Origin of the sequence: Bradyrhizobium sp. (assembly GCF_035935975.1) — a bacterium.
Taxonomy (GTDB): Bacteria; Pseudomonadota; Alphaproteobacteria; order Rhizobiales; family Xanthobacteraceae; genus Bradyrhizobium.
In genome coordinates this window covers 1-56654 of record NZ_DASYWN010000023.1, presented here as the reverse complement: position 1 = coordinate 56654, position 56654 = coordinate 1, and the positions used below count along the sequence as shown (strand labels likewise).

Here is a 56654-nt window from a genome sequence, read left to right as displayed (position 1 = left end):
CCTGCACGGCGCCGACGGCGGCACGGTGAAGATCGGCAATGACACAAGCCCGTTCGATCCGACCCGTGACATCGGCATGGTGTTCCAGCAGGCGCTGCTTTTGAAGTGGCGCACCATTCTGGACAACGTGCTGCTGCCGGCCGAGATCGTGGGCCTGCCGATGAAGGCCGCGCGCGAGCGAGCGCGCGATCTGCTCAACTTGGTGGGCCTTGCCGGCTACGAGCAGAAATATCCCCAGCAGCTCTCCGGCGGCATGCAGCAGCGCACCGCGATCGCGCGCGCTTTCGTGCATGATCCAAAGCTGATCCTGATGGACGAGCCGTTCGGCGCGCTGGATGCGCTGACGCGCGAGCAGATGAATATTGAGATGCTGCGGATCTGGCGCGAGAGCGGCAAGACCATCATCTTCGTCACGCATTCGATCCAGGAAGCCGTGTTCCTGTCGTCGCATTGCGCAGTGCTGACGGCGGGCCCGGCGAAGATGGCCGATTACTTCCCGATCGACCTCCCCTTCCCGCGAGACCTGCCGCTGAAGACCACGGATGCGTTCGGTGCTTACGCAAGGCGGATTTATGCGAAGCTGGGCCTGGGTGCGGCGTAAGACCGCCACCCGATCAGTCCCGTAGCCCGGATGGAGCGCAGCGCAATCCGGGGTTCTATCCGAGCAGACACAGCGGCCCCGGATTACGCTACGCTCCATCCGGGCTACGCACCACGCATTCAGGTCCCGTAGAGCCGGGCGCGGCGTAGTCACCGCGCCCTCCTCACGATCAGCTCTTGTTCCGCATCTTGCTGAGCAGGTAGTTGTCGTAGAAGTTTTCAGCGATCTGCGTGTAGAACAGCAGTTCCTTCTGATACGCGTCGTGGCTTTCCTTGGTGCGCTTGAACAGGTCGCTCTTGGCGGCGAGCTCGTTCAGGTGCTCCTGGGTCGCGCTGTAGCAGGCTTCCATCACCGGCTGCGGGAAGGCCTTGAGCTCGGCGCCGTTGGCGATCAGCCGCTTCAGCGCCGCCGGGTTCACGCTGTCATACTTCTCGAGCATCCAGGCGCCGGCCGCGGAGGCGGCCTGGTTGACGATCGCCTGATACTGCTTCGGCAGGCTCGCCCACTTCTCGTCGTTGACGATCATGTGCAGCATGGCGCCGCCTTCCCACCAGCCGGGGAAGTAGTAGTACTTGGCGACCTTCTGGAAGCCGAGCTTCTCGTCGTCATAGGGACCGACGAACTCGACCGCGTCGAGCGAGCCCTTCTCCAGCGCCGCATAGATGTCGCCGCCGGCGAGCTGCTGCGGCACCACGCCGAGCCTGGCCAGCACATGGCCACCCATGCCGGCGATACGGAATTTGAGGCCCTTGAGATCGTCGACGGTCTTGATCTCCTTGCGGAACCAGCCGCCCATCTGGGTGCCGGAATTACCGCAGAGGATGGCGTGGGTCTTGAAGGGCTTGAGCGCCTCGTTGGTCAGCTCCGCGCCGCCGCCAAAGAACCACCAGGACTCCTGGTGGCGGTGGTTCATGCCGAACGGCGCGCCGGTGGCGTAAGCCAGCGCCGGCTCCTTGCCGATGTAGAAATAGAGCGGCGTCTGCGCCATCTCGACGGTATTGACGCTGACGGCGTCGAGCGCCTGCAGGCCGGGGACGAGCTCGCCGGCGGCAAAGGTCTGGATCTGGAATTTGTTGTCGGTGGCCTCGGCCACGTATTTCGCAAAGGTCTGCGCCGTGCCGTAGATGGTGTCGAGCGACTTCGGGAAGCTCGAGGTCAGGCGCCATTTGATCTCGGGCATGGACTGCGCGATCGCAGGTGCAGCAACCAGCGTCGTTGCGCCGGCGACTGCGCCGCCCTTGAGGAACGTCCGGCGTTTCATATTGGGGTCTCTCCCTCCGAGTCAGGCTTGAAATGGGTGGCCTAAGCCACGGTCTTCGCGGACCGTTTGCCCGTTCCTGCCACGCAGTTCAAGCCATGATAAAGGAGGGGCGGCCTGCCAAGTCCGGCCGCCGCGGCATGCCGCCACGGGTCTGGCGCTGCGGAGCTTTCAGGCCTCGGCGACGAAGACTGACAGCGCCCGCTGCAATTCCTTGTAGGCGCGCGGCCCGATCTTGGCCGCGAGCGCCTTGTCGCTTTCGGCGGCCGCCGGCCTCAGCCGGCCCAGCAGCGCCGTTCCGGCCTCGGTCAGATAGAGCACATAGTACCGGCGGTTGATCGCAGACGCCGTGCGCCGCACCAGGCCGCGGCCTTCCAGATGATCCACCAGCCTGCCGAGCCCGGCCCGCTCGATCGACAGCAGCTGCGCGACGGCGAGCTGGTTGACGCCCGGATTGGCGTCGATCACGCAGAGCACGGAAAACTGGGCGGGGCTGATCTCGAAGGCCGCCAGTTGCCGGCTGAATTCCTTGAAGATCCAAAGCTGCGCCCGGCGGATCGAGTAGCCCAGCAGTTGCGAGAGGTCGCCCAGCGCAAGCGGCTTTGCCTTGGCCGCCTTGGTGCCGGACACGATGCGCGGCGCCGGTCGCGACGGCTTCGTCGCGCGCGTCGCCTGCCGCGGTCGCGCAACCCGTTTCCTCACCCGTGCCTTGCCTGGCTGCATCGTCGCGCATCTTTCGCAAAGCCGACGCAAGAGCATCCGGCCGTGACCCGAGGATTCGGACAGCGAGTCTAACGCAACGCGGCCGGATCGAGAAGCCGAGCCGAACCTCGCCCTCGCGCATACAGCTTCTACGACAGGTTGCATGGCAATATCGCGCAATGCGTCATGTTGACACGGCAACATCGCTCGCCTAAGGATCGTGAAAACCTGCCGTGACACGAGCAGGTTCAAGGGGAGCGCAAGGGGAGCAAACGTCCGTGCCGTCATCAGGGGTGGGCGACGATCCGCGTGCCACAGCGCATCGCGGCGAAGTGGTTTTGCGCGCAACGGCGTCACGGCTCATTGGCCGGCGCACGCGCATCTCTCCCGACAGCGATTCAGAAAACGTCTCTGACCACTCGATGCCTCGCCGCCTCGCGAGACGTCGGACGCTTGCGTTCAATCATCAATGTTGAAACCGGGAGGGCATGCCATGAAACGACTTTTCCTCGCCTCGACAATCATCGCCACATGGGCGTCCGTCGGCCCGCAGGCCATCGCACATGGGCTGCCACCGAGCGGCGTCGCGCCGCGCGCGTCCTGCACCGCCCTCACCGGCCTGACGCTGCCGAACACGCAGATCCTCAGCGCGACGCAGAAGTCGGGCTATTGCAACGTGATCGGCATCATCAACAAGCGCGTCTCGACGCAGGATCCCGATCATTTCACCTACGGGATCGGCTTCGCGCTCAACCTGCCGAACACCTGGCACGGCCGTTTCGAGATGATGGGCGGCGGCGGTACCGACGGCAGCCTCAATGCCGACCCGCAAGGCGCGGCCGGCGTCGAGCTCGGCCAGGGCTGGGCCGTTGCGGCCGATGACGGCGGCCATGAAGACAGCGCCAGCAACGTCGTCGGCGGCCATCAGGACGACGACCCCAATGCCGGCGGCTCCGCACATTTCGCGATCGACGCCCAGGCGCGCCGCGACTACGGCTACAACGGCATCGAGAAGACCGCGACGATCTCGAAGCAGATCATCTCCTATTTCTACGGCCTCGACACCGTCTATTCCTACATCATGGGCTGCTCGAACGGCGGCCGCGACGCCATGATGGCCTCGCAGCGCTTCCCCTCGCTGTTCGACGGCGTGATCTCGCAAAACCCCGGCTTCAACCTGCCGCAGGCGGGCCTCGCCGAAGCCTGGAACGAGCAGGTGCTCGGCACGCTCGCAACCAGCAAGGACGTCAACGGGCAGCCCTTCATTCCCGACACGTTCCCCGCCCAGGATCTTCAGGTCGCATCGGCCGCGATCCTGAGCGCCTGCGACGCGCTCGATGGCCTCGTCGACGGCATCATCGACAATTATCACGCCTGCACGACGAAGAAGGTCTATCCGGCGCTCGCCAGCTACACCTGCGGCACCGGCTCGCACGGCAGCACGCCGCATGGCGGCACCTGCCTCACCGGCGCGCAGGTGGACGCGTTGAAGAAGATCTATGCCGGGCCGGTCAACTCCAAGGGACAGCGGCTCTATTCGAACTGGTTCTGGGATGCCGGCATCTGGACGCCGCCCACCGCGCCCGGCGCGGGCTGGCAGCTCTGGAACGTCGTCACCGCGCCGGTGCCGAACGTCAACACCGCGATCAACCTGACGCTCGGCGCGGGCGCGATCCCGATGATCTTCCAGACCCCGCCGGTCGTCACGCCCGTGAACGGGCCGAACGGTCAGGAAGCCTTCGTGTTCAAGTTCAACTTCGACACCGACGCGCCGAAGATCTTCACCAAGACACAGGCCTATCCCGAAAGCAGCATGGACTTCATGGCCGCGGTCTCGACCGATCTGCGGCCGTTCAGGTCGCGCGGCGGCAAGCTGATCATCTCCTCCTCCGTCAATGACGGCATCTTCTCGGGTGCTGCGATCGCCCGCTGGTATCGCAACATGGACCGGCACATGAGCGGTCGCGCCAGCGATTTCGCGCGGCTGTTCATGGTGCCGAACATGGCCCATTGCGGCGGCGGCGCGGCCACCGCGAGCTTCGCGACCAACCAGCTCAAGGCCATCACCGATTGGGTCGAGAAAGGCACCGCGCCGGACCGCATTGTCGCGACCAACACCAACGCCACTTCGCCCTATCCCGCCGGCGGACTGTTCGATCCGCGCGTTGCCACGAACTTCCCGACCGGCGGCACGCGGCCGCTCTGCGTCTATCCGAGGATTGCGGCCTACAAGGGCAGCGGCATGACCAACGACGCCGGCAATTTCGCCTGCATCGACCCCGGCTTCAACCGAGGCGGCGACCACGACTTCCACGATGACGACGACGGACGCGACGACGACAGGCATTGAGACGTCGTGAATCCCGCTCGTGCCCCGGACGCAGCGCTTCTTCAGCGATGGCGCTGCGGAGCCGGGGCATGAGCGGGAGTCGAGATGACGCGTCTTGCTCCGTCATTGCGAGCCACCGGGTCCGCGCGAAGCGCGGCCCCGGTGGCTCGCAATGACTGGGTACGGAGAGCGCCCTCGCCTCACGCGGCCTCAGCCTGCTCGTACAGCCCGGCCGGCTCGCACAGACACGGGTTCAACAGCGTCGCGCCGTAGCCCGGATGGCGCGGAGCGCAATCCGGGGCCGACTCGCTTGTGGCACAGATCCCGGATTACGCTTCGTTCCATCCGGGCTACGAGGGCTACCTCAGAGCAGCTTCGCGCTCACGAACAGCGCGCGCACGGCGTTGGTGGCCTGCACCGCGAGGATGGCGTTGTCAGCGGCGCCTTCGAGCGCCGCGACAGCCTCCTCGTGCAGCGCACGGAATTCCATCCACTCGACGGATTTGAAGTTGGTGAGGAATTGATAGGCCTGGCCGACCGTCGCGATCGCCAGCGTGTCACCGTTCAGGCGAATCTTGAACGTCGTGCGCAGCGGGGTCTCGGAACTTGATGGATCACTCATGGGCTGCTTCTGGACGATGACGGCTTAACGAAGCGAAAACGGCAGCCCCGCCCTCCGGCAAATATCAGGAATCAGTGCTGGCGCGCTGCGAAGCGGTCGCCGCTCCGCCCAGGCTCGGCACCACGACAAGGCGGTTGAACTCGCCATTGTCCCAGGCCTTGAGGAAACGATCATAGTCCTTGATCGAGACACAGCCGTTGGAGTCGCCGCGCGGTCCGAGCATGTAATTGTGGGTGAGCAGGCCGACGCGGCCGAGTGCGCTGGTGCCGTCGGTCGGCGTCAGGCGCAGCGCGCGGACGCCGTGGAACAGTTTTTCACGCGGCTTCAGATCGTAGGTCGCGGGTGGGGTTGCACCGACCATCCGTTGATCCACGTGGTCCGGATCATCCATCAGCGCGCCCATCCCCGAATGGGCTTCCAGCGCGACACCGCTCGGCAAATAAAGCGCCTTGGCCTTGATGTCGTAAACCGCCGTCCGCGAATCGTAGCCGAGGGCGGCGAGATCAGGCGCCTTGCCGAACAGGCCGCTGTCGGGCGTCAGCGAAGCCAGCTTGATCTTGTCGGTGAACTTTTCGAAGAAGTTGCGATTGTCGACCCTGGGATTGGCCTCGGCATAGGCCTGGCTGGACGCGATCTGGGCCGAGAAGTCCGCCTGCGCCGGGCGCGAGCGCGGCATCGGGATGGCGTCGGCGTGCTGCGAGGGCCGCGGCTCTTCGGCCACCGACCGGTCGTCCTCGGTCAGGGTCGAGCGCCAGTCGTCGCCCTGGAGCTTCTGGGCGAGCATCGCCTTGGCGTCGCGGAGCTTGATCTGCACCGCATTCACGGCGGAGCGCTCCAGCGTCCCCAGGCCGAGCACGGCCGGGCTGCCCGACGTCGAGGCGAAGCGGTCTTCAAAGGATGGCGTATTGGCATTGGCCGGCGGCAGCGCGGCGGTCACGAGCGGGGTCGTGTCGCCGATATCAGCGACCCAGGCAGCGGCGCCCAGCGCCAGCGCGACGGCAGCCAAAGACAGCAGTATCGTCTCCGCTCGCCCAATACGGCGGCGCGACAACAGCCTCTCGGCATGTGCGCGGTCGGAAACCATCAGATCCCCAAATCGACCCCCGGGGGACCCAACCCCCACCCGGAGACTCTCTATACCAGCTACCACATTGGGAGCCAAAAGTTAGGCATAATCGCGGCCGGCAAGGCCCTCGAGGGGTATCCAATGACCGATCCTTTTGGCCTAGACCGCTTCGTTCAGGCCCAAAACCCTGTTTATCGCGCCGTCCACGGGGAGCTGACCCGGGGACGGAAGCAGAGCCACTGGATGTGGTTCATTTTTCCGCAGGTCGCCGGCCTCGGCTTCAGCGCCATGTCGCAGCGCTACGCCATCGGCTCGCGGGCGGAAGCGGAGGCCTATCTCGCCCACCCCGTCCTCGGCCCGCGCCTGATCGAATGCACCCGCCTCGTGCTCGCGGTCGAGGGGCGCACCATCAACGCCATCCTCGGCGCGCCCGACGACGCCAAATTCCGCTCCTCGATGACACTGTTCGGCGCGGTCTCGGATGAGCCCGTTTTCGGCGAGGCGCTCGCCCGCTATTTCGCAGGCGAGCGCGACGGCGCGACATTGGAGATCCTGTCGAAGCTCGATCGGCAGCCGTAGCGCCTGAGGTCAGCGGCCCTGGAAGACGGCCGCGCGACGCTCGATGAAGGACTGAATGCCCTCCTTCGCATCCGCGCTGCCGAGCACGCGATCGCGGATCTTCGGGATGTAGGCGATCGCCGCCGCCTCGCCGCCTTCGATATATTTGGCCGCGGCTTCCTTGGTCACCTGGATGCCGAGCGGCGCGTTGTTCGCGATGATCGCGGCGAGCGTCATCGCCCGCTCGATCTGCTGGCCCGGCTGCACCACCTCCTGGACGAGGCCGATGGCGTGCGCACGCTGCGCCAAAAACTCGTCGCACAGGAACAGATGATACATCGCATCGCCCCAGCCGGCGCGCGTGAGGAAACGGAAATGCGCGCCGCCGAGCGGCGCGATGCCGCGCTTGGCCTCCATCTGGCAGAAGCGCGCATCGTCGGCCGCAACCACGATGTCGCCGGCAAGCATCAGTTCGATGCCGATGGTGAAGACGATGCCCTGCACGGCGGTGACCACAGGCTTGCGGCAGCGCTTGGCAAGGCCGAACGGATCGACATTGCCCTCCCTAATGTTGCGCTTCTCCGCGGTCGGACCGAAGAATTTCGGCATGTCGAGACCTGCGGTGAAATCCTTGCCTTCTGCACAGATCACACCGACACGATAGGCCTCGTTGTCGTGCAGCGCGGTGAGCGCATCGGACAATTGCTCCATCATCACCGGCGTGAAGGCGTTCTTCTTCGCGGCATTGTCGATGATGATCTTGAAACGTGGCCGTGCACTTCGGTGCGGATCTGACCTTCGCTCATGTGTCTCTCCCTGACGATGCTGATCTGGCGCCCTGCAATCGAATATGACGCCTGTCATATTTCGGCTTGCACCAACTATGTCAAGCGTCATAGTGTGGTTCCAGCCTCGAATCCGGACCCTCGATGACCACCACACGCGACAAGATGATCGCCGGCGCCGCCGACCTGATGAGCCGCCGCGGCGTCAACGCCACCAGCATGCGCGACGTCGTCCGCCACACCGCGACGCCGCGCGGCTCGATCAGCCACCACTTCCCGGACGGCAAACGGCAATTGATCGCCGAAGCCGTGACCTTCGCCGCCAGGCAGGTGTCCATTCCCCTGGAGAAAGCCATGAACGAACGCGGCGTGATCGGCGGTCTCAGGGCCTTCGTCGCATCGTGGCGCCGCCATCTGGAAGCGACCGGCTTCGAGGCCGGCTGCCCCGTGCTCGCCGTGGCCGTGGACCGCTATATCGGTGAAGCCTCCGACAAGGACGACGAGACGGCGCAGCAGCATTTGCTCGATCTCGCAGGCGGCGTGTTCGCCGATTGGCGGCAGATCATGCACGCAGCCTTGTTGCGCGAAGGATTGGCGGCCGACCGCGCGACGCGGCTTGCAACACTCGTCGTCGCCTCGATCGAAGGCACGGTCGCGATGTGCCGCGCCAGCCGCAGCGCCGACGCGCTCGATCAGGTGCAGGAGGAGCTGGAGATGATCCTGTCCGCCGCCCTCGCCCGCACCGCCAAATAGATTGGATACGCATCGATGGACCTGTCCCGACAACGCGAGCTCGCACGCCATCTCGCCACCTTGCGCCGCGAGAGCCGGCAGCGAAGCGGCCTCGATGCGCATCTGGTGCCGCCCGATGCCGACACGGCGTATCGCGTCGCGCAGATGGTGGAAGAGGAATTGGGCTGGGACGTCGTCGGCTGGAAGATCGCCGGCATGAAGCCGGGGCTGCAACGCCAGCTCCGCACCTCCTCGCCTATCTACGGGCGGGTGTTCGCGCCGCTGATCAAGGCCTCGCCCGCGCGTGTCGAGCACAGCAGGCAGTGCAGCCCGATCCCGGAGGTCGAGTACCAGGCCCGCCTTGGCTCGGACCTTCCGCCCCGCGCCAGGCCCTACACCGTCGAAGAGATCGGCGATGCCGTCGCCTCGCTGCATTCCGGCATCGAGCTTGCCGAATGCCGCTTCGTCCACGACGCGGCGTTTCCACCGATGCCGGCGATCCTGGCCGACGGCGCGGGATCGGGAACGATCGTGCTGGGCGAGCCCATCGCCGACTGGCGCAGCCGCGACATCGCGAATCAGGACGTCGTGCTCAATTGCAACGGCGTCGAGAGGCGCCGCGGCAGCGCGGCGGAGGCGATCGACCATCCGCTCGTGCCGCTGACCTGGCTCGCCAACGAGCTGTCGCGCACCGGCATCGGCCTCAAGGCCGGGCAGACCATCAGCACCGGCACGCTCACGGGCATGCTGCGGCCGAAGGCTGGCGAGACTTATGTCGCCGACTTCGGTCCGCTGGGAACCGTTAGCGCGACCTACGCCTGAAGCGCTTTCGCGCGAGGCGCGGCCCTAGACGAATGGACGCATGCAGGAGGAGCATGCCGGGCGGCAACGTAAACCCGCGATTAACACCGGCTGCCTATCGTTCGCGCAGAATATTTTTCTCCACCTGCGCAATTGCCGGACAGACCATGAAAATCGGTACGCTGCTGACCACCGCCATCGTCTCGCTCTCGACCGTCGGCGGCGGCCTTGCCGTCTACGTCGCCGTGACGAAGTACCAGACCATGGACAGGATCAGCGAGGCGCAGGGCCGGCTCGCGATCGTCCGCGCGGTCAGCGACATCCCGCGCTATCTCAACCCCGAGCGCGGCTTCGCCACCAACATCCTCTACGGGCCCGCGACCTACGACCCCGCACAGCTCTCCGAGCACGACAAGCTGCGCAAGCAGACGGACGGCGCCCGCGACAAGATGAACACTCTGCGCAAGGAGCTGCCCGGCCCGTTCGACGACGGCAGCACCATCGGCAGCAATATCGACGGCATCAACGCGAAATTCAGCGCGCTGCGCGAGGCCATCGACAGGGCGATGGCTGGACCGCCGGAGGCGCGCAAGGACGCCGCCAAGAAGATCGTCGCCGACAACGCCGTGCTCAACGGCGGCGTCACCGCGCTGCTCAACGAGCAGGTCCGCCGCATGGCGATCCTCAATGGCGATGCCTACCGCCAAGCCAGCTACGCCAACGTCGCGATGACGCTGCGCGACGTCGGCGGCTTCAACTCCAGCCTGCACAAGAATCTCGTCGGGGGCAAGAAACCGGCGACCGACGCGGAGAAGGCCGACATCAGCCGTTCGCAGGGCCGCAACGACCAGATCGTGATGTCGCTGCAGGAATTGCGCGGCAATCCCTCGACCCCGGCGAACATCGCCGCTGCGCTGGAGAAGTTCAACGCGATCTATATCGAGGAGTTCGGCCGCGAGCTCAAGCTCGTGAAGGAAGGAGCGATCAGCGGCAAGTACGAACACGACGTCGATACCTATTACACGGCCACGCAGCGCGGCCTCAGCACCATCATCGACGTCCGCGACGCCTTCTATGACAACGCGGAGCAGATCCTCGCCGGCGCCTCCTCCGCCGCGCGCACCAGCTTCACCATCGCGCTCGTCGGCCTCCTCGCCGTGCTGATCGCCAGCGCCGGCCTCATCGTCATGGTCCGCCGCCGCGTCTGCGCCCCGATCGTCAATCTGACGACCCGGATGTCGCGGCTTGCCGAGGGCGAGGTCGCCGAAGAGATCCCCGGCGCCGAACGCTCCGACGAGATCGGCGCGATGGCCTCCGCCGTCCAGGTGTTCAAGGACAACATGATCCGCGCCGACCGGCTCGCCGCCGAGAAGCAGGCCGAGAACGACGGCAAGATGCGTCGCGCCCAGGCGCTCGACGGCCTCACCCGCGCGTTCGAGGCCAAGGTCACCGAACTGGTCGGCGGCCTGTCCCGCGCCTCCTCCACCATGGAGACCACGGCGCAGTCGATGACCTCGACGGCGTCCCAGACCAACAGCCAGGCCGCAGTCGTCGCCGCCGCCTCGCAGCAGACCTCGACCAACGTGCAGACCGTCGCCAGCGCCACGGAAGAGCTGACCTCGTCGATCTCCGAGATCGGCCGTCAGGTCGCGCAATCGACCGAGATCGCGGCCCGCGCCGTCGACAATGCCCGCCGCACCGGCGACACCGCCCGCGCGCTCGCCGAGGGTGCGCAGAAGATCGGCGACGTCGTCACGCTGATCCAGAGCATTGCCGAGCAGACCAATCTGCTGGCGCTGAACGCCACCATCGAAGCCGCCCGCGCCGGCGATGCAGGCCGCGGCTTCGCGGTGGTCGCCTCCGAGGTGAAATCGCTGGCCGGCCAGACCGCCAAGGCCACCACCGAGATCTCCGAGCAGATCACGGCGATCCAGTCCGCGAGCGACGAGACCGTGGCGGCGATCCGCAACGTCGCCGACGTCATCGCCGAGATTGACCAGATCGGCACCGCGATTGCGGCCGCGATCGAGCAGCAGGGTTCGGCGACCCGGGAGATCTCCCGCAGCGTCCAGGAGGCCGCCCGCGGCACCCAGGAGGTCAACACCAACATCACAGGCGTGCAGCGTGCCGCCGACGATACCGGCGCGGCCGCCAAGGAAGTGCTGGGCGCGGCCGAGCAGCTCTCGACCCAGTCCCGCGATCTCGCCGGCCAGTTCGACCGCTTCCTCGGCGAAGTCAGGGCCGCGTAGCGTGAATTCGTAGCCCGGATGGAGCGAAGCGTAATCCGGGACGGTGCCGATGACGTGCGAGGCCCCCGGATTGCGCTGCGCTCCATCCGGGCTACGGACCCCCATCCGCGCAACGCGACCTCAATAAGGCGGCGCCTTGCGCGCCCGCTGCGCCTTGGCGGCCTCGATCCACCACGTCAGGTCATCGGCAAAGCGCGGGAACGCGCGCTCCAGCGCCATGCCGCCCTCGCCGATCGGCTCGCCCTCGGCCGAGAGCGACTGCGCGATCGGGCCGACGCCGATCGTGCTTGACACCACCACCATGCCCATTTCCGACAGCGTGCCGTGCCAGGCGGTCGCAGCCCGTGCGCCCGAGAAGCGGCCGGCGGAATAGCTGACGATCGCGGCCGGACGCCAGAACCATTCTTCGAGGAAGTGGTCGGTGAGATTCTTCAGGCCGGGCTGGATGCCCCAATTGTATTCGCCCGTGACGAAGACAAAACCGTCGGCGCCGCGGATCTGACCGGCCAGCTTCTCCAGCGCCTCCGGCGCCGCGCCCTTGGGATATTCCTTGTACATGCGGTCGAGCATGGGCAGGCCGATGGCCTTGGCGTCGATGAACTCGACGTCGTCGCCGCGGCTGCGCAGACGATTGATGACGAAATCCGCAAGGCGGACGCCCATGCGGTCGGAACGGTAGGAACCGTAGAGGACGAGGATGCGATTGCTCATGGGCGCATAGCTAGCACAAACTCCGGCGGCTTGTCGCGCTATCGCCTGCGCCCGTGCTCCAGCGTCTCCGACGGTGTCTCGCCGAATTGATCGCGATAGCTTCTGGAGAAGTCGCTGAGATGCCAGAAGCCGAACGCCAGCGCGACGGCCTTGACGCTGTCGGCGCCGGCGAGCAGCCGCCGGCGGACCAGCCACAGCCGGCGCAGGCGCAGATAGCGGTGCAGGCTCATGCCGCGGTAGCGGCGGACGACGTCATGCATGGTGCGCACGGACAGGCCGAGCTTGCGCGCGACCTCCTCGCTGTAGATCGGCTGCGAGAGATCGTCGGACAGCAGCGCGCGGATGTCCTGGAAGATCTTGAAGTTCCGCTCGTCGTTGGGGCGCAGCGTCCAGCGTGCCGGAACGACGCTCTCGAACGCGCCGTCGACGGCGCCGAGCAGGGATTCCTTCATGGCTGCGGCCTTCAGCGGCAGCTCCGGCACATCAACCGGATCCGACGCTGCGGCCAGCACCGCTCGAACCACGCCGCGCAACCGGTTGAGGCCTGCGGCGGTCGTCTCAAAAATCTTGAAGCTCAGGGCCGCCCGCGGCCAGCCGCGATCGGTGACCTCGGGGCGGAAGATCACTGAGGCAATCTGTCGCTGCACTTCCTCGATCGTGGTGTAGGCGGCCCCGCCGCTGCCGATCACGACGACCGGCCGCGCGCGCTGCGTGCCGTTGAAGCGCACGGGCACATCGAGATCGTCCATCGTGAATCCGATCGCCGTGCAATTATCGACGAGCTGCGCATCGACGACGCGTGGAAACGCCAGCGTCAGATTCACGTCGCAGCCGGGCAGCGACAGGATGGTCTGCTCGGCCGCGATTTTGCGCACGAAAGGCGTGAACTCGAAATTCAGTCCACGGATTGCGTTGCGAAACTCGTCGACATCGGAAAAGCGAAATGTCTTTGGCGCCAGCGCTGGCGCATCATCATTACTGGTCATGGCAAAATGAAAACCACGTCGGGAAAAGACGCGCGTCCGGCGAAAGCGCCGGTCTGAATTCCCCCCTTTCGGTCGTCCTGCCGGACCAAAGGAATCATGCCGGTCCGCCTCGATCAGTTGGCGAGTGTCCCATGCAAAGAACAAGTCGCGGTTCGACTACTGCCAAATTTCGATAGCGTTTCCAGTGCAGCAGGCGGTGCGCGGATACCCGGGGTGGCCAGGTCTAAATTTCAAATTAACGGCTCTGGGGCGGAATGAAGGGCGTTGGATCGACAAAATTTATTTAAGTACAGGCCCCTGCCATGATGGCACATTCGCCTGCCGATAGCCTCGTCGAATTGGAAGACGCGGTCGCAAACAGCCCGCCGGAGCGCTGCGTACGCATCCTATCGGGCATAGTCCGCCTGCTCGCGGCCGGCGGCAATCTGCCCCAGGACATGCTCGTCAACGTGGTCGACGGCGTCCTGCTGCGCCTTGCCGCGCGGGTTGCTCCCGGCGCACTGGTCGAGCTCAGCAACGCACTCGCCGAGCTGAACGTGGCGCCGCAGGAGACATTACGCCATCTGGCCTCGCATGAGGATCCGGAGATCGCCTGTCCGCTCCTCCTCAGATCGCCGGCACTGTCCGCGGCCGATCTCGCGATAATCGCGGCGACGCGCGGCGAGCGGCAGCAATTTGCGATCGGCGCCCGCGACAGCATCGCGGCCGACGTGACCGAGGCGCTGATCAAGCACGGTGGCCCTGCGCTCTGCCTTGCGCTGATCAAGAACCCGGGAACCAAATTCTCCCAAGCCGCCCATGCTGCCCTGATCGACAGGCACGGGCAGAATGACGAGGTCACGAAGGCGCTGGTGTTGCGGCCGGATACGCCCGACCTCATCGTGCGGAAACTGCTCTCCGTCTCCCCCGGCAAGATCTCCCCCGGCAAGGCAGCACCGGCCAAGCCCAACGCCTCCGCCGTCCCGCCGGCGCCCGCATACGCGCCGGTCACACCCAGGCTGCCGGGCCCGGCCGCCTATGCGAATGCGCGGCCGGAGATCGTCGCCCTCAGCCGCGTCGGCAAGCTCAACGATTCCACGGTGAACCGCTTCGCGATCCGCGGCGAAACCGCCAATCTGGTCACGGCGCTGTCGGTGCTCTCGGGCGCGCCGATCGAGATCGTCGAGCACGTCATGACCGACGGCGACTGCGAGGGCCTGGTCATGGCCTGCCGCGCCTCGCGGCTGAACTGGGCGACCACGCTCGCCATCCTGGGCAATCGCGGCGGCGCACGGCTGTCCTTCGCGGAGCGCGAACGCGCGCAACACATCTTCGAAACGCTTTTGTTGTCGACCAGCCAATGGACGGTGCGCTGGGGGGAAATCGCAGCACGCGCCAATACGAGCGATCCGGGACATCGTGGCGCAAAAGGTGGGGGTTAACCGATGAGATTCGACGGTCGCAAAGCCTCTCGCGTGAAAATGGATCACCGGCAACCCGTCAACCTGATGGGTTCGGACGGCACCTGGCGGCGCAGCTGCGTGCTGCTCGACGTGTCGAACAGCGGCGCCAAGATCGAGGTCGAAGGTACGCTCGACGTGCTGCAGGCCAAGGAATTCTTCATGGTGCTGTCCTCGACGGGGCTCGCCTATCGGCGCTGCGAGCTGGTCTGGATCGACGGCACCACGGCCGGCGTCCACTTCATCACGGCAGACGGCAAGAAGAAGTCGGCGAGCGCACCGGCGGCCGCCGCCAAAGTCTCAGCTCGGGACTCCGCTCAATAATCCCGGATTTCACTTCACGCATAGGACATTAGGTCTCAGGTCAACCCGTGCAGAACGCGCGCACCATAACAGGCTCCGTCAATCGCGACGGCGGAGTCCGAGAAGGAGAGACAGCCCGCCCGCTTGTCCAGATATTGGCCGACACGTCGGACAAATTGTCCGGCATGCGCTCGATCCTCGAAGAGAAATTCAACGTCGCGGGCGAACGGCTCGACGCCGACGCCAAACTCGCCCAGGTGCCGTCCGCCATCGTCATCCGCGCGGAGCTGCGCGATGTCGACAACATCGCAGCCATCAAGAAGCGGGCTGGCAAGCTCGCAAAGGCCAAGAAGCGCATCTTTCTGCTCGAGCACACCTCTCACGTCGGCATTTCACAGGCCTACGCGCTCGGCGCGACGCTGGTGCTTCCGGGCGTGGTCAGCCGGGCGAAATTGCTCGCCGCGCTGTCCGATGCCGCCGAGCCTTTGTCCACCTCGAGCGACCTGGCGCAGCCCGACAACGCGGTCGAGAGCGCGGCGACCGCGATCGCATCGATGTTCACCTCCGTCACGCTTGGCCAGCCGCTGGACGTCGCCGGCACCAAGGAAGTGGGTCGCCAGATTGCCGACCGCATCACCCGGCACGGCCTGTCCGAATGGCTCACGACGGTACGGCGCCACCATGAGGGAACCTATCAGCACTGCCTGCTCGTGACCGGCGTCGCCATCGACTTCGGCCTCAGCCTCGGCGTCGGCCGCGCCGATCTGGAGCGCCTCTATTCGGCCGCCATGTTCCACGACATCGGCAAGGCGCAGATCCCGCTCGCCATCCTCGACAAGCCGGGCCGCCTCGATCCCGACGAGCGCGCCATGATCGAAACGCATCCGGCCGCGGGCTATGATTTCCTGAAGGAACACGAGGGGATCTCGCCCGAGATCCTCGATGCCGTGCGCCATCATCACGAATATCTCGACGGCAGCGGCTATCCGGATGCGCTCTGCGCCGAGAGCATCGGCGACATCGTGCGGATCCTCACCATCTCGGACATCTTCGCGGCGCTGATCGAGCACCGCCATTACAAGCCGACGATGCCGCGCGCCGAGGCCTATAACATTCTCTGCGGAATGAATGGAAAGCTGGAGAAGGCGCTGGTCACATCGTTCAAGCAGGTCGCCCTCACGCGTTGAGCGCGGCAACGATCCCCGGCACAAACCTCAGTGCGTCGCGCGATATCTGGCGCGGGGCGGAATCGAGCGACAGGCAAGGCCCTCCGCAAGCAGCTTCATATCCTCGCGTTTGCCGCTGCGGATCAGCCGACTGAGCTCCTCGGGTGTGAAGGGAAGAGTGGGATCATCATCGATCGGGCGCCGCACTCGCGGGCCCAAGAACCGTCGCACCAGGCTAGCCAGCCGCCGCATATCAATTCCCTCGCGCCAGCAACAAACCCTTCAATCCGCATATTGTTCCTCCCGCACGATCGAGATTGCAAGGGCCATCGGGGACTCCGCACGAAAAATTTCGGTGACAGAATTCTTCTCCGTACGAGGCGGCTTGTCGTGCTAATCGGCAAAACCGACGTAACGTACGAACTCCTGATTGTGCTCGCGATCCGAGCGCACCGCATTCGCGGCAAAGTTGTCGTCGGGGTAGCCCATCGCGACGCAGGTCATGATGACTTCCTCTTCCGGAATCTTCGCGACCTCGCGCACGATGTCGGAGCGCATGATGCCCTGCCCGTTGATGACGGAGCCGAGGCCGCGGTCCCACGCCGCGAGCACGATGCCGTAGCAGAGCGCGCCGAGATCGAAATGACAGACCGCGCCGGGATCGAGCACGCGGTCATAGGTCAAGACCAGCGAGACCGGCGCGTCGAACTGACGGAAGCCACGCAGCACCCAATCCTGGCGCATCGGCTTGTCGTCGCGCGCGATCCCCATCGCGCCGAACAGCTTCTTGGCGATGTCGACCTGGCGGTTGCGATGGACGCCCTGATATTCGCCATGGCTGATGATGTCGCGCTTGACCCTGGCGCCGCCGACCATCTCTTGCATGTTGCGACGGCGCACCTCTTCGAGCGGCGCGCCCGTCAGCACGTGGACATGCCAGGGCTGGGTGTTCATCGACGACGGCGCGCGCTTGGCACTCTCGATGATCGCCTCGACCACGGCGCGCGGCACCGGCTCGTTCTTGAAACCGCGCACGCTGCGGCGCGACTGGACCAGCGTTTCGAATTCCACCTGTTTGGCCTCCCTGCCCGTTCATTCCGCGGCATTGCAATTGTAACGCGTAATCGGTTGCCGATGCGGTGCGCCAAATCTATGCTAACCCGCAACCAAGACCAAGAACCCAGCCCAAGGACTACCCGAGGACTTCAGCAATGCCCGCACCGCTCGATCCCGTCATCGCCCAGATCATTCCGCTGCTGCCGCTGCGCGATCCCACCACGATGACGCCACAGAGCGCCCGCGATGCCTTGCGCGCACTGGCTGCCTCGCGCGCGGAGGTGGCACCGCCGCCCGTCGACGCCGTGCAGGATATCAAGGTGAAAGGCGGCGCCGGCCCGCTCGATGCCCGCGTCTATCGCGTCGGCACCGCCCCCGCGCCGACCGTGGTGTTCTTCCATGGCGGCGGCTGGGTCGCGGGCGATCTCGATACCCATGACCGGCAGGCGCGCAATCTCGCGATCGAGACCGGCGCGGTCGTCGTCTCCGTCGACTATCGCCGCCCGCCGGAGGTGCGTTTTCCCGGCGCCTACGAGGACGCCTTTGCCGCAGCGAGCGACATCTTCAACCGCATCGCGGAATTTGGTGGCGACGCCAAGCGTCTCGGCGTTGCCGGCGACAGCGCCGGCGGCAACCTCGCCGCCGCCGCCGCGATCGCCTGCCGCGATGCCGGCATCGCGCTCGCCGCGCAGCTGCTGGTCTATCCCGTCACCGACGTCGTCGGCAATTATGCCGATGCGCGCGAGAACGCACGCTTTCCGTCGCGCGACGAGAATGCCGAGGGCTACTTCCTCACGCGCGCCACGATGGAATGGTTCTCCGGCCACTATCTCGCCAATCCCAAGGACGGCGCCGACTGGCGGGTCTCGCCGCTGCGCGCCGCGTCGCTCAAAGGGCTCGCACCCGCGATCGTGACCACCGCCTGGTTCGATCCCCTGCGCGACGAGGGCGCCGCCTATGCGCGCGCGCTGGAGACCGCCGGCGTGCGGGTCAAGCACCACGAAGGCGCCGGCCTGATCCACGGTTATTTCGGCCTCGGCGAGGCCTCCGAGGTCGCGCGCGCCGAAGCGCAGCGAGCGCGCGCCGATTTCAAGGCGTTGCTGATGCGCGGAATCTGAACCGGGAATGAACGGAAAAATACCCGGCAGCGGCCATGGCGTGCATCGATCCTGCTTGATTGCGCCACGATTCGCGGCTCCAATCCGCCTGCCATCTTTTTTGGTTTAGGGAGACACCTATGATGAAGCGGATTTTCCTGGCTGCGATCGTTGCCACCTTTGCAGCCGGCTCGGCCTTCGCGGACGACACCTGCGAGAGCAAGGCGGTCGGCAAGGACGGCAAACCGCTGGCCGGCGCCGCCAAGACCTCGTTCATGAAGAAGTGCAAGGCCGACGCCTGCACGCCGAAGGCCGTCAGCGCCGACGGCAAGCCGCTCGCCGGTGCCGCCAAGAACAGCTTCATGAAGAAGTGCGAAGTCAGCGCGTAATCGCGCTGCGAATTCGCGGCTTTCTTCGCGAGCATTCGCCTCTTCGATTTCGTCATGGCCGGGCTTGTCCCGGCCATGCTCGTTTGACGAACCTTTTCCGTACCCGCCGGACGCGCAAATCAAAATCACCGCCACTCTGGACAGAACGCCCCGGCTGACGGATCATGGCGCGCTGAGTGAAATGGGGCGCATCGACGAGGCTTTCCAGGAGAGGGACGTCAAGATGTGGCAACTTCGAATGCGTCATCGGATCGTGGCGGCAGTGAGCTTGCTGTTCGCGCTGCTCATCAGTCTTGAAGCGGCGAATGCGAGGGGCCCCGGTCTGCCCAACGTCATGGTTCTGGCAACCGGCGGCACGATCGCCGGCACCGGAGCGAGCAGCACCACCGTGGTCGGCTACACCGCAGCCACGGTCGGCATCGACACCCTCCTGAACGCCGTTCCCGAGCTGAAAGCCGTGGCCAACGTCAAGGGCGAGCAGGTTTTCCAGATCGCCAGCGAGAACATGAACAATGACTATTGGCTCAAGCTCGCCAAACGCGTCAACGCGCTCCTCGCGCAGGACGACGTGGACGGGATCGTGATCACCCACGGCACCGATACGATCGAGGAAACCAGCTATTTCCTCAACCTCGTCGTCAAGAGCAAGAAGCCCGTCGTCATCGTCGGCGCGATGCGGCCGTCGACGGCGATCAGTGCGGACGGGCCGATCAATCTCTTCAATGCAGTGATCCTGGCAGGCAGCGACGAGGCCGTCGGCAAGGGCGTGCTCGTGGCTCTCAACGACCAGATCAACGCGGCACGCGACGTTACCAAGAACAACACCTCGACGGCGGACACCTTCCGCACGCCCGAACTCGGCTTTCTCGGCTACATGCAGGGCAACAAGCCCTACTTCTATCGTCAATCGACCCGCCGGCACACGGCGGATTCCGAATTCGACGTGTCCAGTCTCGATACGCTGCCGCAGGTCGACATCGTCTACGGCTACGCCAACATGAACCGGGTCGCGGTCGACGCCTTTGTCGCCGCCGGGGCCAAGGGAATCGTGCATGCCGGCGTGGGTGACGGCAGCCTTGCCCGGCCCGCGGTCGAGCCGGCGCTTGACGAGGCCCGCAAGAAGGGCGTCGTGATCGTTCGGAGCAGCCGTGTCGGGAACGGCATCGTCGCGCGCAATGGCGAAGCCAAGGACGACGAACACGACTTCGTCGTCTCGGATACGCTCAACCCTCAAAAGGCGCGCATCCTTCTGATGCTGGCGCTGACCAAGACGACCGATACCAAGGAAATCCAGCGGATATTCTACACTTATTAGATCATCCGAAGCTTGAATCATGAGCCAGGATCATCTGTGGCGTGGTCGCCCTACTCCCGCTTGAAGCGGTAATCGAACGCGGCGCCGAGCGGCTTGATCAGTCCAACCGTCGGCGCCGGGAAATGGATCGGCAGGATCAACGTGTCGGTGTCAGCGACGGAGGCAAAGAACTTCCGTCGCGACACCGCCGATTGCTTGGCGTCCCAATCGGGCTTGGCCGACCAGTCCGGCTCACGGCACTGGATCTGGTGATGCATGAGATCGCCCGCGACCACCGCGCGCTGCCCCTCCGAAAAAATGTTCACGCAGCAATGACAGGGTGAATGCCCCGGCGTCGGCGTCAGCGTGACGGTATCGTCGAGCGCGTAATCGTCGTCCACCAGCAGCGCCTGCCCGGCCTCGACGATCGGCAGGCAATTGTCACGGAAGACCGTGCCCGGCGGGTTGTTGCCCTTGGCGTTCTCGGCTTCCCAGGCCGCATACTCGCCCTTGTGGAAGACATATTTCGCGTTGGGAAACGTCGGCACCCAGCGGCCGTCACGCAAGGTCGTGTTCCAGCCGGTGTGGTCGATGTGCAGGTGGGTGCAGAACACATAGTCGATCTGCTCGAAGCCGATGCCGAGCGCGAACAGCTCGTTGCGCCAGCGCTCCTTGCCCGGAAAATCGAACGGCGGCGGATGCCCCTTGTCCTCGCCGGTGCAGGTGTCCACCAGAATGGTGTAGCGCGGCGTGCGCACCACGAAGGTCTGGTAAGTGATGACCATCATGCCGCGCGCGGCGTCATAGACCTCCGGCTCCATGGTCGGAAGATGACGTCTGAATACGTCGTCGTCATAAGCCGGGAAAAAATCTTGTGGTCGCCGCCACGGCCCTTCCCGCTCGATCACCGCATCGATGGTGATGTCGCCGATCTTCAATTGCTTCACGCGCCCCTCCCGATTTTTCTCAAGCGTAACGAACGGGTTCGTAGCGTTCAAGGCGCGTCAGCGCAGGCCTGCCTTGCCGAGTTCCCGTCACGCGCGCGACAGAGATTGAGTTGGACTCTTGCGACAGAGATCGCGCAGCGACGCACACGCGTCGTTCAAGCGTCACACGCTCGTCGTCGGCCACACTCGATACTCCACGTGTCATCCGAGGTGAAACGCGCACAGATTGTGCAGCAGAAAAGACACGGGGCAGCACGTGGACAAGAAAATTCTCTTCACGCTGGTATCGTCGCTCTCGCTTGCGGCATCGCTGGTCGGCACGGCCGCGCCTGCATTCGCGGACGACGATAGCCGCGGCCGCGATTCCGACAATTCCCGCGGCCACGATCACGACCATCACGGACGTCGATCGCCGCCGGTGGTCCTGATCTCGCTCGACGGCGCCAAGCCCGATTTCATCCAGCAGTTCATCGACGAGGGCGTGCTGCCGCGCGACGGCGGCCTGGCACGGCTGAGCCGCCATGGCGCGGTGGCGCTGCAGAACATCACGGCTTCGCCTTCCCTTACCGCGGTCTCGCATATCGAGATCGCCACCGGTTCGAACGCGGTCCACAACGACATCCCCTCGAACACCTTCCAGGCGATCGTCGGCCCGATCTCATCGAGCATCAGCGGCTTCGCGGCGCCGATCGGCGGCTATCGCGAGAGCCCGCTCGGACCTTCGCAGCACCCGACGGCGTCGCCACTATGGGTGCAGCTGCGCCAGCAGGGCAAGAAAGTCGTCACCGCGACATGGCCGGGCGGCGACGGCGCCGATATCTCGATCAACGGCACCGTGGTGCAGCCGGCCCAGCCGATCCGCGTCACCGACTACACCGTGCCGTTCGGCGCCTTCGGCGGCCTCAGCGCCCAGGGCTTTTCGCTCGCCAAGACCGACTTCGCCGCCGACGCGGCGGTGAGCGCGGCCCTGCAGGCGGCGGGCCGGTTCTCGTTCAGCCCGGTGCTGGCGACGTCCAACCCGATCGAGACGTTCTCATGCGCCTCGGTGTCGACCGCGACCTGCACCAGCGCGGCGACGCAGGACCTCAAATACGCGATCCGCGTTGCGGCGCTCGACACCACCAACGACAACAAGGTGAACTACGACACCCTCGTCTTCTTCGACGCCACGCGCGGCATTACGGCAGGTCCCTTCGCCCCGCCGTCGACCGGGCCGGCCTACGCGAAATTCGGCGGCGAGAACGCGCCGTTCTTCTTCGAGGGCAGCGGCGCCAAGGTCGGCGCGGCGTATTACGTCTCGCAGCTCGCGCCCGATCTGTCGGTGGTGCGCTTCGCCCGCTACGGCGCCAACTACATCCCGCGCAACGCGCCCGTGCTGGCCGATGTCGACGACATCAACAACAGCATCGGATTCTGGCGTCCGCAGGCCGACTTCCGCATTCCGGAGCGGCTGAGCCCCGGCTTCACCAACTTCCCCGACGTCGAGATCGAGGCGATGTTCGAGGACATGGTCAAGACCTTCGTGCGCTACCAGGCCGATATCGGCGAGCGCGCCATCAAGAACAATCCCGACGCCGACCTCGTGATGGTCTATATCGAGCAGCCCGATGGCTCCGAGCACCAGTTCCTGCTCACCGATCCGCGCCAGGGCACCAACCCGAAAGACCCGAATTCGATCGGCGCCAATCAGGACCCCGCCAAGGTCGCCCGCTACAAATCCTACATCCGCTTCGCCTATCAGACGGCGGACAAGGCGGTGAAGCGGATTGCCGACGCGGCAGGTCCGGACAGCAACGTGATCGTCGTGTCGGACCACGGTTTTGCGCCGTTCCACACCTCGGTCAGCATGACCAACATCCTGAAGAATGCCGGCATCGACACCACCAAGGTGGCGATCCGAACCTCGGGTCCGGCGGTCAACATCTACGTCAACCTGCAGCAGCGCGAGTCCGGCGGCACCGTCGATCCCGCGACCTACACCGCACTGGTGACGCAGATCACCGATGCCGTGAAGAACGCGGTCGATCCCAACCCAAAATTCAACGGCTCGCTCGAGGGCGGACGCCTCTTCACGGTGGTCGAGACCCGCCCGCTCCAGTGCGAAGCCGGCCTCGGGCAGTGCACCAGCAAGACCATCGGCCAGGATTTCGGCGATGTGTTCGCGCTGATGGCGCCGGGCTATAATTTCGACGGCATCCAGAGCCCCGGCGTCGCGCGCCTCGGCGATGCGCCGTTCAACGCGGCCACGACCACGCTGTCGATGCCCAATTTCTACGGGGCTCACGGCCACGATCCCAAACTGCCGGTGATGAGCGCGACCTTCATCGCCGCCGGCCCGCGGATCCGCGACAACACCACGATCCGCCGCATGCGCAATCTCGACGTGGCGCCGACCATCATGCAGATCCTGGGCGTCCGGCCGCACGGGCTCGACGGCGAGGTGCTGAAGGAGATCCTGCGGTAGAGATTGACGGGTGGGCGCCGATCGGCGCCCATCCGGCCTTGCAGAAGCGACTAGCTCCGCAGCCCCGGCGCTTCCTGCCCGGTCCGCGCGACGTATTCCGTATAGCCGCCGCCATACTGGTGGATGCCTTCCGGCGTCAGCTCGAGCACGCGGTTCGACAGCGTCGCGAGGAAATGCCGGTCATGCGACACGAACAGCATGGTGCCCTCGAAATCCGCCAGCGCCGTGATCAGCATTTCCTTGGTGGCGAGGTCGAGGTGGTTGGTCGGCTCGTCCAGCACCAGGAAGTTCGGCGGATCGAACAGCATCTTGGCCATCACGAGGCGCGCCTTCTCGCCGCCTGACAGCACCCGGCAGCGCTTCTCGACGTCGTCGCCGGAGAAGCCGAAGCAACCGGCGAGCGCGCGCAAGGATCCCTGCCCCGCGGTCGGAAACTGGTCTTCCAGCGACTGGAACACGGTGCGCTCGCCGTCGAGCAGATCCATCGCGTGCTGGGCGAAATAGCCCATCTTGACGCTGCCGCCGAGGGCGACCGTGCCCTCGTCCGGCTCGCTGGCACCGGCGACGAGCTTGAGCAGCGTCGACTTGCCGGCGCCGTTGACGCCCATCACGCACCAGCGCTCGCGCCGGCGGATCATGAAGTCGAGGCCGTCATAGATGCGCTTGCTGCCATAGCCCTTGAACACCTTCTTCAAGGCCACGACGTCCTCGCCCGAGCGCGGTGCCGGCAGGAAGTCGAAGGCCACGGTCTGGCGGCGGCGCGGCGGCTCGACCCGCTCGATCTTGTCGAGCTTCTTCACCCGGCTCTGCACCTGGGCCGCATGCGAGGCGCGCGCCTTGAAGCGCTCGATGAACTTGATCTCCTTGGCGAGCATGGCCTGCTGGCGCTCGAACTGCGCCTGCTGCTGCTTCTCGTTGAGCGCGCGCTGCTGCTCGTAGAACTCGTAATTGCCGGTATAGGTCGTGAGCGAGCCGGAATCGATCTCGACCACCTTGGAGATCACGCGGTTGATGAACTCGCGGTCATGCGAGGTCATCAGCAGCGTGCCCTCGTAATCGTGCAAAAACTTCTCCAGCCAGATCAGGCTTTCGAGATCGAGATGGTTGCTCGGCTCGTCGAGCAGCATCACGTCGGGCCGCATCAAGAGAATGCGCGCCAGCGCCACGCGCATCTTCCAGCCGCCCGAGAGCTTGCCGACGTCGCCGTCCATCATCTCCTGGCTGAAGCCGAGGCCGGACAGGGCCTCGCGCGCGCGGCCATCGAGCGCATAGCCATCGAGCTCCTCGAAGGCGTGCTGCACCTCGCCGTAGCGCGCGATGATCTCGTCCATCTGGTCGGCCTTGTCGGGATCGGCCATGGCAGCTTCCAGCTCGCGCAGCTCGGCGGCGACCTCGCTGACGGGACCGGCGCCGTTCATGACCTCGGCCACGGCGCTGCGGCCCGACATCTCGCCGACGTCCTGGTTGAAATAGCCGATGGTGATGCCGCGATCGGTCGAGACCTGCCCCTCATCGGGCAGTTCCTCGCCGGCGATCATCCGGAACAAAGTGGTCTTTCCGGCGCCGTTCGGGCCCACAAGGCCGATCTTCTCGCCCTTGTTGAGGGCGGCGGAGGCTTCGATGAACAGGATCTGGTGGCCGGCTTGCTTGCTGACGTTGTCGAGGCGGATCATGGGGTCTTTTGGGGGGATTTTTGCGTTGCAGCGTCATAGGCCATACGGGGCGCCAGGGGAAGCCCGGGAGGGCCCGGGCGAAGCAAACAACATCACGATCATGGCCGGCAGGACCTGCTGTTGTCGGCGGGCGGCAGTGGCAAATGTGCAACGGCCAGCAGGCGCATGTCCCCTTCCGAGCCATCGGTCGCCGCCGTCGGACAGCTCCGACAATGCCTATCTCGCGACGAAATGCTTTCCGCGTACTGTCGGGGCGGCTGCGGCTGGGGAAATGGTGAACGTCAGCCACGCGTTCCATCCCGACGGACGGTTGGCTGCGCCGAATTCGCCGTATCCCCTCACGCCCAGGAAACCCTGCATGTCTCCGGCCGGGAAGTTGTAACCGATTTGCGGACCCACACCGAAAACGCGTGACCTGAAACCACCGAGGATCGGGTTCTGTCCGGAATCATCGGTGATCTGCTGGTAGGCGTAGCCTGCCATCCCCACGAAAAGCTGCTTGGACAGGAAGTGCGATGCGCCCCAATCGAAGTGGAAATCGATGCCGCTCCTGTAATGGATATCGGCATTTGGGAAATTGTAGGTGAAGCCGGCAACGCCCGAGAATTCGTTGCCGGTGTCCTCCCTGAAATAGGTATAGCCGCCGCCAGCATCCAAAGCGCCGTGCCCAAGCCCGACATTTGGGAGCCGCAGCGGATCATAGTCGCCGACGGGAATATTGCCTGTGGCGTAAGCCATGTAGTGGTCGACGCCGCTTTTCCAAAGCAGCTCCGCGAACGGCGCGAGGTCGCCGTAGGAAGTCAGCGAACCCTCCAGCGTTCCGCTCCGCGTCATCACGACCGGTCCGGCAATCGCGGTCAGTGTGCCGGAGACATCGGCGGCGGCTCGTCCAAACTGGCCCGACATGCCCGCGACCAACTGACCACCAAGCACCGGCGTCGCGAATGTGTAGGACGGCACGAGGCCGACCAGATCGGCTCGCCCGCGCAGGCTCAGGTTCAAATTGACATCGACGGCCGAAGGAATTCGACCCACCAGGATCTGTCTGGCTGCGGCGACGCTGCCGGCGGCGGAAACGCTGGAATGGTAATAGTTCGCCGAGAGCATCCAGCCCGGCGTCTGCTCCATGGCGGCGAAGCTCGCAAACTGACCCGGAAACCAGAACGAGCCGCCGCCCTGGTCAGCATGGGATACGTCAAGACACTGCACGAAAGCCGCGGCCGTCACAGCGCAGCCGATGACACGAATTCCTGGCCCGGTTGATCCCATTTGCAAATCCCAGGACGGCCTTTGCCATCAGACGCAGTTACCCTCGGTGCGTCAAGGTTATGATGGGCGATCAACACCGGGGCACCAGCGGCGTCCTTGCGGAAGTGCGACCTCGATTCGTGCTGGGCACCGCTCCCCGCCTTCTCAGAACGAACCGGTCTTGGTCCGCGAATTCTCCGGATTGAGGTATGAGACGATACGTCGTGATTGGACGATCGCCTCGCCAAGCCCGACAAATCCATCGCGGTCGCGAGGTGCCGCAGCCAATCCGATTCCGTCGGCAGCACCGGAACGCGGTGCCCATACCTCGCGCGTCTCCAGAAGATAAACGCCGTAAACGGTCTGCAATTCGCCTGGAGCACTGATCCCGAACTCTTGTTGTATCGAGTAGGCTGCCAGCGCCGCGTTGGTGACGATCGAGGACTCGGTCAAGGCTTTTCGGTACCCCGGCCTGTTGACGATGTCGTCGCCAAACGTGGCAACCAGCTTTCTTGCAGAGGACTGCACCACCAGAAGCAGACGGTCGAGAATGTTGCGCAACGAATGCTTGGCGGCCAGCGGCAGATAGTCACCCGGGTTCAAGAATACATCGACCGCTGTCGTCAGGGCGCCGCATCCGCTGTGACCGAGCACCACGATGAGCTTCAAACTGCCCCCGAGATTTTCAACCGCATATTTCAGGCTTCCAAGCACCTCGGTGCCCAGACCATTGCCCGCCACGCGGATGACAAAAAGATCATTCGGCCCTTCGTTGAAAATCAGCTCGATGGGTACGCGGGCATCCGAGCAACCGAGTATGGCGGCAAACGGACGTTGCTTTGCCGTTTCGGGGCCACCCGGCTCCAATCCCAGATCGCGGGGATCAACCGGGATCACCTGCTGTATTCCGCTCTGGTCCATTACGTGGTCGACGAGCGCCGCAAAGCTCTTGTTGCCGTGCTCAAGCCGGCTCAAGGCCGAGGCGCAATCCAACGGCAGCGGCCTGATCGCGGCTTCCTGCGGATTGAACCGATAGATGATGTCGATCGTGTTCACATCAGCCTTCGCTCGCCGTGCGGCTCATCCCACCCGGCATGATCTCGAGATCAGAACGAACCATTTCGCGCAACCAATGAGGTTCAACGTTGAGCCGCCACATGACGATATCGTTGACATGGATCAAGGCAATCGACGAAGCGCTCCACGCAGGCACCCCTGGCAGACGGGGCTCCGCAATTATCGATGGCGCGAATAGTGCATCGACATCGCCGAATGACGTCGCGAGAAATACCCTCACAAAAGTTCCTTGATCCAAATCAAGTGATGCTCCGACCTTTCGATCCCACGGTGCCTACCTCGCCGCTGCCGAGCTTTAGTTCGGGACAGCGCGCTCTGCGCTTGCGGTTACCGCGTTTTCAAGACCCGCCACCGATATCGGTCATCAGGAGAATGCATATGATGCGCCCAGCCCAATCGGACATCACACGACGCGGCACGCTGCTCGGAGCTGCGTCGGTTGCTGCCATGCTTTCCGCAGCGCCTGCAGTCACGACGACAACGGCGTATGCGCAATCTTCCGGCCCTGCGGTCGCATCGACATCCGCCGAGGAAGCGCTGACCATCGCGCAGGAGGCCTATATCTATCTTTATCCCTTGATCCTGATGGACCTGACGCGCAAGCAGCTGACCAATATTGATCCCAAGACCAATCCGATCGGCGGGCCTGCCAACGCCTTTACGAATGTTCGCGCATTTCCGACAGCGGAGATGCGGGCCGTGGTGCGCCCGAACTTCGATACGCTCTATTCCAGTGCGTGGCTCGATCTGACCGGCGGCCCCGTGGTGGTCTCGACGGCGGATACCGGCGGGCGCTACTTCCTGCTGCCGATGCTCGACATGTGGACGGATGTCTTCGCCGTCCCGGGCAAGCGAACGAACGGCACGGGCGCCGCCGCCTTTGCCCTCGTGCCGCCCGGCTGGAGCGGAACGCTGCCGCCTGACGTCGAACGCATCAATGCACCGACATCCTTCGTCTGGATCATTGGCCGCACCCAGACCAACGGCGTGAAGGACTACGACGCCGTCCACAAGGTGCAGGACGGTTACAAGATCACGCTCCTGGCCGATTGGGGGAAAGCGCCTTCCAAGGTCGAGCAGAAGATCGATCCCTCGGTCGACACCAAGACCGAGCCGCTACGGATCGTCGCACAGATGCCGGCGGCGGAGTTCTTCAAATATGGCACCGAGCTGATGAAGCAGAACCCGCCGCACCTGACGGACTGGTCCAACCTCGCGCGCATGAAGCGTATCGGGATCGAGCCCGGGAAGTTCGATGGCACCAAGGCGAGCGCGGACGTTTTTGCGCAAGGCGCTGCCGCCGGTCTGAAACTCATGTACGAGAAGGCGCCGACACTCGCGCGCATCACCAATGGCTGGCAGATGAACACCGACACGATGGGCGTGTACGGTGATTTCTATCTCAAGCGCGCCATCGTTGCGCTGCTCGGGCTCGGCGCCAATCAGCCGGAAGATGCGATCTATCCCCTCAATGTCGCCGATGCCGCCGGCAAGCCGGTGATGGCGGAGAACAAATACGTCCTGCATTTCAACAAGGACGAGCTGCCGCCGGTCAGCGCTTTCTGGTCGCTGACGATGTACGACGAAGAAGGCTATCAGGTCGCCAATCCGCTCAACCGCTTCGCCATCGGCGACCGCGACGCGCTCACCTACAATACCGATGGCGCGCTCGACCTCTACATCCAGCATGAGTCCCCCGGAGCAGACCGGGAGGCGAACTGGCTGCCGGCCCCGAAGAGCGGAAAACTCGGCTTGACGCTGCGCCTTTATGGACCCAAGCCGCAGGCGATCGACGGCCGCTGGAACCCACCGGCCATCGAGCAGGCCGGCGCAACGACCGGCCGCAAATAGTCGCGGCAAGCAGCCTGCGCCCGCCGCCTCGGCCTGAGCGAGGCCGCAAGGCGCGGGCCGCGCCTGCCGGCGAGCGCGATGCCTGCGAGCTCGCCCCTATCAACTGTCCGGCGTCGGCTTGCGACCCGAAGCGGAAATTGCTCCGTTTACACGAGCGAACCGGCCACCGAAATTGTTACGGCGCCAATCAAGGCCCTGGTAGCCTGCGGTCCATACAGGTCAATGGGCGCACGCATGCTTCGGGCTAATTCACTCACGCTTCTCCTTGCGCTGGCGGCTGTCCTTCATCCCCTCATCGCTGTTGCACAGGAGAAGGACTGCCTCAGAATGGCGTGCCGCGCACACGCCAGATTTAGAACCTGCGATAGGCCGCGGGATGGGGCTACAGCCCTGTCAGCGCGCGTCGTCGCGGTGTCAAGAGAATGCTCGAACTCGATCCTCGCGATGCAAATCGACGATGCGAAAGCGCATAATCTGCCGTCCGTCTTCGAAATCGATCTTGGCAGTTGCAGTTCGTATGCCGGTCAAATCGGCGATTTAATTCAGGTCGCGCTATATGAACGACCCAACTCTGATAGGCGGCGGTACCACTTTGCTTGCAAGGTTTGGTAAGGTCTGTCTTTGGCCCTTCAGAGACTTGCCGACCGCCGAGGTGAGTGTCCGCGTTCGAGGCCATATGCTCGCGCTGAGTTCGTCGCAGTTTGACCCAGAGCGGACCTCGGCCCCGTCGACCGGGTGCAAAATGCTCGCAATATCCGCTCGCTAATCTGCGCCAAATTCGATCCGCTCCAAGCGCTGCTGGCCTTAGCATCTGATGCACTTCGATTAAATGCCGCGAGTTGATCGCGGCTCAGGCGGCCCGCTCGCCGGACGCGCGCAGCAGTCAATGCCGCGAAAAACGAGAGGGTACAGCGCCCGGACGCGCTAGTTTTTTAGACCTAACGCCTTTTGCATCTCAGTTGTCATGCAAGGGTTGAGGATCCCGAAGTGACTGCAATTGAGAGGCCTGAAATAGAACTCCCGCGAACTCCTGAAGCTAGTCTCATGCAGACCAACCGCACAAGCCATTTTTTCATATACGCTAGTCATGGCGTCGCCGATCGTGCCGCCTCTATCCTTAAGCTCTTTCAATCCGTTAAAGAACGGTTGCTGCTTTAGATACTTGCATAGTGGAGCCGAGACTTGCGATCTGAAGCGTGCAACTAGCTTTTCCTCCTTGCCTGGCTCGACGTATACACCGTCGTGATCAAGCTCAACTTGAAAGTAGTTTGAGGCATCAACGAACGAAAACGGATTAAAGTCTGAGTTTCCAATTCTGAGCATCTGAAGACGTAAAAGCGCACCCTCATTTCCTGTGTTGCGAACAACCAAAGAGAGCTGTGTTTCAGATGCGCTATCCAAAAAAAGCTCGATCTGATAACCTTGTTGCTTAAAGAAGGGGATCGCCACAGTAAGAAGGGTCGTTGCAACAGATATAACGGCTGTGAGCAACGCCAAATTCGTCTGACCAATAGCAATAAACCTGCGCCAGTCTTGAAATGCCTTGCAATTCGGGCATACGCGCGCGCCGCTAGGCACGACTTGCTGACAATCCCTGCATTTGTGCCCAAGTTGCGGTAGCTTCGACACCTTGTGTCTCCGACTTCTGGCGGGCCTCGCCACACTATCACGTATGTATTTGTTAACGGAAGTGGAGGAGCATCGCTGACTTGCCGGTGCGGGCGCGCGCGGCCGAGCTGGCCGAATAACCGCGCCAATGTCCGAGTATGGCCCCAAAGCCGACATTCCACATGCACACCACACCCTCAACGTCGCCTTATGACAGCCCAGCCGACGCGACGGAATGATCCCTCGCCTACGCCCGCCGCATCAGCATGAGCGAAGCCGCAAGGCGCAGGCTGCGCTTGCTGGCGAGCGCGATGCCTTCGGGCTCGCCGCTATCGGACGTGCCGGTCTCGGAGAATCCGATCCCGACCTCGTAGCCGCCGAAGACGGGGTTCTCGCCTTTCGCCGGCGCGTGCTCCGAACCCAAAGCGCGCCAAGGGGCGCAGCATCCGCCAATGCGGCCATATCGAACTCGCGGCCCATCGTCCCTCAGCTTTTGACCGCGCCGCCTTTTGTCACCGGACGGGTATTCGAACACCCACGCTGGTGACTGACCCCAACGGTGATCGCGTCGCATCGTGCCCGTCTTGTGTTAGGCTTGTGTGTTAGGCTTGTGTGTTAGACTTGTGTGTTAGACTTGGCCGTCAATCCGTAACCAGTCTCATGCCCTGGGCACACGCAGACAACGCGGCTCTCGACAGGGAAACCATCGATGCCTCGCCCTGATCTCCTGGGTCGTCTTCGTGCAAGTGGCGTCCGGCTGCTCGACGCGCTTGCGGCCAGGATCGCCCGCGGGCTCGTGTTGGTGCTGCTGACGTGTATCACCTGGTCCATGGCCGAAGGTGGGACCACCAGGCTCAAGGTGGCGACCAGAATAGTCCCTCCCATGGTCATCGAGAAAAATGGGACTCTGAGCGGCTTCAGCATCGAGCTTTGGAACAGCATTGGCGGCCGGCTGAATTGCGAGACCGAATACGTCGTCATGCCGGATGTCGGCGAATTGCTTGACGCTGTCGAACACGGTCGAGCGGATCTCGCGATCGCGGCCATCTCGATCACTTCCGACCGCGAGAACAGGTTCGACTTTTCTCAGCCGATCATGAATTCCGGTCTGCAAATCCTGGTGCGTGGCACTGCGGCCAATGTCGAGCCGAATCCGTTGCGCGAGCTGATGCAGTTGTTCTTCTCCCGCACGCTTCTGGTCTGGCTCGGAATTGCGCTGCTGTTGATCCTCATCCCGGCACATTTGATCTTCCTGGTGGAACGGCACCATCGCAATGGAATCATTCCGAGCACGAAGTATTTCCCGGGAATCTTCCATGCCATGTTCTGGGCCGCAGGCACCCTGGCGACGCAGGCGGATCAAATGCCCCGGCACTGGGTGGCTCGGATCGTCGCGGTGCTCTGGATGTTCACGGGCGTCGTGTTCGTGGCTTTTTACACGGCGCAATTGACGGCATCCCTGACAGTGCAGCAGATCAAGGGACCGATTAACGGTCCGCGCGATCTCGTCGGAAAGCCGGTCGGCACGACACGGGGAAGCACCGCGGCCGTCTACCTGAACGAAGCCAAGGCTCAGGTTCTCGAGTTCGAAAAGGTCGACGACCTCTTCAATGCGCTGTTGAACCAGGAGATCGACGCCGTCGTATTCGACGCACCCGTGCTGCATTACTACGAGACCCACGACGGCAGAGGACTGGCAAAGATCGTTGGCGCCGTATTCCACAAGGAAGACTACGGCATCGTTTTCCCGACCGGCAGCCCCTTGCGCAAGCACGTCAACGAAGCGCTGCTGGCGCTGCGCGAGAATGACACGTACCAGAGAATCTACGAGGAATGGTTCGGCAAGCGCTGAGCTTCGCGAAGCATTTGTCGGAAGCCGACGGCCGCCGCATCGGCCTCAGCGAGGCCGCAAGGCGCAGGCTGCGCTTGCCGGCAAGCGCGATGCCTTCGAGCTCGCCGCTGTCGGCCGTGCAGGTCCCGGAGATGCCGATCCCGACCTCGTAGCCCCCAAATACGGGGTTCCCGTCCTTCGCCGGCGTGTGTGACGCATTTCCGCACTTGATTCAGATCAAGCCTCCGCGCGCACGGGCCACAAATCTACAGGCCCAAATCTACAGGCCAACGGCTCCCACCGGACGGTCGCTGCTGCAATGCACAGGCAAATCCGGTCTACAGGTTCGGGCCAGGCGACGTTGCTGTTGCGGGGATAGAGCATGACCGTAACTTTCGAGGCTGCAGTCCCGGACAATTCGCAATCCATACCCAGAGTGAAGTCCCGCAATCTCGCGATCGACCGGGCGCGGACGTTTCTGACCCTGGTCGTGTTGCTGCATCACGCAGTGATCCCCTACACCTATTTCGGCCATACCGACCCGAAGTTCTTCTTCGGCTTCGACATGATCGTGCTCGCCACCGACAGCTTCTTCATGGCGATGTTCTTTTTCCTGTCGGGGTTATTCGCCTGGTCCGGCATCGCCCGGAAGGGAGCGGCGAGCTACCTCCAGGACCGTTTGCTTCGGCTCGGCCTGCCGTTCGTGATCTGCGCCTTCACGGTCATCCCGATCGCCTACTATGCCATCTCGCTCCGACACCATCCCGAAATCGGCTTCTCGGAATACTACCGGACCATGATCACCAAGGGCCCGTGGCCGAGCGGACCGATCTGGTTCCTCTGGGTCCTGTTCGCCTTCGACCTGGTGGCATGCCTGCTGTACCGGTTGCGCCCCACCCTGCTCGACCCGATCAATCGTCTTTCATTGCACGGCCGCCGCCGGCCGGCAGTCTTCTTCGCCGTCATGCTGGCCGTCACCGCCGCGTTCTACATTCCCGGGCTGATCCACTATGGACCCAGCAGTTGGTTCGAGTTCGGGCCGTTCTCGGTACAGCACGGGCGGGTGATGCTCTATGCCAGCTATTTCTTCTTCGGCGCCGGCATCGGCTTTGCGAATATGGATCGCGGCCTGCTCGCACCTGACGGCCGGATGGCGAAGGTCAGCTGGGACTGGATGGTGCTCACGATCGTGCCGTATTGCCTGCTCTGGGGACTGATCTTCATCAAGCGGGAGATCCTCGGCAATCCGTCGCCGTTGCCGGCTTGGTATGAAGGCCTCTACGCCATCTGCTTCACCGTCTTCAGCGTGGCCATCATGTTCCTGATCCTGGCCTTCTTTCAGAGATTCAAGCAATCAGGCACAGCCAGGCTGCTCGACCCGATGCAGGCGGACGCCTTCGGCATGTTCCTGGTGCACTACCCGATCGCGCTGTGGCTGCAGTACTGGCTGTTCGACTACGATCTGCCGGCGATCGTCAAAGCGACGGTCGGCTTCGTCCTGACAGTCGCATTCAGCTGGGCACTGACGCGCGCGCTGCGGCAGATTCCCGGCGCGAGCAAGGTTCTGTAGCCAAGAAGGCAGCGTTACGACACTTGCTTGATGCGCGCTGTTTTGGAGTCCCCGCTCGACCGCGCGGTTGACACAGGTCAAGCGTCATCAGCGCGCTGTGGCAGGAAGTCTCCAGATCCGCAAAGGACCGATGGTCTCGAACCCGGCCAATTTGGCGGCAGCAATATCATGTCCGTGCTCGTAGCCGACCAGAGGTAGGCCAGGAAAACTCTCACCCGCGATCGCGATCAGGCTTCGCCAGACCCGATCCATTTGAGAGCCGAACAGATTTGAAAGGCCGACGACATCAGCACCTCGATTGAGGATGCCGCCGCCGGTACTGCCATCCTCCCCCTGAATGGAGACAAAAACGATGCTGTCGTCCGCAAGCAGGCCGGGCATGAACACGCGCGGCAAGGGTATCGCAGACGCCTTGGCGTCCTCGTCAGCCCAGGACCGCTCCCAGGCGCTCAATCCAGCTTCGTCGGTCACTATGGTCGAACGGTCGCCCGGCTGATGATGTCGGCCGTCGGGCCGAACGCCACTCATCGCGATCCATTCGGCATCGAATAGTGGCTCGAAGCCAAGCGACTCCAGGCGCAGGCAATGGAAGCTGTCCTTGACAAACCACTCCCGCCGTCGATTTGAACTGATCAAGTCAGCGATTGCCTTGAGCTGCGCTGGTGCAGCTTCCACACCTGCCGTCGTCACCGCGTCGGGATAGAAGCGTGGCGTTCCCAGCCGGGTCAACCAGATCGTCTCATGAAACTCGCCAGGACGATCATGCGCCCGGCAAACTGCGTCGCACCACGTGGCGTTGTTGTGAGCTGCTAGCATCGTGATACTGCTGTTCATTCCCGTTCCAGCTTGAATTGCCGACAGCCCCGGCAAGTGAGTGTCAGGCGTCTTGATGTCGGTCGTCTCTGATTGCGGTGCCCGTGCCGCGATCGGCCAGGCAATTGCCGACCCCAGACCAGCTATGAACTCTCTTCGACGCATCGTTCACGATCTCGGACCGTCTTGCGGCAGTATATTGTCGTGGAGACTCTCATGGAAAGAGATTAGCGGTGTCAGCTTTGGCCCAAAGCCGACACTCAGACGCACGCGCTCAACGTCGCCTTCTGACGGCAGAGCAGCCGCGACGGAATGATCGGCCGCCTGCGCCCTTCTCATCAGCCCCGGCGAGGCCGCAAGGCGCAGGCTGCGCTTGCCGGCAAGCGCGATGCCTTCGAGCTCGCCGCTGTCGGCCGTGAAGGTCCCGGACAAGCCGATCCCGAGTCGACACCTGTTGATCTGAATCAATAGAACGCTTTTGCGTGGATGCTTGTTTCAAGCATCTACTTCGGCGTGCCTGCCTGAACCATTACCAGCAACCGTTGTCCCGAAAAACAACAAGGGTGGATCGTATGGCCACGATTGATCGACGTATTTTTCTCGCTGTTGGCTTTGCCGTATCGACTTGCTTCGCAGCCACCGTGCCGTCGCGCGCGCAATCCATATCGCCCGCGGAAGCGCAGCAGATCGCCACCGATGCCTATGTCTATGGCTACTCGCTGATCACGACCGAAGTAACCCGCGTGCAGATGAGCAACGTTCCGAAGGTGGAGGGCTTTACAAGTCCGACCGGACAATTCGTCAATGTCCCCCGCTATCCGCCCGCGGATTACCGCGGCGTTTCCGCGCCCAACGCCGACACGCTGTATTCGGTTGCCTGGCTCGATCTCGCCGAGCCGCAGGTGTTCAGTCACCCGGATATGGGCAATCGTTTCTATCTCTTCGAGATCACTGATCTCTGGATGTCGGATTCCGAGCACTCGCCGAGCAAGCGGACGGCCAGTGGAAAGGCCGCCAACTACCTGTTCACCGCTCCGGGCTGGAAGGGCGAGGTACCGGCGGATATGAAACACGTCCCGATGGCGACCCGCTACATGGTCATTCTCGGCCGCACCTACGCCGACGGTAGCGAGGCTGACTACAAGGCCGTCAACGCGCTGCAGGCACAGTACAAGATCACGCCGCTTTCAGCCTGGGGCAAGCCATACACGCCGGTGGCACCGCCGGTAGATCCCAGTCCGGGCTTCAGCATGACCGACAAGCCGCAGACGGTCATTCTCGACATGGGGACGGAGGGATACTTCAATCTGATGACTAGGCTGATGGCGGCGGCGGCGCCCGCGCCGACGGCGGATGCACCGATGCTCGCGAGCATGGCGAAGATCGGTATCGTGCCCGGCAAGCCGTTCGAGATGAGCAAGCTTGGTCCGGCAGTTCAGCAAGCGCTGAAGGACATTCCGCAGACAGCTCTGAAAAAGATCGAGGCCAACAAGGACAACCTTGGTGGGATCGTTGACGGCTGGTCGATCACCAAGGGGCTCGGGACCTATGGCCCTTCCGATTACATGAAGCGAGCGGTCGTGGCAGCCTTTGGCTGGCCCGCCAACCAGGAGCGCGACGCCGTCTATCCGAACACCGAAAAGGATTCGACCGGACAGAAGTTGAGCGGTGCGAACAAGTACAGCTTGACCTTCCCGAAGGATGCGACGCCTCCCGTCAATGGTTTCTGGTCGTTCACCATGTACATGATCGACCAGGGCTGGTGGTTCGTCCCCAATCCTCTCAACAGGTTCACCGTCAGCATGCGCGACAATCCGAAGTTCAATGCCGACGGCTCATTGACCCTCTACTTCCAAAACGAGTCGCCGGGTGCAGACAAGGAAGCCAACTGGCTGCCGGCACCGAAGGGCGACTTCGTCCTGATGCTGCGGATGTACTGGCCGAAGGACACTCCGCCTTCGATCATCGACGGGAGCTGGAAGGTCCCGCAGGTAGTCAAGGTCAACTGAATCTAACAACAAGAACTCGCCGGCGCGGAACGCACAGCGTCGGCGGGAGCTTTCCATTGCCGGCCCCTTGCGAACACCGCCGGTGCCCTTGCGGATGTCAGTCCCTGGCCCCAGAGGCGACATCGGAGCAATTCCGTCAATTGCCCTTCGGGAACAAGGTTGTTATGTTCACTCGACGCCATCACTGCTTGTGGCCCTCTTGAATAGTCGCTTGCCACCTGCTTCGAGGTGGCGTTGCGGAGGACATTGCTATGAGATTTTCCTCGCTGTTCCTTGTCGGCTTGGCTGCCGCCATCTTGTCGAATGCACCCGCCAACGCAGTGACGAAAACCACGAGGCCGAACACTCCATCGACAGAGATATTTCACCCGGGGGCGCATGCCAAAGTGCTCGACCCGGATATAAGGGCGTTTGCACCACCCAAGGCCAGGACGTACGTGGAATGCAAACAAGGGCTATGGGCGCAAGGTGCGAACCCCAACTATCAATATGCGGTCTGTAGCAGTATGGGGTACAAGAACTGACCAATTCACGCACGCAGCAGGCCGCGCTCAGATGGTGGCCTGTCTGTCATGTCGGGTCTTATGAGGGCAGCCGGGAACGTCGCCTTCTGGCCCCATGGCTGACCTTACTGCGCTGCCCGCCGAGCGTCAGCTTTTGCGCCGCGCGAACTCCGGGGGATCACGGCTCCGACGGTGTTCCATAACGACCGAAATGTGGCGCTTGCCGTGCCCACTCGCCTATTTCTTTCCCCTTCTCCGCCCAGCTTAGAGCGCGTTTCGTATCCACGATTGCCGCAAGCGTCCTTTGTGCTGAAGAGGGTTCATTGCGTCCGGCGGAACAAGCGATGCGTACCGAATTGTGCGTTCAGCGCAAGCTGCGCCGCATGCTTGTTGCTGTCGCCGTCGTTGGCCCCGTGGCGCTGACGCCGGAAATGAGTGCGGCCGAAGGCTTGCTTGATTTCCTTTTCGGAGGCCTCCAGAAGCAGCAGCAGCAGCAGACCTCGTCTGTTGATCCGCAATCACCACCGCCGCGGCCGGTCGTCGCAGGCGCGGGACCTGCCTTCTGCGTGCGCAGTTGCGACGGCAAATATTTTCCGCTGATGCGCGGTGCGGCCTCGCCGGCGCAGATGTGTCAGGCCTTCTGTCCGGCAAGCCCGACCAAAGTTTTCTTCGGCTCCAGCATCGACAGAGCCTATGCCGCAACCGGCGAACGTTACGCCGATAGCGAAAACGCCTTTGCCTATCGGAAGGCGCTGCGCGCCGATTGCACTTGCAACGGCCGAAGCCCCGCCGGTCTTGCACCAGTCGATCTCGCGATGGACGGCTCGTTACGCTCGGGCGACGCGGTTGCCACCGCCGACGGGCTCGTCGCCTATTCCGGCATACGGGTCGGTAACGACCAGAACCCGGATTTCACGCCGCTTCCGGCTGCACCCACCACGCGGAAGCCGGTGCCCGCGCGCGACTAGCACGTAGATGCGGATTGATTGAGCTACCGCCCCGCCGTCATTACGGCGAGGCTCTTTCACGAGCGCCAGCTGCGGCCTATCAGCTCATTCCATCACGTCCGCAAAGCGCACCCATTTCGCGATGGAATCGATAGGGCTTTTATCTCCCATTCGGAGCGGACTTTGGCTGGGGTCGAAACCGCGCGACAAAGCTGAATCAGGATCCGCCAGCAAGACGCCAACAAAAGTTGACGCAACGAGGAAGCTGCCAACTTCTCCCAATTTGTTGCCGCCACCTTTTTCGGCTTCAGCCAGAATATAGAACCACAAGGGTGTTCGCTCGAAGAACTTCGACGATGAGTTCTTGAGGAAATCGCGGAGCGTTGGCTTCGAAGCAAAGATCGTCGACACATCCGTGATCGGATTCGATTCGACGGCACCGGTTTGTTTGAGGTGTTTGTGGAGGGCCTGTCCGGTGGGAAGCCTGAGATTGTAGCCTCGCCGCAAGTTACGACGTGCAAGATTCTTGAACAGCTCCTTCAACTGAGTGTCCGTCTCATCATTGCCTTCCTTGACCATTGTCTTCAAGGGCGGCGCCAATGCGGTATCGATCTTTCTGGCGACCCGCGCCGGTAGTCCGTCGGCCGCGTCGTGCGGGGCGACGCCTGTAAACCGGGTCCAATCGATAACCCAGTTCTTGGGGAGTCTCTTGTCTGCCACCAATCGCGCGCCGCCACCGGTGAACTGGAATAACAGCTCCAGGGTCGCCTTCGGGAGAATTCCGCCAGGGCGCCCGAAATTCTTGTTGTAGTCATAAAAGGCGCGAACCATGGAGTGTCCGAACCGGTATCCGGCAGCCGAGAACTCAAGAGGCAGCGCATTGCCCAGTCGCGAGTTTTGCCGTCGCGCGTCGAACTCGGCCCTGAACTTGAAAAAATGTGATGCGCGATCTTGGACGACGCGGTCCACCACAGCCGGATCGCAAACGCCCTTCAGATAACCTTCGACAATCAACCATTGATAGTGCAGTCGCGTGAGAGTTTGAGCCGCGGAAAAATCCGCGATCCAGCCGGTGTTGTGGCTCGCCAGGAAGTCGATAGCTTTGTTGTGAAAGCGAAGAAAGCTCAGATGGAATTGGGCGACAACGAGATTCTCGTCATTGCGCGTGTCGCCGATCAGGGCGCGCTGTGGCAGGCCGGCCGAAAACTTTGAGAATTCTTCTGCGCTCATCGACGCCTGCGCCGTGCGAAGAGCAGCATTCCGAACCGCATCCTGCACCTGTACGTATCTTGGTAGATCGCGGTGTTCGTCCAATGCGTCCGGAAGAGGGCCTGGGTCGATGGCCGTTCCGACGCGCATCTTGTTCACAAACTTAGGATGACGCAGTCCCGATATGACGGTGGCCATGTCAGCAGTAATTCCGGGGCCGATTGGCGAGCCGCCATACACGCTGTCGAGGTCAAATCGCGGCGAGCGGGCGTTTCTGAACCTGCTTTCAATGGTCGAGGAAACGACGGGGGGGTGCGGGTCCCTCACGCTGGTCATCTCGGACTCGCGATCGGTGCGGGCAGTCAGTTCGTGATCGAGGAATTGTCCCCAATATGTCAGCACCGGGGGCATGGTGGAGTCAGGAGCAGGATCTTCCGGATCGGCTTGCGCGTCGATCATGCTGTTACCCAGCGCGTCAAGCTCGCTTACTGTTTCGGGAGCGGTCGGCAGATAGTTCTCGGGTGCATCCAACGGCGGGACGAAGTAGCCAAAGTCAGCTTGCTCATCGACCGCAATATCAGTTCCGGCCGGCGGAGCAGCAAGCGCCGAGGGTCCTCGTCCGTGGATTCTCTCCTTCTCTCGCCCGCTATGAGATTGAAATAGGATTGTCATCAAAAATCCTCCAGGTTGGCAGCCCCGGGGGCGGAGTTTATCAAGGGTTGCAAATCGTCATGTGAGCTATTTCATATTGCTCTGTGCTGCGACATTTTGCCGATGCCGCAAGATTAAAGGAGATCGTTTGGGACGCCGCTACTTGTGGCAAGACTCCGGCGCCTTCGTAGTGACGAGGGGCTGTATTTTGGCGGCCAAGCCGCTTCGTCGCCGCTTGAATTATCGAACGACAGTGAATCTCTTGCGCAACTCTCGCCTTTCCCAACTCAAGGTTTTCTCAAACTCGACACGAAGGAAGGCCGGCACTTTTTCTGGATCAGCCTTTAAACAAGCAAACTCGTGAGCCGTCATCCGGATGGGGTTGCCGAAAGGATCTGACTTTGGGCTCTGTGGTGCTCCACAAGCGTGGCAAGGACGGGCATGGATCCCCATCAGGGATCGGACGATGTTCATCTTAGCGAGTCCGTATTTGTTCCAGGAATTGGAGAGATTAGGCAGGGGCCAAGGGAAGTTAAATTGAACTTTTGAGTCTCGCACGCCGGAAAGTTTGGCCACGCTTTGCTATCCAGACTGAGAAGTACCCAACCTGGGCGAATGGCGGCCCGCCCGCTCTGCCTCACCAAGAGACTTCGCGCAGTACTTTCGGAACGATTCAGCGGAGGAGGTCCGACCGATCGTCGTCGACGATTGCTACCCATCGCGGAGTTTGTGCGATGCTGCAGTTTGCCGCGCTACAATGTTGTCGAGCTAGCCCAAGGCCCAACTTTCTCGGCCAATACGGCGCAATCTCATAGTCAACGTCTGCCTCGGGGCCCAAAGCCGACATCCAGATGCACGCGCTCAACGTCGCCTTCTGACAGCACAGCCGACGCGACGGAATGATCCGTCGCCTACGCCCTTCTCATCAGCCTCAGCGAAGCCGCAAGCCGCAGGCTGCGCTTGCCGGCGAGTGCGATGCCTTCGAGCTCGCCGCTGTCCTCCGTGCAGGTCCCGGAGAAGCCGATCCCGACCTCGTAGCCGCCGAAGACGGGGTTCTCGCCTTTCGCCGGCGTGTGCTCCTGGTTCAGCATCTCGCCCTTCCAGCGGCCGTCCGCCGAGGAATAGGAACCGAGATAGTAGAAGAACGCATCGCCGCCAAGGATGCGGCCGTCGATCAGCAGCATCACGCCGGACAGCCCGGCATCGACCCCGTCGAGCGCGCGCAGGCCCATCCCGTAGAGGCCGTTGGCGATGCCGCCTGGACCGACTGCGCCGCTCGGCGGCAGCGCCTCGTCGTCGAGCCGCGTGAGGTTGGCCCAGAAGTTGCCGCCCGGCATCGTGTCCGCGCTGCCGTGGAGACGGATCTGGTTGCCGATCAGCCGGCCGCGTGCGCCGATCCTGGCGACATCGGCCCCCATCAGCGGCTTGTAATTGGGATCCTCGTTGTGCCGCTCGGTGATCACCTCGGCGACGATCTCGCCGTCGCGCTCGGAATAGGTGCCGAGATGCGCGAAGGCCGAATTGCCGCCCAGCATCTTGCCGTCGTGCAGGCACATGATGCTGCGCCCGAACGCATCGTGGATGCCGTATTCAACCTTGTAGAGCCCGTCCAGCAACGCAATCAGCCCGCAAAATGCAAAAGGAATCGCGGGCTACCTAGCACCGCCGCCACGTCGTTTCCATCCGGCTTTTCCGCGCAGGGGCCATTCGCGGGGCCCTCTCTGCACGATGCCATCATGCTCCTGTCTTGCCCGACGAGTCAAATCGTCTTCGCAAAATCCGCAAGCTTGCAATTTCAAGCACTTGGCTACTGTGCATGGGGTTGTTTTTCGACTTTTATCGAGAGCCTGTTCCCGGATTACGCTTCGCTCCATCCGGGGTTCGAACCCGACGGCGCACCCGCGCGACCAAGGGCCATGAACCAGACAGAGCCATCGGCCGAAGAGCAGGTCGCAGCCTTCATCGCCAGCGCGGCGAAGCAGCCGCTGCTCGATGCCGCCTTCGAGCTCTGGCGCTGGCGCTATCGACTGGATTCGATCGAGGGCCGTCCGACCGACGAGGAAGTGCGCATCTACCGCACCCTCACGCCGCAGCAATTGTCCGAAAAATACCGCTACGACCGCGACCACGCCCATGAAGGGCCGATGTTCGGCTATCTGAAGCGCGCCCATCCGCGCGCCGGTGACGACGCGATCAGGCAGGCCATCATTACCGCCGTCAAGTTCGAGGGCGCGACGGAAGCGCATTTCAAATGGGATGGCGACTTCTGGGCCTGCGTCGTGCGCGCGGTGGCGCAGGCCGCAGCCGAGTATCCCGGTTATCTCGAGACCACCTATCGCGACGCCCGCAACAATCTCGCTTACTACATGAAGTGAGGCTTCTCATCGCTCTCCAACGGGGAGAGGTGGACGATGATCAGAAGCACAGCGTGGTGACGAGCTTGCCCTGCTTGTCCTTGATCGCATAGGGGCAGCGCAGCCGCTCCAGCGCCTTCTTGGCATCCTCGTCGCCGAGCGCGGCGGCGCGCTCGTAATAGGCCTTTGCGGCGTCCTTGTCCTTGGCACCGCCGCGGCCCTCCTGCGCGAAGGCGCCCATCCGCTCCAGCGCGCCGGGATGATTTTGCGCCGCCGCCTTCTCGAACATCGCCCGTGCCGCGACGTCGTCCTGCGCCCCGCCCGTGCCTTCGGAGAGCATCAGGCCGAGCTGGTACTGCGCCTCGGCGTTGGTCTCGGCGGACTTGGCCAGCAGCGCGCGGGCCTGCGCGGGATCGGCCGGCGCGGCACCGCCGGCGCCGCCGATCGCGGCAAGATTGCTGACACCGCGGGGATTGCCGGCCTGCGCCGCCTTCTCGAACAATCTGCGCGCCTGCGCCTCGTCCTTGGCAACGCCCGCGCCGGTGCCGTAGGCAACGCCGAGCTCGACCATCGCCGCGCTCGATCCCTTGTCGGCCGCCTTGCGCCAGGCGGCGATCGCCTCGCCGGTCTGCCGGTTGGCCGCGTAGGCGCGGCCGAGCGCGAACATCGCGCGCCGTGACGAGCTTGCGGCCTGCTTGCAGAATTTGATCGCGGTCGCGACGTCCGAGGCTGCGATCTCCGCCACGCCCTTCACGTCGGCCGGCTTGTCGGGATCGCTGGGATCGGCCGCGACCCGGTCGCACAGGACGAGGTCGGCCGATTGCGCATGCGCCGAGAGCGGCGCGGCAAGCGCGAGGAGGATGGCAAGGAGATAGATCCGCATGGCCGCCACGTTGCGTCCCCGTCCCGGCAAATTCAAGGCTCGAGTCCCGATTGGCGCAGCACGGGCACGACCTCTGGCGAAGCCAGATAGCGCAGCAGCCGGTCGGCCGCTTCGGCCTGCTTCGCGCTGGCCATGCGGCCGGCGGAGAACACCGCCGGTGTCTGCAAATCATGCGGGATCGGACCGATCACCTCGATGCCGCCGACCTGCTTCAGCTCGCTGATCTGCTGCACGGCGAGATCAGCCTCGCCGCTGACGAGCCGCTCCGCCGTAAAGCCCTGCTCGACGATGGTGGCCCTGGCGTTGATCTCGGCCGCGATCCCCATCCGCACGATCAGCTGGGCAAAGTAGACGCCGCTCGCGCCCAGCCGCGAATAGGCGACCGACCGGGCCGCCAGCAGCGTCGTGCGCAGCGCGGCTTCGCTTCCGATCTCGGGATGCGGCTGCCCTCCCCGCACGGCGAGGCCGACGAATGAGCGCGCCAGGTCGGCCGCGCTGTCTGCGATCACGCGGCCCTCGCCGATCATCTCGTCGAGCCCCTCGCGCGTGAGGATCACGAGATCGGCGGCCTCGCCCTCGCGCAGGCGCTTGAGCAGTGCCAGCGTCGGCGCGAAGTCGGCATCGACCTGGATGCCGCTGGCCGCCTCGAAGGCGGAGGACAGGCTGCGCATCGCGCCCATCAGGCCGAGGGTCGAGAGCATGCGAAGAGTGTTTGCCATGGGTATTCCCGGATAACGTTCAGGCGCGGTGCATCAGCTTCAGCGCGGCGGTCAGGCGCAGGCTGCGCTTGCCGGCGAGCGCGGTCGCCTCCAGCACCGCCTGCTCGCCATCATAGCTGCCGGAGAAGCCGATGCCGACCTCGTGGCCGCCGAAGATCGGATCGTCCTTTGCCGGCGTGTGCTCCTGATTGAGGATCTGGCCCTTCCAGCGCCCGTTCGCGGCGGTGTAGCTGCCGAGATAGTAGAACGCGGCATCGCCACCGAGGATGCGGCCCCGGTTGAGCAGCATCACGCCGGTGAGGCCGCCGTCGACGCCGTCGAGCATGCGCAGGTGAACCGAGTAGAGTCCATCGGCGATACCGCCCTCGCCGAGGCCGCCGGCGATCGGCACCTCGTCCTCGGTGATCGGCGTCATCACCGACTGGAACGGTACGCCGGGCAACTCCTTCAGCTCGCCCTTGAAGCGGTAGAGATCGCCGTCGGCCCAGCCTTTCGCGATCAGGGTCGCATCGTCGGTGCCGGCCATGGCGCGGTAGTTCGGATCGGGGTTGTGGCGGACGGTCTTGATGACGATGTCGACGCCGGCGTCGGTCTTCTCGTAGCTGCCGATATGGGCGAACGCCGAATTGCCGCCGAGCATCTTGCCATTGCCGGCATGCATCACGCTCCGGCCGACGTTGTCGCCGAGCTGAAACCGCACCTTGTAGAAGCCTTCAAACACCAGCCGTGTCCCCGGCCCCGCGCGCATCCTGCGGACACTCTATCCCGCTTTCGACGGCGATGGACAGACTTCAAGCCGGCATGGCCGGCAGACCTACAAGATCGGCTGTCGCCAAAATGCAAAAATCCGCCGGAGCCTTTTAAGCTCCAGCGGATTGGATGCCAACCCGGGCCAGCCCCCTAGCCCGGGCCGGGAGGATCTTAGGCCGCGGCCTTCTTGTCAGCCGGGACGGACGCGATCGTCTTCAGGATCTGCGAAGCGATCTGGTATGGGTCGCCTTGCGAGTTCGGACGACGGTCTTCCAGATAGCCCTTGTAGCCGTTGTTGACGAAGGAGTGCGGAACGCGGATCGACGCGCCGCGATCGGCAACGCCGTAGCTGAACTTGTTCCACGGCGCGGTCTCGTGCTTGCCGGTCAGACGCTTGTCGTTGTCCGGGCCGTAGACGGCGATGTGGTCCATCAGGTTCTTGTCGAACGCGGCCATCAGCGCCTCGAAGTACTCCTTGCCGCCGACCGTACGCATGTACTCGGTGGAGAAGTTGGCGTGCATGCCCGAGCCGTTCCAGTCGGTGTCGCCGAGCGGCTTGCAGTGGAACTCGATGTCGATGCCGTACTTCTCGGTGAGGCGCAGCATCAGGTAGCGGGCCATCCACATTTCGTCAGCGGCCTTCTTGGACCCCTTGCCGAAGATCTGGAATTCCCACTGGCCCTTCGCGACTTCCGCGTTGATGCCTTCATGGTTGATGCCGGCCGCGAGGCAGAGGTCGAGATGCTCTTCGACGATCTTGCGGGCGACGTCGCCGACGTTCGAGAAGCCGACGCCGGTGTAGTACGGACCCTGCGGAGCCGGATAGCCGGAAGCCGGGAAGCCGAGCGGACGGCCGTCCTTGTAGAAGAAGTATTCCTGCTCGAAGCCGAACCAGGCGCCGGCATCGTCGAGGATGGTGGCGCGCTTGTTGGAGGCGTGCGGGGTCTTGCCATCGGGCATCATGACTTCGCACATCACGAGCACGCCGTTGGTGCGGGCACCGTCCGGGAAGACGGCGACGGGCTTCAGCACGCAATCGGAGCTGTGGCCTTCGGCCTGCTGGGTGGAGGAGCCATCGAAGCCCCAGAGCGGAAGCTGCTCGAGCGTCGGGAACGACGCGAATTCCTTGATCTGGGTTTTGCCGCGCAAGTTCGGAGTCGGCGTATATCCGTCGAGCCAGATGTACTCGAGCTTATACTTGGTCATTGAGCCTCTCTGTAGATGATGCGAAAGGTGGGGGCCTGCAAAGGCCCCCGCACGTTTGTACCCGGCCATCATCGGCCGGCCGTTTACAAGCATTTAACGTGCCAAAAGGCCGCAGCGCGGGAGGCTGTCCACCGCGGCCAGGGTCGGCCTGCCGGCGGCAAACGGTCCACAGCGGCGTGCGGCATAGGCGCGCACCTTCGCGTGAAGCTGCACTGCAAAAATCCCGCGGAAAACGCCCGATTCTGGAGCATCGGCCGCACTGCGGGAGGTTGCCGATGAAACGCGCATCAACGTCCGGCAATTTTCGCAAAGTCTTCCGCCCCTGCCTAGCAACCTTTGGAATGGCCCAGGCGTTAGTCACCCACACGATGCCTTAGGGGGTGCAGGCGGTCGCCTGCCTACAAAGTGGGCGGCAACTGATTTCCTTTTCAGCACTTTTCAATTCGGGGTGCGCGGCCGATATGGGGATTCCAGTAACCACAATCGAACGAGTCGGGCGCACCATGGAGGCCAAGGCGCTTCGACCCAGGAGCAAATCGCAATGATGAACAATGGACTGAGTCAGGGATCTGCGAAGATCTATCAATTCCCCGCCGGGGGCCGCGCGGCTCTCGCCGGACGCCGCTATGGCGATACCCGCCTTCCCGCCGATCACACGTCGCTTCCCGCGAACGTCTCGATCTGCAGCGACAGCTGGTACCACCAGGATGCGGTCGACGAAGCAAAGCCCAAATGGGAACGCTAATGCCAGTGTCTGGTTTGAGACCGCCGCGCTCTTTCAAGCGCTCGACGGAAGTTTGAAAAAGGGTCGAAACAACGAGGTTTCGACCCTTTTTGATTCCGGCTGGCTCCCAGCTAGAGACTTGGTTTTTAGAGACTTGGCTCTTAGAGACTTGGCTTTTCGACCACCGTGCAGGCGGTGACCGGCCGCTTCAGATGCTTGACGGTGGTCGCTCCGGTCTTGGCGATCCGCAGCGTGATCCCTGCCCCCGAATAGCGCGCACCCGACAGCGCCACCCGCTTCTCCAGCGTGGCCGGCTCGCCGTCGATCTGGAGGAAGGCGCGCGTGTCATGGTCATAAAACCCGACGATGAACCGCGTACCATCAGCGCAGCGATAGGTCCGGAACGTCTGCGCGTCCGCCTGCCGCGCAGCGGCAATTCCGCTCGCGAGCATGGTGATCGTCAGAACAATAGCCTTGTGCCGGCCCATAATTACCCCCTTCAATGCACCCAAGGACGCCAGCCGTGCGTCCAGCGGAACCATAACCCAAGCTGAGCCCATGCAAGACTCTTCCCTGAAAGACTCTCCCGCCCGCCACCTCGCCCTGCAAGGCGCCAGCAATTTTCGCGACCTCGGCGGCTACGCCACAACCGACGGCCGCACCACGCGCTGGCGGCACATCTTCCGCTCCAACCATCTCGGCCAGCTCACTGCTTCCGACATCGAGATCGTCCGTGCACTGGGCGTGCGCAGCGCATTCGACTTTCGTGGACTGGAGGAGCGCACCGCGGGCGTCTGCGTCGTGGACGAGATCGCGGTGCATTCGCTGCCGATCGAGCCGACGGTCGTCGCCGCGCTGCGGGCCGAGCTTGCCGCGGGCAAATTGACCGCGCCTGTCGCGCTCGAGCTGATGCGCGAGTCCTATCGCAACTATGTCCGCCACAACACGCACAGCTTCCGCGCGCTGTTCGGCCATCTCCTGGAAGACCGCGCGCCGCTCGTGATCCATTGCACCGCCGGCAAGGATCGCACCGGCTTTGCCAGCGCGCTGATCCTGCATGCGCTGGGCGTCGCCGACGAGGTCATTGCCGAGGACTATCTCCTCACCAACCAACACTACAAGCGCGACCTGTCGAGCGCCTCCGATCTTCCGGCCGACGTTCTCGACGCCATCGGCTCCGTCCAGGCCTCATATCTCGCCGCGGCTTTTGAAGCCGTCGTCAGCGAGTATGGCGACCTCGAAACCTACTTGCGCAACGGGCTCAAGCTCGGCACAGCAGAGCGCACCGCACTGAAGGCGCGCTATCTGCAAGCCTAGAGCATGATCCGGAAAAGTGCGCAGCGGTTTTCCGAAAAGATCATGCTCAAACAACAACCTAAAGCGCGATGACGATTCATCCGGATCTCATCGCGCTTTAGGCCGCAGCGCCGGGAGAACGACAATGCAAGGCAAGGTTCTGATCGTCACCGGCGCGCTCGGCGCTCTCGGCAAGGTGGTTGCGGAGGTCGCGCAGGCGCGCGGCGCTGGGATCGCCGGCATCGACCATGCGCCCTCGCAAATCCCGGCAACGCCTGAGCGCATCGAGATCGGCGGCGTCGATCTCTCCGACGCCGCGCAGGCCAAGGCGGCAGTCGAGACGGCAGCGAAGCATTTCGGCAGGCTCGATGCGCTGATCAATATCGCCGGCGGCTTTGCCTTCGAGACCGTCGGCGACGGCGACATCAAGACCTGGCAGCGCATGCATGCGCTCAACGTGCTGACCGCGCTCAACACCTCGCACGCGGCGCTGCCGCACCTTGCTGCGTCCAGCGCCGGCCGCATCGTCAATATCGGCGCCATGGGCGCGCTGCAGGCCGGCTCGGGCATGGGTCCCTACGCCGCGTCGAAGGCGGGCGTGCATCGCCTCACCGAAGCGCTGGCGAACGAGTGGAAAGGCAAGGTCACCGTGAACGCGGTGCTGCCGTCGATCATCGACACCAAGGCCAACCGCGCCGACATGCCGAAGGCGGATTTTTCCAAATGGGTCACGCCGCAGGAACTCGCTGAAGTTATCCTCTTCCTCGTCAGCGATGCCGCAAGCGGCATCACCGGCGCGCTGATCCCGGTCGGCGGACGGGTATAAGTCGCGATTGACGCATCTGTTCGCCGCAAACTGAAATGGCTATACTTGGCTCATGACGACCGAAGATATCGAGAAAGCGGTAGAGCTGCTGACGCCGGACGAATTGGCGCGCTTTCGCGCGTGGTTCGAGCAATTCGATGCGCAGCGTTTTGATCAAGCCATCGCGCACGACGCTCAAACGGGAAGGCTCGACGCGTTCGCTGAGGAGGCGTTGAACGCCTACCGCACAGGACAGACACGGGACCTGTGAGACACGCGGCTTCTCCGAGATTTTGGAAAGCCTATGAGGCGTTGCCGGCCAGTGTTCAAAAACTGGCCGATGCGAATTTCGCTCTATTGAAAAGCAATCCCGCCCATCCGTCGCTGCAGTTCAAGAAAGTCGGACGGCTCTGGTCGGCGCGAGTTGGCCTCCGCTATCGCGTTGGCGGTCGAGACCAACGACACCTGCGTCTGGTTCTGGATTGGCTCCCATGCGGACTATGACCGGCTCATCGGCTGAAACGCGATCCTCTGCCGAGTCCGATCCGAGCTAGACTGCCCGCAACTGATTCTCCGATCGGACCTCCCGTGGAAACCGCGCTCTACCTCCCCGTCAAACGCTTCCTCGAAGAGCTCGGCTTCACCGTGAAGGGCGAGATCGGCGGCTGCGATCTGGTCGGCCTCAGCGCCGGCGATCCGCCGATCGTGGTGATCGGCGAACTCAAGCTCGCCTTCAATCTCGAGCTGATCCTGCAGGCGGTCGATCGCGCATCGGCGGCCGACGAGGTCTGGATCGCCGCCAAGATGTCGATCCGCGGCAAGGGGCGCGAGAGCGATGCGCGCTATCGCAATCTCTGCCGCCGCCTCGGCTTCGGTATGCTCGGGGTAACCGACCGCGGCCAGGTCGAGGTGCTGGTGAAGCCGCCGACGGGCGCGCCGCGCCGCGAGCCGAAGGTGCGCTCGCGCCTCGTTGCCGAACACCAGCGCCGCCAGGGGGACCCCGTGCTCGGCGGCAGCACGCGCGCGCCGATCATGACCGCCTATCGCCAGCAGGCGCTCGCCTGCGCCTCGCAACTTGCCGACGGCCCGCGGCGCGTCGGCGATCTGCGCGAGCGCTGTCCCGATGCCGGCAAGATCTTGCTTAACAACGTGTATGGCTGGTTCGAGCGCGCCGAGCGGGGAATCTACGGGCTGACGGAGGCCGGGCACGCTGCGCTGAAGCGCTGGCCACAACAAAGGGTTGAGAGCGCCGGTGTCGCGTCACCGCCGTGACACCCGACCGGTGCATAGCTGAATTGCCACACCGATTTCATATTGCAATGCAACATCTGCGGCACTAGGTATCCCGGCATCAAAACGAGGCCGTTATGAGCGCAGACTGGAATACGAAATATGGCACGCGGCGCGTGCGCCACGATCCGCCCACCTTGGATGAGGCGATCTTCGCCGCCGTCGGCATCACCGACGACCAGGAGCAGCAGGCCGAGATCGCTGCAGCGCTGATGGGTATGCCGCTCGACGTTGTCCAGGCCGAGGTGAAGAAGCAGGCCCGCACCAACAGCCGCATCACCGCCACGCGCGTGATCGCCGGCGAACAGGGTGCGCAGCGCTCGGTGGTGGTCGAACGCCGCGTCGTCCGCCGCTTCGGTAACGACAAGCGCACCGGCACCTGAGCCCTTATTCCACGACCCAGAATACAAAAGCGGACCGGTTTTGCCGGTCCGCTTTTTGCTTCCAGGCCGCCTCTTAGGTTCAGGCAGCGCGATTGGCGTACATGCTGGAGATAATCTTCCAGCAAGTCGAGTTGAAGCTGAGAATCGCGCGCCCGGCCTTGAACGGCGCGGCGGCGAGATCGGCCAGCTCGTCCTCGGTCGTCTTGGTGAGATCGATCGTGCCGGTCGATTCGCCGTGGCGGAACTGCAGATGCGCGCCGAACTTCCTTGCGAGCGCCCGCATCGCGTGATTCTCGGCGCCGGTGGTGATGCGCAGGCGCTTGAAACCCTTCCAGCGGGCTTCCGCGATCAGGCGGCTGAACAGGATGGTGCCGACGTTCTGGCGCCGCGCCGAGGCTTCCACGCTGAAGGCGACCTCGGGCAGCGAATCGCCCTCCGGCGGATGCAGCTCGGCCGCACCGCGGACCACGCCATCGACGATATAAGCGACGATCACGGTGCCGTCTTCGGCGCAGCGGGCGGCATAACGCTCGATGAAGCTGTCGTCGAGAAAGCCATTGAAACGGTCGTGCCGGCTCTCGGCATCGAGTCTCAGCAGGTGATCGCGCAGAAGCGGCAATTCTTCCTGCTGGCTCAGGGTCCGCACATAGCCCGGAACGGACGTCGCGCGGACGGTGTCTTCAAGTACCACGTCAAAACTCCTCTTGGTGTCCCTCGAGGAGGCGTTCGAATCCCTAGGCCTCCTATATTGTGCGTCGCAGCAAATTTTTCAAGACGGGAACCTGCCCAAGTTTCAGGCATGGGAGCGACTAATTCGTTAATAAAATCAAGGCCCCGTAGTCTTACAGGACCAGCTGCGTCTGGGTCACGACGGCCACCAGCTTGCCGTCCTCAGTCTCCAGCCGAGTGGTCCAGACCTGGGTCCGGCGGCCCCGGTGCACCGGCGTGGCGGTGGCGATGACCGTGGCCCCCTCCTTGGCACCGCCGATGAAGTTGGTCTTGCTCTCCAATGTGGTCGTCCCCTTGGCATCCTCCGGCAGGTTGATCACGGTGGCCGCCGCGCCGACGGAATCGGCAAGCGCCATCACCGCTCCGCCATGGATGGTGTGGTGCAGCGTGCAGAGATCGGGACGGACGACCATCCGCGCGACCACACGGTCCTTCCCAGCCTCGACGAACTCGACGCCCTTGAGCTCGGCGAACGGCATCTTCATCGCTTGAAGTTTCTCGAGCGGCGTCATCAAAAGTCCTCCCAATTCCTTGTTGCCTCAGCGTGAATGGCTTCGCGCGGCAAGGCAATGACGTCGGAGGTCATGGCGGTGCTGACATCGCCGCATTGATTTGCGCATATGCTTCTCCCATGCGCCACTTCCCGCCCCGCCGCATCGTCTGCCTGACCGAAGAGACGGTCGAAACCCTCTATCTGCTCGGCGAGCAGGACCGCATCGTCGGTGTCTCCGGCTACGCCGTTCGCCCATCACAGGTGCGGCGCGAGAAGCCGCGGGTGTCGGCCTTCGTCTCCGCGGATATCCCGAAGGTGCTGGCGCTGGAGCCGGACCTGGTGCTGGCGTTCTCGGACTTGCAGGCTGGCATCGTTGCCGATCTCGTGCGGGCCGGCGTCGACGTGCACGTCTTCAACCAGCGCGACGTCGCCGGCATCCTTGCGATGATCCGCACGCTGGGCGCGCTGGTGGGCGTGGCAGAACGCGCGGAGGAACTCGCGAAAGGTTTCGAGCGGCGCCTTGCCGAGATCGCCGCAACGCCCCGCCCCTCGCCGCGGCCAAGGGTCTATTTCGAGGAGTGGGACGAGCCGCTGATCTCAGGGATTGGCTGGGTCTCTGAGCTGATCGAGATCGCCGGCGGCGTGGACGTGTTTCCGGAGCTTCGGCATCGGCAGGCGGCGAAGGATCGCATCGTCTCGGCGGAAGCGGTGCGCGCGGCGGCGCCCGACGTGATCCTGGCATCATGGTGCGGCAAGAAGGTCGTGCCTGCCCGCATCCGGGCGCGTGATGGGTGGAGCGGCATTCCGGCGGTGCAGGATGACCGCATCGTCGAGATCAAGTCGCCGATCATTCTCCAGCCGGGACCGGCGGCGCTGACGGACGGGCTGGATGCGATCGTGGCGGCGCTGTGGGGGTAAGCGCAGATAGCGCGGCCACCGGCGCACTCGTGTCCCGGACGCGCTGCAACGCGCCAGCGTTGCTGCGCTGAGCCGGGACCCATCTCGCGACGGATTCCAGTGCAGCATGGGCCCCGGACGCAGCGCATCGCCAAGGGGCGCTGCGCTGCGTCCGGGGCACGAGACCGTCCTCACGTCACCGCATTGACGACCTGATACTCCGGCTGGCGCCACACCTCGCCTGCGATCACCTCCTCGATGATCTCCGCGGCGCGGACGATCTCATCCTCCCCGATATAGAGCGGCGTGATGCCGAACCGCATGATGTCGGGCGCGCGGAAGTCGCCGATCACGCCGCGGGCGATCAGGGCCTGCATGGCGGCGTAGCCGCCGTCGAAGGCAAACGAGACTTGCGAGCCGCGCTGCGCATGCGCGCGCGGCGTCACCAGCCTCAAGGACGGACAACGGCGTTCGACCTCCGCAATCAGCAAATCGCCGAGCGCCAGCGAACGCGCGCGGACCTCGGCGATCTCGACCCGGTCCCAGATGTCGAGCGAGGCCTCCAGCGCCGCCATTGCGAGCACCGGCGGCGTGCCGACGCGCATGCGCTCGACGCCGCCGGCAGCGGCATAGCCAAGCTCGAACGCGAACGGCTTTTCGTGCCCCATCCACCCCGACAGCGCGGCGCGCGCCGTGTCGGCGTGGCGCGGCGCGACGTAGAGAAACGCCGGCGAGCCCGGGCCGGCGTTGATGTATTTGTAGGTGCAGCCGGCGGCGAAATCGGCACCACAGCCGGACAGATCGACCGGCAGCGCACCGGCGGAATGGGCGAGATCCCAGACCGTGACGATGCCGAGCGCATGCGCCTTCGCCGTCAGCTTCGCCATGTCGTGGCGGCGGCCGGTGCGATAGTCGACCTCGGTGATGTACAGCACCGCGATCTCTTCCGACAGCGCGGCCTCGATCTCCTCCGGCGCCACCAGGCGCAATTGATGACCACGCCCGAGCGTCGCGATCAGGCCTTCGGCCATGTAGAGGTCGGTGGGAAAATTACCGGTGTCCGACAGCACGACATTGCGCGATGTGGTCATGTCGAGCGCGGCTGCAAGGGCCTGGTAGACCTTCAGCGACAGCGTGTCCCCGACCATGACGGAGCCGGCTTCGGCGCCGATCAGCCGGGCAATGCGGTCGCCGACATGGCGCGGCTGGGCATACCAGCCCGCCGTGTTCCAGGCGCGGATCAGCTCGTTGCCCCACTCGGTCGTGATGACGCGGCTGACGCGCTCGGCAACGCCCAACGGCAATGCGCCGAGCGAATTGCCGTCGAGATAGATCACGCCGTCAGGCAGATGAAACAGCGCTTTGGTGTCGTGATAGACGCGATATTTGGTCATGGGCATTTCTACAGAATGGTGCGGACGCGCCAGAGTTCGGGAAACAACTCGATCTCCAGCATGCGCTTGAGATAGCTGACGCCACCGGTGCCGCCGGTGCCGCGCTTGAAGCCGATGACGCGCTCGACCGTCGTGACGTGGTTGAAGCGCCAGCGGCGAAAATAGTCCTCGAAATCGACCAGCTTTTCGGCAAGCTCGTACAGCATCCAGTGCGTCTCCGGCGCCTCGTAGACGATACGCCAGGCCTGCAGGACGCCCTCGCTGAAACCGTGGGTCTCGCGGACGTCGCGTGCCAGCACAGAGGCGGGCATCTTGAGCCCGTTGCGGTCGGCGAGCCTGAGCACCTCGTCATAGAGGCTGGGCGTTGCGAGTTCGGCTTCGAGCAGTTTTGTCGTCTCCACGTCGTGGGCGTGGGGCTTGAGCATGGCGTGGTTGCGGTTGCCGAGCAGGAACTCGATCAGCCGGTACTGGCGCGACTGGAAGCCCGAGGACTGGCCGAGCTGCGAGCGGAAGCGGGTATATTCGCTCGGTGTCATGGTGCGCAGCACGTCCCAGGCACCGTTGAGCTGCTCGAAGATGCGCGACATCCGCGCCAGCATCTTCATCGCGGGCTGAACCTCGTCTTTGGCGATGGCCCGGCGCGCGGCGCTGAGCTCGTGGATGGCGAGCCGCATCCACAGCTCGGTGGTCTGATGCTGGATGATGAACAGCATCTCGTCATGCGCTTCCGACAGCGGATGCTGCGCGCCGAGGATGGCGTCCAGCGCGAGGTAATCGCCATAGGACATGCGCCGGGAGAAGTCGGTCTGGGCGCCTTCGCTTGCGGGATCGTAGTCGCTGGACGTCATGACAAGCCCTTTCGATCGATCATCCCCGGCCCTCGTCAGTCGAGGCCGATCAGGCGCGCGGTGATCTGCGACGACGGATCCTTGAGGCCGTCGATGACGGTGAAATGATTCAGCGCAGGCTCGACCACGAGGCGTGTCGGCACGTCGAAACCGGTCCACACATTGGCCAGCAGGTCGGCCTGGCGGATGAATTCGGGCCGCTCGCCAGCGCCGACCCAGGCCGTCACAGGCGAATGCCCGCGCGGCAAATGCAGCGCCACGCTTTCGAGCGTCGCTTCCTCCATGCTCATGCGCAGCGTCTCGTTCATCCTGGTCTTGAGCAGCGGGCGCAGATCATGCAGGCCGCTGATCGAAAGCGTGCCGGCGATGCGGTTGAAGACGGCGGGCTCCAGCCGGCTGTCGTCGCACAGCATGCGCGTGACGAGATGGCCGCCGGCCGAATGCCCGGCGAGCCGGATCGGCCCGGAGACCAGCGAGGCCGCTTTCGCAATGGCGGCGGTGATCTCGGCCGTGATGTCGGAGATCCGCGCGGCCGGCGTCAGCGTGTAGCTCGGCAGCGCCATGGTCCAGCCATGGTGTCGCGCGCCTTCGGCCAGATCGGTCCAGGTCGATTTGTCGAAGCGCATCCAGTAGCCGCCGTGGACGAACACGACGAGCCCCTTGCTGTCGCCGTCAGGCAGGATCAGGTCGAGAAGCTGGCGCTCACCGGAGCCATAAGCGATGTCGGCACGATAATTCTTCAACCCGGCGCGGTAGGCAGCCGCCCGCTCCGCCCATTGCGCCGGCATCTTGTCCGAGCCCGGGATATGGGCCGAGTTGGCGTAAGCATCATCCCAATCGCGCATCGTTGCTCCCTCGGACTCGTCCGGCCGCCAGTCTGCCACCGGCAAGGGCAGCATCCTAGTCTTTATTTTAAGCTTAAAGGATTTGAGTGCGCCCGTGTTTCGGGCAGCGGAGCTGCAAGATATTTCCTGTCGGGTGGGGATCTGGCAGCCTGCTCCGTCATTGCGAGCGAAGCGAAGCAATCCAGAATCCTTTCGACTGGGACAGTCTGGATTGCTTCGTCGCTTCGCTCCTCGCAATGACGGCGGCGTCCTAGGGTGGGCAAAGCGGCTTGTCCGCCGTAGCCCGCAGAGCGAAGGCGGAAGCGTGCCCACCGTTCGCGCGAGATCGAGGAAGATGGTGGGCACGGCTCTTGCGCGCCTTTGCCCACCCTCATATGGGGATTTGTGAGTCAAGGGCATTCGATTGGCTTGAGTGAGGTTGGCGTGGTTTGAGGGCGGCGCGCGGAGCCATGCGGAGCGCAGCGCGACGACCGTGTTCCGGGGGAGGATTGGC

The 56654-nt window shown here is 63.7% G+C and carries 55 protein-coding genes and 2 pseudogenes (1 of these 57 running past the window's edge); 27 read left to right on the top strand and 30 right to left on the bottom strand.

Translation table 11 applies throughout. The features are described from left to right. Positions 1 to 601, top strand: the 3' portion of a protein-coding gene (locus VGR99_RS11525; protein ID WP_326898478.1) for an ABC transporter ATP-binding protein. The gene continues 182 nt to the left of window position 1, outside the view; only the last 601 of its 783 coding nucleotides appear in the window; the start codon falls outside the window, past its left edge; the stop codon is at positions 599 to 601. A 169-nt stretch (positions 602 to 770) separates the two neighbouring features. Here the strand turns inward: VGR99_RS11525 and VGR99_RS11520 are convergent, their stop codons facing one another. Both VGR99_RS11520 and VGR99_RS11515 read right to left on the bottom strand, forming a co-directional pair. Then, positions 771 to 1862 carry a substrate-binding domain-containing protein gene (locus VGR99_RS11520; RefSeq protein ID WP_326898477.1) on the bottom strand — a complete coding sequence of 364 codons (1092 nt, stop codon included), beginning with the start codon at positions 1860 to 1862 and terminating at the stop codon, positions 771 to 773. A gap of 168 nt (positions 1863 to 2030) precedes the next feature. After that, a complete protein-coding gene (locus VGR99_RS11515; protein WP_326898476.1) occupies positions 2031 to 2561 on the bottom strand; it encodes a MarR family winged helix-turn-helix transcriptional regulator in 531 nt (176 codons plus the stop codon). A gap of 493 nt (positions 2562 to 3054) precedes the next feature. Here VGR99_RS11515 and VGR99_RS11510 point away from each other — a divergent pair, with 493 nt between their 5' ends. Beyond that, entirely contained in the window at positions 3055 to 4911 is a 1857-nt protein-coding gene (locus tag VGR99_RS11510) for a tannase/feruloyl esterase family alpha/beta hydrolase (RefSeq protein ID WP_326898475.1), read from the top strand. 343 nt (positions 4912 to 5254) lie between these two features. Here the strand turns inward: VGR99_RS11510 and VGR99_RS11505 are convergent, their stop codons facing one another. Further along, positions 5255 to 5512, bottom strand: coding sequence for a hypothetical protein (locus VGR99_RS11505; RefSeq protein ID WP_326898474.1), 258 nt, complete (start codon positions 5510 to 5512; stop codon positions 5255 to 5257). Positions 5513 to 5576: 64 nt separating this feature from the next. Then, complete coding sequence (locus tag VGR99_RS11500) at positions 5577 to 6527, bottom strand: DUF2778 domain-containing protein (protein ID WP_326898533.1); 951 nt, start codon at positions 6525 to 6527, stop codon at positions 5577 to 5579. 192 nt (positions 6528 to 6719) lie between these two features. On the opposite strand from VGR99_RS11500, the gene VGR99_RS11495 reads away from it, so the two are divergent. Beyond that, complete coding sequence (locus VGR99_RS11495) at positions 6720 to 7157, top strand: DUF1810 domain-containing protein (protein ID WP_326898472.1); 438 nt, start codon at positions 6720 to 6722, stop codon at positions 7155 to 7157. A gap of 9 nt (positions 7158 to 7166) precedes the next feature. Here VGR99_RS11495 and VGR99_RS11490 read toward each other — a convergent pair whose 3' ends face one another. After that, on the bottom strand, positions 7167 to 8000 hold the full coding sequence (locus tag VGR99_RS11490) for a crotonase/enoyl-CoA hydratase family protein (protein WP_326898471.1): 834 nt from the start codon (positions 7998 to 8000) through the stop codon (positions 7167 to 7169). Positions 8001 to 8065: 65 nt separating this feature from the next. Here VGR99_RS11490 and VGR99_RS11485 point away from each other — a divergent pair, with 65 nt between their 5' ends. The 3 genes from VGR99_RS11485 to VGR99_RS11475 all read left to right on the top strand — a co-directional run bounded on the left by VGR99_RS11485 (position 8066) and on the right by VGR99_RS11475 (position 11703). Beyond that, entirely contained in the window at positions 8066 to 8674 is a 609-nt protein-coding gene (locus VGR99_RS11485) for a helix-turn-helix domain-containing protein (protein ID WP_326898470.1), read from the top strand. A gap of 15 nt (positions 8675 to 8689) precedes the next feature. After that, the gene (locus VGR99_RS11480; RefSeq protein WP_326898469.1) at positions 8690 to 9475 is read left to right on the top strand and encodes a 2-keto-4-pentenoate hydratase; all 786 of its coding nucleotides are present in this window, start codon (positions 8690 to 8692) and stop codon (positions 9473 to 9475) included. 146 nt (positions 9476 to 9621) lie between these two features. Continuing rightward, positions 9622 to 11703: a HAMP domain-containing methyl-accepting chemotaxis protein gene (locus VGR99_RS11475; protein ID WP_326898468.1), complete on the top strand. Its 2082-nt coding sequence runs from the start codon at positions 9622 to 9624 to the stop codon at positions 11701 to 11703. Positions 11704 to 11823: 120 nt separating this feature from the next. Here VGR99_RS11475 and VGR99_RS11470 read toward each other — a convergent pair whose 3' ends face one another. Together VGR99_RS11470 and VGR99_RS11465 are read right to left on the bottom strand one after the other, a co-directional pair. After that, the gene (locus VGR99_RS11470) at positions 11824 to 12414 is read right to left on the bottom strand and encodes an NAD(P)H-dependent oxidoreductase (RefSeq protein ID WP_326898467.1); all 591 of its coding nucleotides are present in this window, start codon (positions 12412 to 12414) and stop codon (positions 11824 to 11826) included. 38 nt (positions 12415 to 12452) lie between these two features. Continuing rightward, positions 12453 to 13400: an AraC family transcriptional regulator gene (locus VGR99_RS11465; protein WP_326898466.1), complete on the bottom strand. Its 948-nt coding sequence runs from the start codon at positions 13398 to 13400 to the stop codon at positions 12453 to 12455. A 302-nt stretch (positions 13401 to 13702) separates the two neighbouring features. Between VGR99_RS11465 and VGR99_RS11460 the strand changes: the two genes are divergently transcribed. Genes VGR99_RS11460 through VGR99_RS11450 form a run of 3 tightly spaced genes read left to right on the top strand, consistent with a single transcriptional unit; the run spans position 13703 to position 16329 of the window. Then, the gene (locus VGR99_RS11460) at positions 13703 to 14821 is read left to right on the top strand and encodes a DUF2336 domain-containing protein (protein WP_326898465.1); all 1119 of its coding nucleotides are present in this window, start codon (positions 13703 to 13705) and stop codon (positions 14819 to 14821) included. Between the two features lie 3 nt (positions 14822 to 14824). Next, positions 14825 to 15163 carry a PilZ domain-containing protein gene (locus VGR99_RS11455; RefSeq protein WP_326898464.1) on the top strand — a complete coding sequence of 113 codons (339 nt, stop codon included), beginning with the start codon at positions 14825 to 14827 and terminating at the stop codon, positions 15161 to 15163. 47 nt (positions 15164 to 15210) lie between these two features. Continuing rightward, positions 15211 to 16329 carry an HD-GYP domain-containing protein gene (locus VGR99_RS11450; protein WP_326898463.1) on the top strand — a complete coding sequence of 373 codons (1119 nt, stop codon included), beginning with the start codon at positions 15211 to 15213 and terminating at the stop codon, positions 16327 to 16329. 372 nt (positions 16330 to 16701) lie between these two features. Here VGR99_RS11450 and VGR99_RS11445 read toward each other — a convergent pair whose 3' ends face one another. Further along, entirely contained in the window at positions 16702 to 17379 is a 678-nt protein-coding gene (locus VGR99_RS11445) for a nitroreductase (RefSeq protein ID WP_326898462.1), read from the bottom strand. A 140-nt stretch (positions 17380 to 17519) separates the two neighbouring features. Between VGR99_RS11445 and VGR99_RS11440 the strand changes: the two genes are divergently transcribed. The 3 genes from VGR99_RS11440 to VGR99_RS11430 all read left to right on the top strand — a co-directional run bounded on the left by VGR99_RS11440 (position 17520) and on the right by VGR99_RS11430 (position 20165). Further along, positions 17520 to 18482, top strand: a complete 963-nt coding sequence (locus VGR99_RS11440; protein ID WP_326898461.1) for an alpha/beta hydrolase — start codon at positions 17520 to 17522, stop codon at positions 18480 to 18482. A 119-nt stretch (positions 18483 to 18601) separates the two neighbouring features. Next, positions 18602 to 18850, top strand: a complete 249-nt coding sequence (locus VGR99_RS11435) for a hypothetical protein (RefSeq protein WP_008133377.1) — start codon at positions 18602 to 18604, stop codon at positions 18848 to 18850. Between the two features lie 238 nt (positions 18851 to 19088). Beyond that, a complete protein-coding gene (locus VGR99_RS11430; RefSeq protein WP_326898459.1) occupies positions 19089 to 20165 on the top strand; it encodes a type II asparaginase in 1077 nt (358 codons plus the stop codon). 50 nt (positions 20166 to 20215) lie between these two features. Here VGR99_RS11430 and VGR99_RS11425 read toward each other — a convergent pair whose 3' ends face one another. Then, positions 20216 to 21091, bottom strand: coding sequence for an MBL fold metallo-hydrolase (locus tag VGR99_RS11425; RefSeq protein WP_326898458.1), 876 nt, complete (start codon positions 21089 to 21091; stop codon positions 20216 to 20218). Positions 21092 to 21347: 256 nt separating this feature from the next. Here VGR99_RS11425 and VGR99_RS11420 point away from each other — a divergent pair, with 256 nt between their 5' ends. Beyond that, entirely contained in the window at positions 21348 to 23555 is a 2208-nt protein-coding gene (locus tag VGR99_RS11420) for an alkaline phosphatase family protein (RefSeq protein WP_326898457.1), read from the top strand. A 50-nt stretch (positions 23556 to 23605) separates the two neighbouring features. Here the strand turns inward: VGR99_RS11420 and VGR99_RS11415 are convergent, their stop codons facing one another. The 4 genes from VGR99_RS11415 to VGR99_RS11400 form a co-directional block, all read right to left on the bottom strand. Next, a complete protein-coding gene (locus VGR99_RS11415) occupies positions 23606 to 25228 on the bottom strand; it encodes an ABC-F family ATP-binding cassette domain-containing protein (protein WP_326898456.1) in 1623 nt (540 codons plus the stop codon). A gap of 216 nt (positions 25229 to 25444) precedes the next feature. Then, positions 25445 to 26497, bottom strand: coding sequence for a SphA family protein (locus VGR99_RS11410; RefSeq protein ID WP_326898455.1), 1053 nt, complete (start codon positions 26495 to 26497; stop codon positions 25445 to 25447). Between the two features lie 144 nt (positions 26498 to 26641). Beyond that, positions 26642 to 27532: a carbonic anhydrase gene (locus VGR99_RS11405; RefSeq protein ID WP_326898454.1), complete on the bottom strand. Its 891-nt coding sequence runs from the start codon at positions 27530 to 27532 to the stop codon at positions 26642 to 26644. 1 nt (position 27533) lies between these two features. Then, positions 27534 to 27791: a hypothetical protein gene (locus VGR99_RS11400; protein WP_326898453.1), complete on the bottom strand. Its 258-nt coding sequence runs from the start codon at positions 27789 to 27791 to the stop codon at positions 27534 to 27536. A gap of 143 nt (positions 27792 to 27934) precedes the next feature. Between VGR99_RS11400 and VGR99_RS11395 the strand changes: the two genes are divergently transcribed. Beyond that, complete coding sequence (locus VGR99_RS11395) at positions 27935 to 29404, top strand: DUF1254 domain-containing protein (RefSeq protein ID WP_414645113.1); 1470 nt, start codon at positions 27935 to 27937, stop codon at positions 29402 to 29404. A gap of 924 nt (positions 29405 to 30328) precedes the next feature. On the opposite strand, the gene VGR99_RS11390 is transcribed toward VGR99_RS11395, so the two are convergent. Both VGR99_RS11390 and VGR99_RS11385 read right to left on the bottom strand, forming a co-directional pair. Then, positions 30329 to 31033, bottom strand: a complete 705-nt coding sequence (locus tag VGR99_RS11390) for a hypothetical protein (RefSeq protein ID WP_326898451.1) — start codon at positions 31031 to 31033, stop codon at positions 30329 to 30331. Between the two features lie 226 nt (positions 31034 to 31259). Then, the gene (locus VGR99_RS11385) at positions 31260 to 31436 is read right to left on the bottom strand and encodes a hypothetical protein (protein WP_414645112.1); all 177 of its coding nucleotides are present in this window, start codon (positions 31434 to 31436) and stop codon (positions 31260 to 31262) included. Between the two features lie 285 nt (positions 31437 to 31721). On the opposite strand from VGR99_RS11385, the gene VGR99_RS11380 reads away from it, so the two are divergent. Further along, positions 31722 to 32864 (top strand): transporter substrate-binding domain-containing protein, encoded by a 1143-nt coding sequence (locus VGR99_RS11380; RefSeq protein ID WP_326898450.1) that lies wholly within the window; start codon positions 31722 to 31724, stop codon positions 32862 to 32864. Positions 32865 to 32895: 31 nt separating this feature from the next. Here VGR99_RS11380 and VGR99_RS11375 read toward each other — a convergent pair. Continuing rightward, a pseudogene (locus tag VGR99_RS11375) lies at positions 32896 to 33063 on the bottom strand (GrlR family regulatory protein); the annotation flags it as partial. 162 nt (positions 33064 to 33225) lie between these two features. Here VGR99_RS11375 and VGR99_RS11370 point away from each other — a divergent pair. Beyond that, positions 33226 to 34413, top strand: a complete 1188-nt coding sequence (locus VGR99_RS11370; protein WP_326898448.1) for an acyltransferase — start codon at positions 33226 to 33228, stop codon at positions 34411 to 34413. Positions 34414 to 34500: 87 nt separating this feature from the next. Here the strand turns inward: VGR99_RS11370 and VGR99_RS11365 are convergent, their stop codons facing one another. Continuing rightward, positions 34501 to 35247 (bottom strand): hypothetical protein, encoded by a 747-nt coding sequence (locus tag VGR99_RS11365; protein WP_326898447.1) that lies wholly within the window; start codon positions 35245 to 35247, stop codon positions 34501 to 34503. 147 nt (positions 35248 to 35394) lie between these two features. Next, the gene (locus VGR99_RS40095; protein ID WP_414645111.1) at positions 35395 to 35694 is read right to left on the bottom strand and encodes a hypothetical protein; all 300 of its coding nucleotides are present in this window, start codon (positions 35692 to 35694) and stop codon (positions 35395 to 35397) included. 104 nt (positions 35695 to 35798) lie between these two features. Here VGR99_RS40095 and VGR99_RS11355 point away from each other — a divergent pair, with 104 nt between their 5' ends. Both VGR99_RS11355 and VGR99_RS11350 read left to right on the top strand, forming a co-directional pair. After that, the gene (locus VGR99_RS11355) at positions 35799 to 37235 is read left to right on the top strand and encodes a DUF1254 domain-containing protein (protein ID WP_326898446.1); all 1437 of its coding nucleotides are present in this window, start codon (positions 35799 to 35801) and stop codon (positions 37233 to 37235) included. 847 nt (positions 37236 to 38082) lie between these two features. Next, on the top strand, positions 38083 to 38706 hold the full coding sequence (locus VGR99_RS11350) for a DUF2865 domain-containing protein (protein ID WP_326898445.1): 624 nt from the start codon (positions 38083 to 38085) through the stop codon (positions 38704 to 38706). A gap of 84 nt (positions 38707 to 38790) precedes the next feature. On the opposite strand, the gene VGR99_RS11345 is transcribed toward VGR99_RS11350, so the two are convergent. Together VGR99_RS11345 and VGR99_RS11340 are read right to left on the bottom strand one after the other, a co-directional pair. Continuing rightward, the gene (locus tag VGR99_RS11345) at positions 38791 to 40566 is read right to left on the bottom strand and encodes a heme peroxidase family protein (protein WP_326898444.1); all 1776 of its coding nucleotides are present in this window, start codon (positions 40564 to 40566) and stop codon (positions 38791 to 38793) included. A gap of 890 nt (positions 40567 to 41456) precedes the next feature. Continuing rightward, complete coding sequence (locus tag VGR99_RS11340; RefSeq protein WP_326898443.1) at positions 41457 to 42161, bottom strand: GrlR family regulatory protein; 705 nt, start codon at positions 42159 to 42161, stop codon at positions 41457 to 41459. Positions 42162 to 42461: 300 nt separating this feature from the next. Between VGR99_RS11340 and VGR99_RS11335 the strand changes: the two genes are divergently transcribed. Then, positions 42462 to 42920, top strand: coding sequence for a hypothetical protein (locus VGR99_RS11335; protein WP_326898442.1), 459 nt, complete (start codon positions 42462 to 42464; stop codon positions 42918 to 42920). A 40-nt stretch (positions 42921 to 42960) separates the two neighbouring features. Here VGR99_RS11335 and VGR99_RS11330 read toward each other — a convergent pair whose 3' ends face one another. The 4 genes from VGR99_RS11330 to VGR99_RS11315 all read right to left on the bottom strand — a co-directional run bounded on the left by VGR99_RS11330 (position 42961) and on the right by VGR99_RS11315 (position 46457). Further along, on the bottom strand, positions 42961 to 43782 hold the full coding sequence (locus tag VGR99_RS11330; RefSeq protein ID WP_326898441.1) for a tetratricopeptide repeat protein: 822 nt from the start codon (positions 43780 to 43782) through the stop codon (positions 42961 to 42963). 32 nt (positions 43783 to 43814) lie between these two features. Then, complete coding sequence (locus tag VGR99_RS11325) at positions 43815 to 44501, bottom strand: substrate-binding domain-containing protein (RefSeq protein ID WP_326898440.1); 687 nt, start codon at positions 44499 to 44501, stop codon at positions 43815 to 43817. A 19-nt stretch (positions 44502 to 44520) separates the two neighbouring features. Then, on the bottom strand, positions 44521 to 45222 hold the full coding sequence (locus VGR99_RS11320) for a GrlR family regulatory protein (RefSeq protein ID WP_326898439.1): 702 nt from the start codon (positions 45220 to 45222) through the stop codon (positions 44521 to 44523). Positions 45223 to 45422: 200 nt separating this feature from the next. Next, the gene (locus VGR99_RS11315; RefSeq protein ID WP_008129886.1) at positions 45423 to 46457 is read right to left on the bottom strand and encodes a glutamine synthetase beta-grasp domain-containing protein; all 1035 of its coding nucleotides are present in this window, start codon (positions 46455 to 46457) and stop codon (positions 45423 to 45425) included. 541 nt (positions 46458 to 46998) lie between these two features. Between VGR99_RS11315 and VGR99_RS11310 the strand changes: the two genes are divergently transcribed. Then, positions 46999 to 47202 carry a DUF2735 domain-containing protein gene (locus VGR99_RS11310; protein ID WP_326898437.1) on the top strand — a complete coding sequence of 68 codons (204 nt, stop codon included), beginning with the start codon at positions 46999 to 47001 and terminating at the stop codon, positions 47200 to 47202. Between the two features lie 140 nt (positions 47203 to 47342). Here the strand turns inward: VGR99_RS11310 and VGR99_RS11305 are convergent, their stop codons facing one another. After that, positions 47343 to 47669 carry an MliC family protein gene (locus VGR99_RS11305; RefSeq protein ID WP_326898532.1) on the bottom strand — a complete coding sequence of 109 codons (327 nt, stop codon included), beginning with the start codon at positions 47667 to 47669 and terminating at the stop codon, positions 47343 to 47345. 85 nt (positions 47670 to 47754) lie between these two features. Between VGR99_RS11305 and VGR99_RS11300 the strand changes: the two genes are divergently transcribed. From VGR99_RS11300 to VGR99_RS11275, 6 genes and pseudogenes are all read left to right on the top strand, one after another. Next, positions 47755 to 48498: a tyrosine-protein phosphatase gene (locus VGR99_RS11300; RefSeq protein WP_326898531.1), complete on the top strand. Its 744-nt coding sequence runs from the start codon at positions 47755 to 47757 to the stop codon at positions 48496 to 48498. Positions 48499 to 48622: 124 nt separating this feature from the next. After that, the gene (locus tag VGR99_RS11295; RefSeq protein ID WP_326898436.1) at positions 48623 to 49303 is read left to right on the top strand and encodes an SDR family oxidoreductase; all 681 of its coding nucleotides are present in this window, start codon (positions 48623 to 48625) and stop codon (positions 49301 to 49303) included. Between the two features lie 52 nt (positions 49304 to 49355). Next, positions 49356 to 49553 (top strand): hypothetical protein, encoded by a 198-nt coding sequence (locus tag VGR99_RS11290; protein ID WP_326898434.1) that lies wholly within the window; start codon positions 49356 to 49358, stop codon positions 49551 to 49553. Continuing rightward, positions 49550 to 49802: pseudogene (locus VGR99_RS11285) on the top strand (hypothetical protein). Before VGR99_RS11290 ends, VGR99_RS11285 begins: the two are co-directional and overlap by 4 nt. A gap of 68 nt (positions 49803 to 49870) precedes the next feature. Beyond that, positions 49871 to 50554: a DUF2161 domain-containing phosphodiesterase gene (locus tag VGR99_RS11280; protein ID WP_326898433.1), complete on the top strand. Its 684-nt coding sequence runs from the start codon at positions 49871 to 49873 to the stop codon at positions 50552 to 50554. A 95-nt stretch (positions 50555 to 50649) separates the two neighbouring features. Next, entirely contained in the window at positions 50650 to 50955 is a 306-nt protein-coding gene (locus VGR99_RS11275) for a hypothetical protein (RefSeq protein ID WP_015686575.1), read from the top strand. Positions 50956 to 51034: 79 nt separating this feature from the next. Here the strand turns inward: VGR99_RS11275 and VGR99_RS11270 are convergent, their stop codons facing one another. Both VGR99_RS11270 and VGR99_RS11265 read right to left on the bottom strand, forming a co-directional pair. Next, positions 51035 to 51646, bottom strand: a complete 612-nt coding sequence (locus tag VGR99_RS11270) for a GNAT family N-acetyltransferase (protein WP_326898430.1) — start codon at positions 51644 to 51646, stop codon at positions 51035 to 51037. A 151-nt stretch (positions 51647 to 51797) separates the two neighbouring features. After that, a complete protein-coding gene (locus VGR99_RS11265; protein WP_326898429.1) occupies positions 51798 to 52196 on the bottom strand; it encodes a PaaI family thioesterase in 399 nt (132 codons plus the stop codon). A 119-nt stretch (positions 52197 to 52315) separates the two neighbouring features. Between VGR99_RS11265 and VGR99_RS11260 the strand changes: the two genes are divergently transcribed. Further along, the gene (locus tag VGR99_RS11260) at positions 52316 to 53095 is read left to right on the top strand and encodes a cobalamin-binding protein (protein ID WP_326898428.1); all 780 of its coding nucleotides are present in this window, start codon (positions 52316 to 52318) and stop codon (positions 53093 to 53095) included. Positions 53096 to 53265: 170 nt separating this feature from the next. Here the strand turns inward: VGR99_RS11260 and kynU are convergent, their stop codons facing one another. Genes kynU through VGR99_RS11245 form a run of 3 tightly spaced genes read right to left on the bottom strand, consistent with a single transcriptional unit; the run spans position 53266 to position 56161 of the window. Then, the gene (kynU, locus tag VGR99_RS11255) at positions 53266 to 54468 is read right to left on the bottom strand and encodes a kynureninase (protein ID WP_326898427.1); all 1203 of its coding nucleotides are present in this window, start codon (positions 54466 to 54468) and stop codon (positions 53266 to 53268) included. An 8-nt stretch (positions 54469 to 54476) separates the two neighbouring features. Then, entirely contained in the window at positions 54477 to 55316 is an 840-nt protein-coding gene (gene kynA / locus VGR99_RS11250; protein ID WP_326898426.1) for a tryptophan 2,3-dioxygenase, read from the bottom strand. A gap of 35 nt (positions 55317 to 55351) precedes the next feature. Then, positions 55352 to 56161: an alpha/beta hydrolase gene (locus VGR99_RS11245; protein WP_326898425.1), complete on the bottom strand. Its 810-nt coding sequence runs from the start codon at positions 56159 to 56161 to the stop codon at positions 55352 to 55354. Positions 56162 to 56654 lie beyond the last annotated feature (493 nt).

Coding starts and splice junctions, on each gene's coding strand:
- VGR99_RS11520 (WP_326898477.1), bottom strand. CDS start 1,862: ATGAAACGCCGGACGTTCCTCAAGGGCGGCGCAGTCGCCGGCGCAACG.
- VGR99_RS11510 (WP_326898475.1), top strand. CDS start 3,055: ATGAAACGACTTTTCCTCGCCTCGACAATCATCGCCACATGGGCGTCC.
- VGR99_RS11505 (WP_326898474.1), bottom strand. CDS start 5,512: ATGAGTGATCCATCAAGTTCCGAGACCCCGCTGCGCACGACGTTCAAG.
- VGR99_RS11495 (WP_326898472.1), top strand. CDS start 6,720: ATGACCGATCCTTTTGGCCTAGACCGCTTCGTTCAGGCCCAAAACCCT.
- VGR99_RS11490 (WP_326898471.1), bottom strand. CDS start 8,000: ATGACAGGCGTCATATTCGATTGCAGGGCGCCAGATCAGCATCGTCAG.
- VGR99_RS11485 (WP_326898470.1), top strand. CDS start 8,066: ATGACCACCACACGCGACAAGATGATCGCCGGCGCCGCCGACCTGATG.
- VGR99_RS11480 (WP_326898469.1), top strand. CDS start 8,690: ATGGACCTGTCCCGACAACGCGAGCTCGCACGCCATCTCGCCACCTTG.
- VGR99_RS11475 (WP_326898468.1), top strand. CDS start 9,622: ATGAAAATCGGTACGCTGCTGACCACCGCCATCGTCTCGCTCTCGACC.
- VGR99_RS11470 (WP_326898467.1), bottom strand. CDS start 12,414: ATGAGCAATCGCATCCTCGTCCTCTACGGTTCCTACCGTTCCGACCGC.
- VGR99_RS11465 (WP_326898466.1), bottom strand. CDS start 13,400: ATGACCAGTAATGATGATGCGCCAGCGCTGGCGCCAAAGACATTTCGC.
- VGR99_RS11460 (WP_326898465.1), top strand. CDS start 13,703: ATGATGGCACATTCGCCTGCCGATAGCCTCGTCGAATTGGAAGACGCG.
- VGR99_RS11455 (WP_326898464.1), top strand. CDS start 14,825: ATGAGATTCGACGGTCGCAAAGCCTCTCGCGTGAAAATGGATCACCGG.
- VGR99_RS11440 (WP_326898461.1), top strand. CDS start 17,520: ATGCCCGCACCGCTCGATCCCGTCATCGCCCAGATCATTCCGCTGCTG.
- VGR99_RS11435 (WP_008133377.1), top strand. CDS start 18,602: ATGATGAAGCGGATTTTCCTGGCTGCGATCGTTGCCACCTTTGCAGCC.
- VGR99_RS11430 (WP_326898459.1), top strand. CDS start 19,089: ATGCGTCATCGGATCGTGGCGGCAGTGAGCTTGCTGTTCGCGCTGCTC.
- VGR99_RS11415 (WP_326898456.1), bottom strand. CDS start 25,228: ATGATCCGCCTCGACAACGTCAGCAAGCAAGCCGGCCACCAGATCCTG.
- VGR99_RS11410 (WP_326898455.1), bottom strand. CDS start 26,497: ATGGGATCAACCGGGCCAGGAATTCGTGTCATCGGCTGCGCTGTGACG.
- VGR99_RS11395 (WP_414645113.1), top strand. CDS start 27,935: ATGCGCCCAGCCCAATCGGACATCACACGACGCGGCACGCTGCTCGGA.
- VGR99_RS11380 (WP_326898450.1), top strand. CDS start 31,722: ATGCCTCGCCCTGATCTCCTGGGTCGTCTTCGTGCAAGTGGCGTCCGG.
- VGR99_RS11370 (WP_326898448.1), top strand. CDS start 33,226: ATGACCGTAACTTTCGAGGCTGCAGTCCCGGACAATTCGCAATCCATA.
- VGR99_RS11365 (WP_326898447.1), bottom strand. CDS start 35,247: ATGAACAGCAGTATCACGATGCTAGCAGCTCACAACAACGCCACGTGG.
- VGR99_RS11355 (WP_326898446.1), top strand. CDS start 35,799: ATGGCCACGATTGATCGACGTATTTTTCTCGCTGTTGGCTTTGCCGTA.
- VGR99_RS11350 (WP_326898445.1), top strand. CDS start 38,083: ATGCGTACCGAATTGTGCGTTCAGCGCAAGCTGCGCCGCATGCTTGTT.
- VGR99_RS11345 (WP_326898444.1), bottom strand. CDS start 40,566: ATGACAATCCTATTTCAATCTCATAGCGGGCGAGAGAAGGAGAGAATC.
- VGR99_RS11335 (WP_326898442.1), top strand. CDS start 42,462: ATGAACCAGACAGAGCCATCGGCCGAAGAGCAGGTCGCAGCCTTCATC.
- VGR99_RS11330 (WP_326898441.1), bottom strand. CDS start 43,782: ATGCGGATCTATCTCCTTGCCATCCTCCTCGCGCTTGCCGCGCCGCTC.
- VGR99_RS11325 (WP_326898440.1), bottom strand. CDS start 44,501: ATGGCAAACACTCTTCGCATGCTCTCGACCCTCGGCCTGATGGGCGCG.
- VGR99_RS11315 (WP_008129886.1), bottom strand. CDS start 46,457: ATGACCAAGTATAAGCTCGAGTACATCTGGCTCGACGGATATACGCCG.
- VGR99_RS11310 (WP_326898437.1), top strand. CDS start 46,999: ATGATGAACAATGGACTGAGTCAGGGATCTGCGAAGATCTATCAATTC.
- VGR99_RS11305 (WP_326898532.1), bottom strand. CDS start 47,669: ATGGGCCGGCACAAGGCTATTGTTCTGACGATCACCATGCTCGCGAGC.
- VGR99_RS11295 (WP_326898436.1), top strand. CDS start 48,623: ATGCAAGGCAAGGTTCTGATCGTCACCGGCGCGCTCGGCGCTCTCGGC.
- VGR99_RS11290 (WP_326898434.1), top strand. CDS start 49,356: ATGACGACCGAAGATATCGAGAAAGCGGTAGAGCTGCTGACGCCGGAC.
- VGR99_RS11275 (WP_015686575.1), top strand. CDS start 50,650: ATGAGCGCAGACTGGAATACGAAATATGGCACGCGGCGCGTGCGCCAC.
- VGR99_RS11265 (WP_326898429.1), bottom strand. CDS start 52,196: ATGACGCCGCTCGAGAAACTTCAAGCGATGAAGATGCCGTTCGCCGAG.
- VGR99_RS11260 (WP_326898428.1), top strand. CDS start 52,316: ATGCGCCACTTCCCGCCCCGCCGCATCGTCTGCCTGACCGAAGAGACG.
- kynU (WP_326898427.1), bottom strand. CDS start 54,468: ATGACCAAATATCGCGTCTATCACGACACCAAAGCGCTGTTTCATCTG.
- kynA (WP_326898426.1), bottom strand. CDS start 55,316: ATGACGTCCAGCGACTACGATCCCGCAAGCGAAGGCGCCCAGACCGAC.
- VGR99_RS11245 (WP_326898425.1), bottom strand. CDS start 56,161: ATGCGCGATTGGGATGATGCTTACGCCAACTCGGCCCATATCCCGGGC.